Annotated in this window: 51 protein-coding genes, 3 tRNA genes and 1 pseudogene; 34 read left to right on the forward strand and 21 right to left on the reverse strand. The window is 68.7% G+C overall.

All coding sequences use genetic code 11. The features are described from left to right. The coding region (locus tag BLP62_RS07485; RefSeq protein WP_143004347.1) for a transposase at window positions 1-403 on the forward strand (403 nt) is incomplete at its 5' end. 1208 nt (window positions 404-1611) lie between these two features. Here the strand turns inward: BLP62_RS07485 and BLP62_RS07495 are convergent. Beyond that, window positions 1612-3075 (reverse strand): annotated as a pseudogene (locus BLP62_RS07495) (ATP-binding protein). 101 nt (window positions 3076-3176) lie between these two features. Between BLP62_RS07495 and BLP62_RS07500 the strand changes: the two are divergent. Continuing rightward, window positions 3177-3401 carry a ribbon-helix-helix domain-containing protein gene (locus tag BLP62_RS07500; protein ID WP_093007374.1) on the forward strand — a complete coding sequence of 75 codons (225 nt, stop codon included), beginning with the start codon at window positions 3177-3179 and terminating at the stop codon, window positions 3399-3401. Window positions 3402-3432: 31 nt separating this feature from the next. Beyond that, window positions 3433-3807 (forward strand): VapC toxin family PIN domain ribonuclease, encoded by a 375-nt coding sequence (locus tag BLP62_RS14070; RefSeq protein WP_338155560.1) that lies wholly within the window; start codon window positions 3433-3435, stop codon window positions 3805-3807. Window positions 3808-3889: 82 nt separating this feature from the next. Here BLP62_RS14070 and tpiA read toward each other — a convergent pair whose 3' ends face one another. Genes tpiA through gap form a run of 3 tightly spaced genes read right to left on the reverse strand, consistent with a single transcriptional unit; the run spans window position 3890 to window position 6814 of the window. Beyond that, window positions 3890-4642: a triose-phosphate isomerase gene (gene tpiA, locus BLP62_RS07510; RefSeq protein WP_093007376.1), complete on the reverse strand. Its 753-nt coding sequence runs from the start codon at window positions 4640-4642 to the stop codon at window positions 3890-3892. 6 nt (window positions 4643-4648) lie between these two features. Continuing rightward, complete coding sequence (locus BLP62_RS07515) at window positions 4649-5818, reverse strand: phosphoglycerate kinase (protein ID WP_093007378.1); 1170 nt, start codon at window positions 5816-5818, stop codon at window positions 4649-4651. Further along, a complete protein-coding gene (gene gap, locus BLP62_RS07520) occupies window positions 5819-6814 on the reverse strand; it encodes a type I glyceraldehyde-3-phosphate dehydrogenase (protein WP_093007380.1) in 996 nt (331 codons plus the stop codon). 111 nt (window positions 6815-6925) lie between these two features. Here gap and BLP62_RS07525 point away from each other — a divergent pair, with 111 nt between their 5' ends. From BLP62_RS07525 to BLP62_RS07560, 8 genes are all read left to right on the forward strand, one after another. After that, window positions 6926-7531: a biotin transporter BioY gene (locus tag BLP62_RS07525; RefSeq protein WP_176758167.1), complete on the forward strand. Its 606-nt coding sequence runs from the start codon at window positions 6926-6928 to the stop codon at window positions 7529-7531. Continuing rightward, on the forward strand, window positions 7532-8239 hold the full coding sequence (locus BLP62_RS07530; RefSeq protein WP_093007382.1) for a carbon-nitrogen hydrolase family protein: 708 nt from the start codon (window positions 7532-7534) through the stop codon (window positions 8237-8239). A gap of 1 nt (window position 8240) precedes the next feature. Next, the gene (gene smpB / locus BLP62_RS07535; protein ID WP_093007384.1) at window positions 8241-8675 is read left to right on the forward strand and encodes an SsrA-binding protein SmpB; all 435 of its coding nucleotides are present in this window, start codon (window positions 8241-8243) and stop codon (window positions 8673-8675) included. After that, complete coding sequence (locus BLP62_RS07540; RefSeq protein ID WP_093007386.1) at window positions 8672-9820, forward strand: N-acetylmuramoyl-L-alanine amidase family protein; 1149 nt, start codon at window positions 8672-8674, stop codon at window positions 9818-9820. Before smpB ends, BLP62_RS07540 begins: the two co-directional genes overlap by 4 nt. Further along, a complete protein-coding gene (locus BLP62_RS07545; protein WP_093007388.1) occupies window positions 9817-10311 on the forward strand; it encodes a GerMN domain-containing protein in 495 nt (164 codons plus the stop codon). Before BLP62_RS07540 ends, BLP62_RS07545 begins: the two co-directional genes overlap by 4 nt. Beyond that, on the forward strand, window positions 10308-13337 hold the full coding sequence (locus BLP62_RS07550) for an AAA family ATPase (protein WP_093007390.1): 3030 nt from the start codon (window positions 10308-10310) through the stop codon (window positions 13335-13337). Before BLP62_RS07545 ends, BLP62_RS07550 begins: the two co-directional genes overlap by 4 nt. Then, window positions 13327-13653 (forward strand): nucleoside triphosphate pyrophosphohydrolase family protein, encoded by a 327-nt coding sequence (locus tag BLP62_RS07555; RefSeq protein ID WP_093007392.1) that lies wholly within the window; start codon window positions 13327-13329, stop codon window positions 13651-13653. The genes BLP62_RS07550 and BLP62_RS07555 overlap by 11 nt, the downstream gene beginning before the upstream one ends. Window positions 13654-13729: 76 nt before the next feature. Then, a complete protein-coding gene (locus BLP62_RS07560; RefSeq protein WP_093007462.1) occupies window positions 13730-14386 on the forward strand; it encodes a peroxiredoxin in 657 nt (218 codons plus the stop codon). A 52-nt stretch (window positions 14387-14438) separates the two neighbouring features. Here the strand turns inward: BLP62_RS07560 and BLP62_RS07565 are convergent, their stop codons facing one another. After that, window positions 14439-14687 carry a TFIIB-type zinc ribbon-containing protein gene (locus BLP62_RS07565; RefSeq protein ID WP_093007394.1) on the reverse strand — a complete coding sequence of 83 codons (249 nt, stop codon included), beginning with the start codon at window positions 14685-14687 and terminating at the stop codon, window positions 14439-14441. After that, window positions 14688-15374: a zinc metallopeptidase gene (locus BLP62_RS07570; protein WP_093007396.1), complete on the reverse strand. Its 687-nt coding sequence runs from the start codon at window positions 15372-15374 to the stop codon at window positions 14688-14690. Window positions 15375-15623: 249 nt separating this feature from the next. Here BLP62_RS07570 and BLP62_RS07575 point away from each other — a divergent pair, with 249 nt between their 5' ends. Further along, window positions 15624-16481 carry a sulfurtransferase gene (locus BLP62_RS07575; RefSeq protein ID WP_093007398.1) on the forward strand — a complete coding sequence of 286 codons (858 nt, stop codon included), beginning with the start codon at window positions 15624-15626 and terminating at the stop codon, window positions 16479-16481. Window positions 16482-16502: 21 nt separating this feature from the next. On the opposite strand, the gene sdaAA is transcribed toward BLP62_RS07575, so the two are convergent. Continuing rightward, window positions 16503-17357: an L-serine ammonia-lyase, iron-sulfur-dependent, subunit alpha gene (gene sdaAA, locus BLP62_RS07580; RefSeq protein WP_093007400.1), complete on the reverse strand. Its 855-nt coding sequence runs from the start codon at window positions 17355-17357 to the stop codon at window positions 16503-16505. A gap of 35 nt (window positions 17358-17392) precedes the next feature. On the opposite strand from sdaAA, the gene BLP62_RS07585 reads away from it, so the two are divergent. Then, window positions 17393-17974 (forward strand): response regulator, encoded by a 582-nt coding sequence (locus BLP62_RS07585; protein WP_093007402.1) that lies wholly within the window; start codon window positions 17393-17395, stop codon window positions 17972-17974. Between the two features lies 1 nt (window position 17975). Here BLP62_RS07585 and rplS read toward each other — a convergent pair whose 3' ends face one another. Genes rplS through BLP62_RS07605 form a run of 4 tightly spaced genes read right to left on the reverse strand, consistent with a single transcriptional unit; the run spans window position 17976 to window position 19933 of the window. Further along, window positions 17976-18392, reverse strand: coding sequence for a 50S ribosomal protein L19 (gene rplS / locus BLP62_RS07590; RefSeq protein ID WP_093007404.1), 417 nt, complete (start codon window positions 18390-18392; stop codon window positions 17976-17978). A gap of 55 nt (window positions 18393-18447) precedes the next feature. Continuing rightward, window positions 18448-19167 carry a tRNA (guanosine(37)-N1)-methyltransferase TrmD gene (gene trmD / locus BLP62_RS07595; protein WP_093007406.1) on the reverse strand — a complete coding sequence of 240 codons (720 nt, stop codon included), beginning with the start codon at window positions 19165-19167 and terminating at the stop codon, window positions 18448-18450. Further along, window positions 19167-19655: a ribosome maturation factor RimM gene (gene rimM, locus BLP62_RS07600; RefSeq protein ID WP_093007408.1), complete on the reverse strand. Its 489-nt coding sequence runs from the start codon at window positions 19653-19655 to the stop codon at window positions 19167-19169. Before rimM ends, trmD begins: the two co-directional genes overlap by 1 nt. A 59-nt stretch (window positions 19656-19714) precedes the next feature. Then, a complete protein-coding gene (locus BLP62_RS07605) occupies window positions 19715-19933 on the reverse strand; it encodes a KH domain-containing protein (RefSeq protein WP_093007410.1) in 219 nt (72 codons plus the stop codon). A gap of 68 nt (window positions 19934-20001) precedes the next feature. Here BLP62_RS07605 and trpS point away from each other — a divergent pair, with 68 nt between their 5' ends. From trpS to BLP62_RS07625, 4 genes are all read left to right on the forward strand, one after another. After that, window positions 20002-21015: a tryptophan--tRNA ligase gene (gene trpS / locus BLP62_RS07610; protein WP_093007412.1), complete on the forward strand. Its 1014-nt coding sequence runs from the start codon at window positions 20002-20004 to the stop codon at window positions 21013-21015. Then, entirely contained in the window at window positions 21012-21674 is a 663-nt protein-coding gene (locus BLP62_RS07615) for a chromosome segregation protein ScpA (RefSeq protein WP_093007414.1), read from the forward strand. The genes trpS and BLP62_RS07615 overlap by 4 nt, the downstream gene beginning before the upstream one ends. A gap of 16 nt (window positions 21675-21690) precedes the next feature. Beyond that, a tRNA-Leu gene (locus BLP62_RS07620) sits at window positions 21691-21777 on the forward strand. Between the two features lie 74 nt (window positions 21778-21851). Then, the gene (locus BLP62_RS07625; protein WP_093007416.1) at window positions 21852-22160 is read left to right on the forward strand and encodes a DUF503 domain-containing protein; all 309 of its coding nucleotides are present in this window, start codon (window positions 21852-21854) and stop codon (window positions 22158-22160) included. A 54-nt stretch (window positions 22161-22214) separates the two neighbouring features. Here the strand turns inward: BLP62_RS07625 and BLP62_RS07630 are convergent, their stop codons facing one another. Next, window positions 22215-22412: a DUF433 domain-containing protein gene (locus tag BLP62_RS07630; protein WP_093007418.1), complete on the reverse strand. Its 198-nt coding sequence runs from the start codon at window positions 22410-22412 to the stop codon at window positions 22215-22217. A 19-nt stretch (window positions 22413-22431) separates the two neighbouring features. Beyond that, window positions 22432-23622, reverse strand: coding sequence for a thiolase family protein (locus BLP62_RS07635; protein ID WP_093007420.1), 1191 nt, complete (start codon window positions 23620-23622; stop codon window positions 22432-22434). A gap of 69 nt (window positions 23623-23691) precedes the next feature. Between BLP62_RS07635 and BLP62_RS07640 the strand changes: the two genes are divergently transcribed. From BLP62_RS07640 to BLP62_RS07675, 8 genes are all read left to right on the forward strand, one after another. Continuing rightward, complete coding sequence (locus tag BLP62_RS07640; RefSeq protein WP_093007422.1) at window positions 23692-24159, forward strand: GspH/FimT family protein; 468 nt, start codon at window positions 23692-23694, stop codon at window positions 24157-24159. Window positions 24160-24178: 19 nt separating this feature from the next. After that, complete coding sequence (locus tag BLP62_RS07645) at window positions 24179-24517, forward strand: prepilin (protein ID WP_238529967.1); 339 nt, start codon at window positions 24179-24181, stop codon at window positions 24515-24517. Then, window positions 24514-25224: a prepilin-type N-terminal cleavage/methylation domain-containing protein gene (locus BLP62_RS07650; protein ID WP_008631303.1), complete on the forward strand. Its 711-nt coding sequence runs from the start codon at window positions 24514-24516 to the stop codon at window positions 25222-25224. Before BLP62_RS07645 ends, BLP62_RS07650 begins: the two co-directional genes overlap by 4 nt. Window positions 25225-25237: 13 nt before the next feature. Beyond that, the gene (locus tag BLP62_RS07655; protein ID WP_093007424.1) at window positions 25238-26728 is read left to right on the forward strand and encodes a pilus assembly PilX family protein; all 1491 of its coding nucleotides are present in this window, start codon (window positions 25238-25240) and stop codon (window positions 26726-26728) included. Between the two features lie 258 nt (window positions 26729-26986). Beyond that, a complete protein-coding gene (locus BLP62_RS07660) occupies window positions 26987-27346 on the forward strand; it encodes a prepilin-type N-terminal cleavage/methylation domain-containing protein (RefSeq protein WP_093007426.1) in 360 nt (119 codons plus the stop codon). Window positions 27347-27414: 68 nt separating this feature from the next. Beyond that, the gene (locus BLP62_RS07665) at window positions 27415-27777 is read left to right on the forward strand and encodes a prepilin-type N-terminal cleavage/methylation domain-containing protein (RefSeq protein WP_093007427.1); all 363 of its coding nucleotides are present in this window, start codon (window positions 27415-27417) and stop codon (window positions 27775-27777) included. 80 nt (window positions 27778-27857) lie between these two features. Then, window positions 27858-28184 carry a DUF1640 domain-containing protein gene (locus BLP62_RS07670; RefSeq protein ID WP_093007429.1) on the forward strand — a complete coding sequence of 109 codons (327 nt, stop codon included), beginning with the start codon at window positions 27858-27860 and terminating at the stop codon, window positions 28182-28184. A gap of 86 nt (window positions 28185-28270) precedes the next feature. Then, window positions 28271-28570, forward strand: a complete 300-nt coding sequence (locus tag BLP62_RS07675) for a nucleotidyltransferase family protein (RefSeq protein ID WP_093007431.1) — start codon at window positions 28271-28273, stop codon at window positions 28568-28570. A gap of 50 nt (window positions 28571-28620) precedes the next feature. Here the strand turns inward: BLP62_RS07675 and BLP62_RS07680 are convergent, their stop codons facing one another. Continuing rightward, a complete protein-coding gene (locus BLP62_RS07680) occupies window positions 28621-29178 on the reverse strand; it encodes a Uma2 family endonuclease (RefSeq protein ID WP_093007433.1) in 558 nt (185 codons plus the stop codon). Between the two features lie 9 nt (window positions 29179-29187). Next, on the reverse strand, window positions 29188-32745 hold the full coding sequence (gene metH / locus BLP62_RS07685; RefSeq protein WP_093007435.1) for a methionine synthase: 3558 nt from the start codon (window positions 32743-32745) through the stop codon (window positions 29188-29190). A 42-nt stretch (window positions 32746-32787) separates the two neighbouring features. Here metH and BLP62_RS07690 point away from each other — a divergent pair, with 42 nt between their 5' ends. Next, on the forward strand, window positions 32788-34308 hold the full coding sequence (locus tag BLP62_RS07690; protein WP_093007437.1) for a nicotinate phosphoribosyltransferase: 1521 nt from the start codon (window positions 32788-32790) through the stop codon (window positions 34306-34308). A 97-nt stretch (window positions 34309-34405) separates the two neighbouring features. Here the strand turns inward: BLP62_RS07690 and clpX are convergent, their stop codons facing one another. The 6 genes from clpX to BLP62_RS07720 form a co-directional block, all read right to left on the reverse strand. Next, window positions 34406-35605: an ATP-dependent Clp protease ATP-binding subunit ClpX gene (gene clpX, locus BLP62_RS07695; RefSeq protein ID WP_093007439.1), complete on the reverse strand. Its 1200-nt coding sequence runs from the start codon at window positions 35603-35605 to the stop codon at window positions 34406-34408. Then, a complete protein-coding gene (clpP, locus tag BLP62_RS07700; protein WP_093007441.1) occupies window positions 35592-36176 on the reverse strand; it encodes an ATP-dependent Clp endopeptidase proteolytic subunit ClpP in 585 nt (194 codons plus the stop codon). Before clpP ends, clpX begins: the two co-directional genes overlap by 14 nt. A gap of 62 nt (window positions 36177-36238) precedes the next feature. Further along, a complete protein-coding gene (tig, locus tag BLP62_RS07705) occupies window positions 36239-37453 on the reverse strand; it encodes a trigger factor (RefSeq protein ID WP_093007443.1) in 1215 nt (404 codons plus the stop codon). 34 nt (window positions 37454-37487) lie between these two features. Continuing rightward, a tRNA-Leu gene (locus tag BLP62_RS07710) sits at window positions 37488-37572 on the reverse strand. A 53-nt stretch (window positions 37573-37625) separates the two neighbouring features. Further along, window positions 37626-37702 (reverse strand) — tRNA-His (locus BLP62_RS07715). A gap of 28 nt (window positions 37703-37730) precedes the next feature. Then, complete coding sequence (locus BLP62_RS07720) at window positions 37731-38015, reverse strand: rhodanese-like domain-containing protein (protein WP_093007445.1); 285 nt, start codon at window positions 38013-38015, stop codon at window positions 37731-37733. Between the two features lie 135 nt (window positions 38016-38150). On the opposite strand from BLP62_RS07720, the gene carB reads away from it, so the two are divergent. The 8 genes from carB to BLP62_RS07760 all read left to right on the forward strand — a co-directional run. Further along, window positions 38151-41261 (forward strand): carbamoyl-phosphate synthase large subunit, encoded by a 3111-nt coding sequence (gene carB / locus BLP62_RS07725; RefSeq protein WP_093007447.1) that lies wholly within the window; start codon window positions 38151-38153, stop codon window positions 41259-41261. Then, entirely contained in the window at window positions 41258-41587 is a 330-nt protein-coding gene (locus BLP62_RS07730; RefSeq protein ID WP_093007449.1) for a cyclic-di-AMP receptor, read from the forward strand. The genes carB and BLP62_RS07730 overlap by 4 nt, the downstream gene beginning before the upstream one ends. Then, entirely contained in the window at window positions 41584-42441 is an 858-nt protein-coding gene (locus BLP62_RS07735; protein ID WP_093007451.1) for a DsbA family protein, read from the forward strand. The genes BLP62_RS07730 and BLP62_RS07735 overlap by 4 nt, the downstream gene beginning before the upstream one ends. Window positions 42442-42450: 9 nt before the next feature. Then, window positions 42451-43212 carry a tRNA (adenine-N1)-methyltransferase gene (locus tag BLP62_RS07740; protein WP_093007453.1) on the forward strand — a complete coding sequence of 254 codons (762 nt, stop codon included), beginning with the start codon at window positions 42451-42453 and terminating at the stop codon, window positions 43210-43212. Continuing rightward, window positions 43197-44744, forward strand: coding sequence for an Rqc2 family fibronectin-binding protein (locus tag BLP62_RS07745; RefSeq protein ID WP_093007455.1), 1548 nt, complete (start codon window positions 43197-43199; stop codon window positions 44742-44744). Before BLP62_RS07740 ends, BLP62_RS07745 begins: the two co-directional genes overlap by 16 nt. Before the next feature lie 23 nt (window positions 44745-44767). Further along, entirely contained in the window at window positions 44768-45118 is a 351-nt protein-coding gene (gene panD / locus BLP62_RS07750) for an aspartate 1-decarboxylase (protein WP_093007457.1), read from the forward strand. Continuing rightward, the gene (gene mqnP, locus BLP62_RS07755) at window positions 45115-45966 is read left to right on the forward strand and encodes a menaquinone biosynthesis prenyltransferase MqnP (protein WP_093007458.1); all 852 of its coding nucleotides are present in this window, start codon (window positions 45115-45117) and stop codon (window positions 45964-45966) included. Before panD ends, mqnP begins: the two co-directional genes overlap by 4 nt. Before the next feature lie 106 nt (window positions 45967-46072). Continuing rightward, a partial coding sequence (locus BLP62_RS07760; RefSeq protein ID WP_143004346.1) for a DUF4277 domain-containing protein occupies window positions 46073-46355 on the forward strand: 283 nt, incomplete at its 3' end.

Here is a 46355-nt window from a genome sequence, read left to right on the forward strand (position 1 = left end):
GGGGTTGCGCCTTGGGGTCCGGGAGTGGCTGATTGTGGCTACGGACCTGGACCCTCACCGGGTGCTGGAGGTGTACGGGCTCAGGTGGGGGATAGAGCGGCTCTTTGGGGCCCTGAAGGGGCGGGGATTTGACCTGGAGGCCACGCACGTGACGCGGGGGGAGAGGCTTTCGCGGCTTTTGGTCCCCTTGAGCCTGGCCTTCGTGTGGGCGTTTCGGACGGGGCTTGTGCTGCACCGGGTGCGTCCGGTGAGGCCCAAGAAGCACGGGAGGCTGGGACAGAGCCTCTTCCGGGCGGGGCTGGACCTGCTCACCCTTTGGGCGCTTGCCCTCTGGGGTGCAGGGGGAGGAAGGCGCGGAAGTCCCTTGGGGTTATGCCCTATGGAGGTTTTGACGTGTACATAGGTCCACTGGTAATAGTAACCTGCCCAGGCTGAGCTTTCGCACCCCATACTCCCGTAGGCCACGCTCATGCACTGGGAAGTGGGCCAACCCGAGTCGTAGCAAGGTGGGGGCCAGTCGCTCGCCGCCCTGGCGCTAGTTCGGGTTTCCACCTGGCCCCAGATGAGGCTTTCGGTAGAGCAGCTGGCGGTAGCGTAGGCCTTAGCCCCAGGAGAGGCCGTAGTGGGCATGGCCGAGGCCGCCAGGCTACAAGAGGGGAAAAGGGAGTGAGGGCCCAGGTACTGAACCAGGAGGGAAAAGGTGTCCGGGCCCACCACCATTCCCCCGTCGGGGGTCTTGAGCTCCGGGGGCAATCCCTGGAAGCCTCCACCCCCGGGGAGGTTCTCCGGACCATACCGTTTCACCTGCCTCACGATTTCCCTCAGCTTCGCCCTAAGTTCCTGGCGTTGCAGTTCCCCAAGAGGAAGAGGAATCCGGCTCAAGAAGATGTTTTCCAAGACGCTTACCACAAGCTCCTCATCCGACCAAAGGGCGTGCTGCTCCTTTACAAAGCGGAGCTGTTCCTCCCAGAATGCCTTTTCCTCGGGGATGGCTTGGGCCATTTTCCCTTGGGCGTATGCAGCGAACTTCTGCACGCTCTCCTCGGTGAAGAGGGCTGGCGAAAATTCCATATCAACCCTCCCCTCCTCCTCCCGGTACCAGATTCCGGGGGCGAGTTCCGTCCAGGCACCGGATTCTCTCTGGGAAGATGTTGCGGTTGCCGCTCCCCGCCCACAGCCCGCAAAAAGCCCAGAGAGAACGACCAGGAGCGCCAAGGACACCCTTGGAATCCAGGCGAAGGGGCTCCCGTGAACCCGCCGCGTCCGGCCGCCGACCTCGGCTTCCCGCACCCCCTTGCGCACCTTCTTCACCCCCCTTCCAAGTTAACCCCAGGATAGCAGGGGGAAGGTAACGCCCGCGTAACTCAGGAAGCTCTCATAAAGACTCCAGGGCGTTACGCGGAGGTTACGTGGGCCGGGGTAGCGCCTGTAGCTTCTCCTCGCCCTCCTCGGGGGTTCTGGAATGTTTCCCCAGTGCCTCGCCCCCCACTGCCCGCCTCCGGGGCTTGGGCTCTAAGCGCCACTTCGGCTTTGCAACATGGGATGCCCAAGCCGGGGCTGTGGGAATACCTTTTGGGGCCCCCACCGCGGCCAAAGCTGCGGTGGGGTACCTTAGAGGCCCCACTCCCTCCTGAGCCTTTCCACCCGGGCCTGGGCGATGGGAAGGCGGGGGTCTTGGGAGGGTAGCCTCTCCAGGAGGGCCTCCCAGACCCCCAGGTCCTCCCCCAGGCGCTCGGCCAGGAGGAAGAGGCTTTCCACCTCGCCCTGGGCCAAGACCGCCCGCCTCAGGGCCTCTTCCAGCTCCGCCCTCAGGGCCTCCACCCCCGGGGCCTGGCTCTGGGGGAGGAGGGGGCCCCGGTAGCGGGCAAGGGCCCCGCTCAGGTCTCCTTGACGCAGGGCCCCCCATACCTCCAAGAAGTCCGCCTGTAGGGCCTGGGCCAGGCGGTAGGGCCGGCTTTCCACGGCAAGCCCCCGTTGCCTCAGGCGGAGCACCTCCATGCGGAGGGCGGGCCCGTTGGCCTCCCCGTAGAGGGCCAGGGCCAGCTCCTCCCCCCTCCACCCCTCCTTCCGGGCGAGGAGGAGGACGAGGAGCTCCGCCTGGCGCAGGGGGAGGGGCTTGCCCCCAAGCCTTGGCTCTCCCAGGGCCTGGAAGTAGGCCGAGGGGCTTGCGGCCCAGAGGAGCTCCTGCCCCCTCCGGGAGAGCTCTCCCAGGAGGGGATGGGGCCTTCCCAGGAAGAGGAGGCCCCGCATGGCCTCCTCCGCCACCTCCTCCAGGAGGAGGGGCAGGGTCTTGGCCACCCCTTCCTCGTCCTCCCGGTAGAGCCCTTCGGCCAAGGCGAGGAGGGCCTGGGTGAGGGGCTCCTTGGCCCAGGGCCTCGCCGCCAGGAGGAAGGGGAGGACCTCCTTCCCCAGGAGGCGCACCCCGGCGGGGGCGAGGTAGGGAAGGGCGGGAAGAGGGGCCTCGTCCAGGGCCTTCCGCAGGTAGGCCCTCCCCGAGGCCTCCTCCCCCTGGAGGAAGCGCAGGTGGGCCATGAGGAAGCGGGCGTAGAGCCCCGTGCCCCCCTCCAGGGCCAGGAGTTCCACCTGCCGGAGGAGGTCGGGAAGGGGAGGGTCCTCCTCGGCGAGGAGGGCGAGCCAGGCCCACTCCAGGAGGGCGAAGGGGCCAAAGCCCCGGGCAAGGGCAAGAGCGGCGTAGCCCAGGGCCTCCCTGAGGCGGCCAAGCCCCCTTAGGGCGCGGGCCAGGGCGAAGGCGAGGCGGGCCTCGGCCTTGGGGTCTCCCTGGAAGCGGTGGAGGGCCTCTTCCAGGGCCAGGGCCCCCGCCTTTGGAGGGAGGGCCAGGCCCAGGTGGTAGAGGGTGAGGGGGGTCTGGGCCCTTCAGGCGGCCTCCAGGGCCAGGGCGCGGTAGGCCCGAAGGTTCCCCTTACGGGCCTCTACGAAGCCTAGAAGGGCCAGGCGCTCGGCCTCCGGGAGGCCTTCTTGGGAAGTTTGGAGGAGGGCTTCCGCCTCCCGGTCCCGCCCTTCCTCCAGGAGGCGGAGGGCGGGGGCCAGGGGGCTTGCCGGGAAATCCAGGGCCATGGAGCCATTTTAGACGTGTGAGGGCCTGGGCTTCCGCCCCTGCGGCTCTGACCCTCGAGGTCCGCTGACGACACCTACCATATAAGGTGTACAGTGAAGACATGGAGAAGACGACCCTCTACCTCCCCCCTGAGCTTCACCGCGCCCTAAAGGAGGCCGCGCGGCGGGAGGGCAAAAGCCAGGCAGAGCTCATCCGGGAGGCCTTGGCCGCTTACCTTACCCAGCGCCAAAGACCCGCCCTTCGTTCCCTAGGCGTGGGCGAGGACGAGGAGCTCTCCGGGCGCGCCTCCGAGGGGTGGCTGGAAAGGGTCTGGTCCGAGCGATGATCACTCTGGACACCTTCGCCTCTTCGCCCTCCTGAACCGGAAGGACCCGGACCACGGCCGCGTTAAGGCGCTCCTTCTTTCTGATCCGGGTCCCTACCTGGTGCCCATGGGCATCCTCGCCGAGATCGCCTACCTCGCGGAAAGGCGCCTGAGCCTTGGGGCCCTCGAGGCCTTCCTCCAAGACCTCGAGGCCGGGGCTTTCTCCCTGGAATGCGGGGAAGAGGACCTGCCCCGGGTCAGGGCGCTCGTGGCCCGGTACCGGGCCCTGCCCTTGGGCTTTGCCGACGCCGCGGTCGTCGCCGTAAGTACCCCACCGCGGCGAAAGCCGCGGTGGGGGCCCCAAAAGGACCTTCCCAAGCCTTATTTCGGGCGACCCATGTTGCGAAATCAACGTGCAGCCACTTAGCCGAGCGGAACGGGGGCCTGGTCCTAAGCTTGGACCGGCACTTTCACGTGGTGGCGCAGGAGGGGACCATCCGGGTACTCCCCTAACCCGCGATCCGGAGGAGGGCGAGGAAGCTTTCCAGCTCTAGGCTCGCCCCGCCCACGAGCCCCCCGTCCACGTTGGGCATGGAGAGGAGGTCGGCGAAGTTCTTGGGGTTCACACTCCCCCCGTAGAGGACGCGCACCCGGCTCGCGAAGGCCTCCCCGTACCGCTCGGCGAGGGCCTTGCGGATCTCCTGGTGCATGGCCTCGGCGTCCTCGGGGGTGGCGTTCTTCCCGGTGCCGATGGCCCACACGGGCTCGTAGGCGATGACCAGGCGCTCGGGGGCGTTGGGCTCCACCCCCTCGAGGCTCCCTAGGAGTTGCCTCAAGGTGTAGGGCACAGCCTCACCCCTCTCCCGCACCTCCAAGGGTTCCCCCACGCAGAGGATGGGGGTGATCCCCTCCTCCAGAAGCCTCTTGGCCTTCTCCGCCACCAAGGCGTCCGTCTCCCCGTGGTAGCGCCTTCTCTCCGAGTGGCCCACGATGGCGTAGCGGCAGCCGAGGTCGGCAAGCATCCGCGCCGAGACCTCCCCCGTGTAGGCCCCCTCCTTGTGGGCGGAGACGTCCTGGGCTCCGTAGCCCACCTGGGTTTCGGCCAACACCTCCTTGGCCGCGGGGAGGATGGGGAAGGCGGGGAGGACGGCGGCCTCCGACTGCAAGGGGGGAAGGAGCCTCCTGAGCTCGGCGAACCACACCCGGGCCTCGGAGGGGGTCTTGTGCATCTTCCAGTTGCCCGCCACAAGGACGCGCCGCATGGCCAGCTACTTCAAGACCTCAATCCCCGGGAGGGTGCCCTTCTCCAAGAACTCCAGGCTGGCCCCACCCCCGGTGGACACGTGGCTGAAGCGGTCTTTCAGGCCCAGGCGGTTCACCGCCGCCACCGAGTCGCCCCCGCCCACCACGGTGAAGGCCCCCTCGAGGCTCGCGATGGCCCGCCCCACGGCCAGGGTCCCCTCGTCAAAGGGGGGCACCTCAAAGACCCCCATGGGCCCGTTCCAAAAGACCGTCCTCGCCCCCTCCAGGGCCCGGGCGAAGGCCTCCCGGGTCTTGGGGCCGATGTCTAGCCCCATGTAGGGGATGGGAATGGCCTCCGCAGGGAAGAGGCGGGTCTCCACCCCCGCCTCAATGCGCTCCGCCGCCACCACGTCCTCGGGGAGGTAAACCCGAACCCCCAAGCCCTCGGCCCGCCGCAGGAGGTCTTGGGCCAGGTCCAGCCGGTCCTCCTCCACCAGGCTCTTCCCCACCTCCTTCCCCAAGGCCTTGAGGAAGGTGAAGGCCATGGCCCCGCCGATGAGGAGGCGGTCTATGCGGGGAAGGAGGCTCTCAATGACCCCGATCTTGTCCGAGACCTTGGCCCCGCCGAGCACCACAGCATAGGGCCTTTCCGGGTCCTGGAGGAGGCGGGAGAGGGCCTTCACCTCCTTCTCCATGAGGAAGCCGGCGTAGGCGGGGAGAAGCCTCGCCACCCCCACCACGCTGGCGTGGGCCCGGTGGGCGCTCCCGAAGGCGTCCAGGACGAAAGCCTCCCCGAGCCGGGCGTACCGGGCGGCAAGCTCCGGGTCGTTCTTCTCCTCCCCCGGCTCAAAGCGCACGTTCTCCAGGAGGAGGACCTCCCCGGGCCTCAGGGCCTCCGCCTCCCGCCTGGCCTCCTCCGAGCCCGGAAGGAAGGGGGCGAAGCGGGCCTCGGGAATGTGGGCCTTCAGCGCCTCCCCCACGGGGGCCAGGGAGTGCTTGGGGTCAGGCCCCTTGGGGCGGCCCAGGTGGGAGAGGAGGACGAGGGAAGCCCCGCCCTCCAGGAGGTGGCGGAGGGTGGGGAGGCTTTCCAGGATGCGGGTCTCGTCCTGGACCTTCCCCCCTTGGATGGGGACGTTATAGTCCACCCGCACCAGGACCCGCTTGCCCTTGGGGTCCAGGTCCAAAAGGGTGCGCATCTAGACCCCCTTCTTCAGGACGAGCTCCACCAGGTCGGCCACCCGGTTGGCGTACCCCCACTCGTTGTCGTACCAGGCGAAGACCTTCACCAGGTTGCCGATGGCCTTGGTGAGCTTGCCGTCCACGATGGAGGAGTGGGGGTCCATGACGATGTCCTGGAGGACGATCTCGTCCTCGGTGTAGGCGAGGATGCCCTTCAAGGGGCCCTCGGCCGCGGCCTTGAGGGCGGCGTTCACCTCCTCGGCGGTCACCTCCCGCCTGAGGAGGGCGGTGATGTCGGAGATGCTCCCCGTGGCCGTGGGCACCCTTAGGGCCATCCCGTCAAACCGCCCCTTGAGGGAGGGAAGGACCAAGGCGGTGGCCTTGGCCGCCCCCGTGGTGGTGGGGATGATGTTGATGGCGGCGGCCCGGGCCCGGCGCAGGTCCTTGTGGGGCAGGTCCAGGAGGCGCTGGTCGTTGGTGTAGGAGTGGACCGTGGTCATGAGGGCCTTCTCCACGCCGAAGGCCTCCTCCAGGACCTTCATCACGGGGGCCAAGGAGTTCGTGGTGCAGCTGGCGTTGGAGAGGATGTGGTGCCTGGCGGGGTCGTAGGCCTCGTGGTTCACCCCCATGACGACGGTGATGTCCTCCCCCTTGGCCGGGGCGGTGATGATCACCTTCTTGGCCCCGGCCTCGAGGTGGGCCCGGGCCTTCTCCGCGTCGGTGAAGACCCCCGTGGACTCCACCACCACCCCCACCCCCGCCTCCTTCCAGGGGATCTCCCGGGGGTCCTTGATCGCCGTGGCCCGGATGGCCTTCCCGTCCACGTAGAGGTTTTCCTCGTCGTAACCCACCTCCCCGGGGAAGCGGCCGTAGGTGGAGTCGTACTTCAACAGGTGGGCCAGGGTCTTGTTGTCCGTGAGGTCGTTGACCAAGGCCACCTCCACGCCCCTTTCGTGGAGGATCCTGAAAACCTGCCGCCCGATCCTGCCGAATCCGTTGATACCGACCTTCATGCCTACACCTCCTCCAGGCCAGTATACCCCTTAGCCCCCGCCTTGACACGTCAACCGAAAACCCATAGCTTGGTTGACGACCCGCCTAGGGCGGGAAAAGGAGGCGAAAGCGTGAAGACCGAGGTGTTGCCCTACACCCCCCTTATGAAGACCCTCTGGTCCCAAAGGACCCTGGCCCGGGACCTCCTCCTCATCCTTGCGGGAAGCCTCTTCGTGGCCCTCACCGCCCAGATCGCCCTCCCCCTCCCCTTCACCCCGGTGCCCATCACCGGCCAGACCCTGGGGGTGCTCCTGGTGGGGGCGGCTTTGGGAAGCCGCCTGGGCTTCCTCGCCCTCCTCGCCTACCTCCTGGAGGGGGCCATGGGCCTTCCCGTCTTCGCCGGGGGCACGGGCGGGCTCGCCAAAATCCTAGGGCCCACCGGGGGGTTCCTCCTCGCCTTCCCCCTGGCGGCGGGCCTGGTGGGGCTTTTGGTGGAGCGCTTTGGCCTGGACCGAAGCTTCCTCGGCACCCTCCTCGCCATGCTCCTGGGGAACGCCCTCCTCTACCTCGTGGGGCTTCCCTGGCTTGCCGCCTGGCTCATGGGGGCGGGGAAGTTCGGGGGCGTTTCCGCCCTCCTCACCATGGGGCTTTTCCCCTTCATCCCCGGGGACCTGGTGAAGGCGGTGTTGGCCGCCCTCCTCCTCCCCACCGCCTGGCGCTTCCTGGGCCAAAGGTAGATGCGCCTCGCCCTGGCCCACCTGGCCAAGCGGGAAAGCCTAGGGGAGCTCCTCCAAGCCCTCCGCCCCCTGGCCCAGGAGGCCCGGGAGCGGGGGGCAGGGCTTTTGCTCCTTCCCGAGCTCGTTCTGGGCAAACGGGAGGCGCCTGGCCTCCCCCAGGCCCTGGGGGAGCTGGCGGAGGAGGCGGGGCTTCTCCTCCTCGCGGGGCACCTTTTGGAAGGGCAAAACCGCCTGCAGGCCTTCCCCCAAGGCCCCGCCTACGCCAAGCTCCACCTCTACCGGGCGGAAGGGGAAGAGGGGGACGAGGGCCTCCGCCCTGGGGAAAGGCCCGTCTTCCTCCCCTGGGGAGGAAAGGTCTTCGGGCTTGCCCTCTGCTACGACCTGGACTTCCCCGAGCTCTTCCGGGCCTACGCCCTTAGAGGGGCGCAGGGGTTTTTGGTAGGGGCGGCCTGGCCCGGGGCCTACGCCGGGCTTTTGGAGGTCCTCGCCCGGGCCCGGGCGGCGGAGAACCAGGCCTACCTCTTCCTGGCAAGCCGCGCCGACACGGGAAGCCCCTCCCTCTTCGTCGCCCCCGACGGGCGGGTCTTGGGGCGGCAGGAAGAGGAAGGCCTCCTCGTGGCCGAGCCCGACTGGGCCTTTTTGGAGGCCTACCGCAAGGAGTACCCCCTCCTCCAGCACCGCCGGGAAGACCTCTACCGGCTTTGGTAAGATGGCCCCCGTGCTGGAGAACCGCCGCGCGCGGCACGACTACGAGATCCTGGAAACCTACGAGGCGGGCATCGCCCTCAAAGGGACCGAGGTGAAGTCCTTAAGGGCGGGGAAGGTGGACTTCACGGGAAGCTTCGCCAAGTTTGAGGACGGCGAGCTTTACCTGGAAAACCTTTACATCGCCCCCTACGAAAAAGGCTCCTACACCAACGTGGACCCCCGGCGCAAGCGCAAGCTCCTCCTCCACCGCCACGAGCTCAACAAGCTCCGGGGCAAGGTGGAGCAAAGGGGCCTCACCCTCGTCCCCCTGAAGATCTACTTCAACGAGCGGGGCTACGCCAAGGTGCTCCTGGGCCTCGCCCGGGGGAAGAAGGCTTATGAAAAGCGGCGCGAGGACAAGAAGGAGGCGGTGCGCCGCGCCCTGGAGGAGCTATGAGGGCCCTTTTCCTCTTCCTCGCCTCCTTCGCCCTGGCCCAGGCCCCCAAGCCCCTCAAGGTGGGGGCCCTCACGGGGGAGGCCCTCTACCCCGGGGGCCTGGGGGTGGCCTACGGGGAGGCCAGGCTCGTGGCCCAGGGGCTTGGACTTTCCCTCTGGGAAGGGGAAGGCCAGGTGGCCCTGGGCCTCGGAAGCCGCTTCCGGAGCTTTCCCGTCCTCGCCCGGGAAGGGGAGGCCGCCCGCAAAGGGGCCGCCTGGAAGCGCGAGGGTCGGACCTACGTCCCCCTGAAGCCTCTGGCGGAAGCCCTGGGCCTCTCCTACCGTGCCCAGGTGGGCATTGACCTGGGCCTTCCCTGGGCGAGGCTTTTGGGGGTGGAGCGCGCCCAGGGGCGCATCCTCCTCCGCTTCTCCCGGGAGGTGAACGCCATGTGGCGGGAAGGTGGGGTGCTCTTCCTCCTGGCCCAGGGGGCGGAGCCCGGCCTGAGGCAGGAGGCCCTGGGGCTTTTCCTGCCCCTGGAAGCGCCCCCCGACCGCCTCTTCTACCCGGGAGGGGGCCAGGTGGCCCTGGAGTGGGGGCCCCTCCCCAGGCCCACCCCCACGGTCCTCCTGGACCCCGGGCACGGGGGGGCGGACCCCGGGGTGGTGGTGGAGGGGCTTAGGGAGAAGGACCTCGCCCTGGACCTGGCCCGGCGGGTGGCGGCCCGCCTCCCGGGAAGCCGCCTGACCCGGAAGGGGGACGAGACCCTTCCCCTAGAGGCCCGCCTTCTCCAGACCCAGACCGCCTCGGTGGTGGTCTCCTTCCACGTGACCGGGGGGAGCGCCCTCAACCTCTACCTGCCCAAGGCCCGCTCCACCCCCCTGGCCAAGAACGCCGAGGCCCTCTTGAGAACCGCCCCCAAGGAACAGGCCGCCCTCCTCAAGGTCTACGCCGGGGACCCCCGCCTCCTGGCGGAGGCCCTGGCCCGGGCCTTCTCCGCCTTGGGCCTGGTGGTGGCCCAGGCCGAGGGGCCCTACGCCCTCACGGACGTGCCGGGGGCGGCGGTGGTCCTGGAGGTGGGGGTGGAGCGGCTCAAGACCCCGGAGGCCCGGGAGACCCTGGCCCAGGCCGTGGCCCAGGGCGTTCGCCAGTACCTGGAGGGGCCATGAAGCGCTTCCTGACCCTTTGGAACCTCTTGGGCTTGGGGGTCTTCCTCCTGGGGAGCCTCGTCTACTGGGAGGCCGGGAAGGGCCCCGCGGCCCACGCTTTGCCCCTGCCCGCCGAGGAGCAAAAAACCCCCTCCCTCTCCCTGGTCCTCTACCGCCCCAACCCCCCCCAGGGCTTCCTCAAGGAGACCCTGGCCCTGGAGCTTGGCCCCGGGGAGACCCCGGAGGCCAAGGCCCTGACGGCCTGGGCGGAGGCCCTGAAGGCCCCTAAGCCCAAGGCCCTCTTCCAGGCGAAGGGGGCCTGGGTGGTGGACCTGCCCCAGGACTTCGCCCAAGGGTTGGACGCGGCCCTCGAGGTCTACCGCCTCTACAGCCTGGTCTACACCCTCCTCTCCACCTTCCCCGAGGCCAAGGAGGTGCGCTTCCTGGTGGAGGGGAGGCCAAGCCCGGGGCTCGCCCACCTGGACCTGAGCCTGCCCTACACCCTGCCATGAAGGAGACCTGGCGCCTGGACCGCCTTATCCTCCAGGGGTTCAAGTCCTTCGCCGAGCGCACGGTCCTGGACTTCCCTGACCCCATCACCGGCATCCTCGGGCCGAACGGCTCGGGGAAGAGCAACCTGGTGGAGGCCCTGCGCTTCGTCACCGGGGCCCGCGCCCACGAGCTACGGGGCCAGGAGCTCAAGGCCTTCCTCTTCCACGGGGCCGAGGGCAAGCCCCCGGCGGGCTTCGCCGAGGTGCGCCTGGAGCTTTCCCGGGGCGCCGAGCGCCTCACGGTGGAGCGGCGCATTGAGGGGGAGCGGAGCCTCTTCCGGGTGAACGGCCGCCCCTTAAGCGCCAAGGCCCTGGCCCTGCACCTGGCGGGCACGGGCCTGGGCCGGGGGGGGTACGCCATCGTGGGCCAGGGGGAGGTGGGGGCCCTCCTCGAGGCCCCCGAGGAGGTCCTTCTGGGCCACCTGGAGGAGGCCGCGGGGCTTCGCCCCGTGGCCGAGGCCGCCCGCGCCGCCTCGGAACGCCTGGAGGAGGCCACGGCCCTCCTGGAGGCCAAGGAGAAGGCGCTTTCGGAGCTGAAGGCCCGGGCCCAGGCCCTGGAAAGGGAGGCCCGCAAGGCCCAAAGGGCCCGGGAGCTCGCCGGGCTCGCCCTAAGCCTCAAGCGAAGCCTCCTCCTCGCCCGCAAGGAGGAGGCGGAGAAGGAGGTGGCCCTGGCGGAGGCCCGCCTAGAGGCCCTGGCCCAGGAGGAGGGAGACCTCCTGAGGAGGCGGCAGGCCCTCGAGGCCCGGCGGGAGGCCCTGGCCCAGGAGGAGGAGGCCCTGAGGAGGCGGCTTGAGGAGGTCCGCCTGGGCCTCAAGGAACGGGAGGCCCTTCGGGCCGAGGCCCGAGAGCTCCAGCGGGTCCTCCAGGCCCTGGACCGCCCCCCGCCCCAAGACCCTGGCCCCCCGCCTCCCCCGCCCCCCCTGGGCCGGGAGGAGGCGGAAAGGCGGCTTAAGACCCTGAAGGAGGCCGAAGCCCGCCTCCAGGCCAAGAGGCGCCGCCTGGAGGAGGCCTGGCGCCGCTACGAGCTGGAGCTCGCCCGCCACCAGGAGCGCCTCCTCGCCCACGAGCGGGCCCGGGAGGAGCGGGCCCGCCTGGAAAGGGAGCTTAAGGAACGGGAAGAGGCCCTGAAGGCCCTGGAGGAGGCCGCGGAAAGGCGGAGGGCCCTGGAGGCACAGCTTCGGGAGGTCCAGGCCCAGGCCCTGGCCCTGGAAAGGGAGCGCGGCCGGATAGAGGGGCTTCTCGCCTCGGGGGCCGACCTCCAGGAGGGCCCGAGGCGGGCCCGGGGCCTTCCCGGAATCCTGGGGGTGGTGGCGGACCTGGTGCGGCCCGAAGAGGGGCTGGAGCTCGCCCTGGAGGTGGCCCTGGGCCCAAGGCTGCAGTGGGTCCTGGCCGAGGACGAGAAGGCGGCCCAAGGGGCCATCGCCCACCTCAAGGCCCGGGGGGGCCGGGCCACCTTCCTTCCCCTCACCCTCCTGGACCCTCCCCCCCCGCCCAGGCCCCGGGAGGCCGAGGGGCTTCTCGGCCCCGCCTACCGCCTGGCCCGCCTGCGCCTCCCGGGCCTTCCCGAGGAGGCCGTCTTGAGGGTCCTCCTGGGGGACACCCTGGTCTTCCAGGACCTCGAGGCCGCCCTGGCCTACCGCAAGGCGGGGGGGCGGGAGCGGCTCGTGACCCTGGAAGGGGAGGTCCTGGAGCGCACCGGGGCCCTCACCGGGGGAAGGGTGAAAGGAGGGGGGGAGGCCCTCCGCCTGAGAAGCCGCCTGGAGGAGCTTTCCCGGGAGCTCGCCCGCCTCCAGGAGGAGGCCCGGACCCTGGAGGAAGCCCTGAAGCCCCTCCCCAGGCTCCAGGCCCTGGAGGAGGCCCGGGCCCAGGTGAAGGCCCTCTGGGCCCGCCTGCAAACCCCCCTTCCCCCCCCTCCCGAGCCCCCCTCCCCCCCCGAGGCGCCCCGGGAGGAAGAGGCGCTGGAGAGGCTTAAGGAGGAAAGGGACGCCCTGGAAGAGGCCTTAGCCCTGGCCTCGGCCTGGGAGCGCTGGAACCTCCTCCAGGAGGCCCGGCGGGCCTGGGCCGAGGCCCAGGAGGAGGCCAAACGGGTGAGGGCCCGCCTGGCGGAGCTGGAGGGCCGCCTAAGGGCCTTCTCCCCCCTGGAGGAGGAGGCCAGGGCCCTGGAGGCCCGCTGGGAGGCCCTGCGCCGGGAAAGGCGCGAGACGGAGGAGCGCCTGGCCCAGGCCCTCGCCCGGTGGAACGCCCTCCTCGCCGAGCGGGAAAACCTCCGCCTCACCCTGGCCCGCAGGGAAGCCCTCCTGGAGGAGCTTTCCCGGGAGCTCGCCCAGCTTCCCCCCACGGAGCGCCACCCCGGCACCCCCAGGGCCCTGCAGGGGCGGCTCGCCCAGGTGGAGAGGGAGCGGGAAGCCCTGGGCCCGGTGAACGCCCTGGCGGAAGGGGAGCTCGCCTCCTTGAAGCCCCTCCTGGAGGCCAGGGAGAAGGAGGTGCAGGAGGCCACGGAGGCCCTTCTCCGCCTCGAGGCCGAGGTGAAGGCCGTGGAGAAGGCCTACGCCGAGCGCCTAAAGGAAAGCTTCCACCGCTTCCAGGAGGCCTTCCGGGCCCAGGCGGAACTCCTCCTCGGGGCCCGGGCCGAGGCCCGGCGGGAAGGCCGGGGGCTAAGGCTCTTCCTCGTGCCCCGGGGCAAGCGCACCCAGGACCTCCGCCTCCTCTCCCTGGGGGAGAAGACCCTGGGGGCCCTGGCCTTCCTCTTCGCCCTGGGGGAGCTGCAAGGAGGGCTTCCCATCGCCGTCCTGGACGAGGTGGACGCCGCCTTGGACGAGGCCAACCTCCTCCGCTTCGCCCGCTTCCTCCAAGGCGGGCGGCAGTTCCTCCTGGTCACCCACCAGAAGCGCACCATGGAGGCCTGCCACGCCCTCTACGGGGTGACGGCGGAGGGCGGGGTGAGCCGGGTCTACGCCATCCGCAAGGAGGTGGCCCATGACGCTTGAGGAATACCAAAGGGAAGCCCAGAAGACCGCCCTCTACCCCGAGGCCTACCGCCTGGTCTACCCCGCCTTAGGCCTCGCGGGGGAGGCCGGGGAGCTCGCCAACAAGGTGAAGAAGGTCCTCCGCGACCACGGGGGGCGCCTCAGGGAGGAGGACCGGGAGGCCATCCTCGCCGAGCTCGGGGACGTGCTCTGGTACGTGGCCCAGGTGGCCACGGACCTTGGGGAAAGCCTCGAGGCCGTGGCCCGGGCCAACCTGGCCAAGCTCCGCTCCCGCAAGGAGCGGGGCAGGCTGGGAGGGGCGGGGGATAACCGCTAGTGCAAACCACTTGCGTTAAATACCCCCGGAAGGTATGATGTTCCCCGCTGGCCTGGCCAGCGAAAGGAGGTTCTTTATGGAAGAAACCACCGTGCCCACCCTACCCCGCCTGAACGAGCCCGCCCCCGACTTCGTGGCCAAGACCACCCTGGGGGACCTCAGGCTTTCCGACCTCAAGGGAAAGTGGGTGGTCCTCTTCAGCCACCCCGCCGACTTCACCCCGGTGTGCTCCACGGAGTTCTTGGCCTTCGCCGAGAGGCAAAAGGAGTTTGAGGCCCTCGGGGTACAGCTGGTGGGCCTTTCCATTGACTCCATCCACGCCCACCTGGCCTGGGTCAAGGACCTCGAGGAGATGGCGGGCATCCCCATCACCTTCCCGGTCATCGCCGACTTGGACATGAAGGTGTCCAAGCTCTACGGCATGATCCACCCTGCCGCCAGCGAGACCGCCGCGGTGCGGGCGGTCTTCATCATTGACCCGAGCGGCATCCTCCGGGGCATGCTCTACTACCCCCTCACCACGGGCCGCAACATTGACGAGATCCTCCGCTTCATCCAGGCCCTGCAGTTCACCGACCGCACCGGCCTCAACACCCCCGCCAACTGGCGGCCCGGGGAGCCCGGCATCGTCAAGCCCCCCGCCACCTTCCCCGAGCTCAAGGCGGACGAGGCCAAGAAGGGCGAGTACACCGAGTACCGCCGCTGGTACCTCCGGCTCAAGCGGGCGGAGTAAACCCCAAAGCCGCTACCCCCCGGGGCCTCCCGGGGGGTAGCTTTTGAAGCCCTCAGTCAAACAGGTCAAAGAACTCCAGGAAGCCCTTTTTCTTCTTGTAGGGCTTGCCCTCCTTGCGGTAAAAGCCCTCCAGCTCCTCCTCGTAGCGGCGCTCCACCTCCTTGGCCTCGGCCAGGAGCTTCTCCAGCTCCCCCTTGTCCAGCCACACCCCGCCGCACTGGGGGCAGACGTCAATCAGGACGCCGCGCCGCTCCACCTCCCGCATGCCCACCCCGCAGTGGGGGCAAAGGAGGAGGGGCACCTACTCCTCCCTCCGGCCGAAGAGGCCGAGGAGGCTCGCGTAGTAGAGGATCGTGGCCAAGGAGGAGGCCAAAGCCGCCACGTAGGTGAGGGCCGCCCAGGTGAGCACCCGCCGGGCGGGGCCCATCTCCTCGCGCCCCAGGAAGCCCATGCGCCTCAGGAACTCCAGGGCCCTCTTGGAAGCGTCAAACTCCACGGGCAGGGTGATGAGCTGGAAGAGGGCCACGGCCAGGTAGAGGTAAAGGCCGAGCTTGGCGAGGCCCAAGGCCCCGAGAAAGAGGCCCGCGAGGACCAAGATGGGCCCCAGGTTGCTCCCCAGACTCGCCGCAGGCCAGAGGCTCGCCCGCACCCTGAGCCAGGCGTAGCCCTGGGCGTCCTGCACCGCGTGGCCCACCTCGTGGGCGGCCACGGCCAAGGCGGCCAGGCTCGGCGAGGCGTAGTTGGGCTCGGAAAGCCGCACGGCCTTGGCCTGGGGGTCATAGTGGTCCGTGAGGGCCCCGGGCACGGGCTCCACCCGCACGTGGCTGAGCCCGTGGGCGTCCAGGATGGCCCGGGCCACCTGGGCCCCCGTGAGCCCCCGGCTGTTGGCCACCCGGCTGTAGCGGGCGAAGGTGGCCTGTAGACCCCCCTGGATGATCAGGCTGGCCACGAACACCAACCCCATGAGCAAGAAAGCGAGCGTGTCCATGTCTTCCCTCCTTGGGAAGTAGCAAAAGCCTCGAGGCCACCCTTACAGGTGGTCTCGCCATGCGCCCTCAGGCGCCCCAGCCGACCGGGGAAACCTCCCGTACTGACGGCCGGCTGGCCCCTTCCGGGGCGGCTACTCCCCAAGGCCTTTATACCAGAACCCCCGAAGGGGCACAAGGGCCCCCGAATGTGGCCCCCTTCTCCTTACTTTTTCACGCTCAAGGGTATACTGGGGGCCGGAGGTGCGCGCATGAGCTACGCCCATCCCGAGGTACTGGTGAGCACCGAGTGGGTCCAGGCCCACCTGGACGACCCCCAGGTCCGGGTCCTGGAGGTGGACGAGGACATCCTCCTCTACGAGACCGGGCACATCCCCGGCGCCCAGAAGATTGACTGGCAGCGGGACTTCTGGGACCCGGTGGTCCGGGACTTCATCAGCGAGGAGGGCTTCGCCAAGCTCATGGAAAGGCTCGGCATCTCCAACGACACCACCGTGGTCCTCTACGGGGACAAGAACAACTGGTGGGCGGCCTACGCCTTCTGGTTCTTCAAGTACAACGGCCACAAGGACGTGCGGCTCATGAACGGGGGACGGCAGAAGTGGGTGGAGGAGGGCCGCCCCCTCACCACCGAGGTCCCCGCCTATCCCCCCGGCCGCTACGAGGTCCCCTACCGGGACGAGTCCATCCGGGCCTACCGGGACGACGTATTGGAGCACATCCTGAAGGTGAAGGAGGGCAAGGGGGCCCTGGTGGACGTGCGAAGCCCCGAGGAGTACCGGGGGGAACTCACCCACATGCCGAACTACCCCCAGGAGGGGGCCCTCCGGGCGGGCCACATCCCCGGGGCCAAGAACATCCCCTGGGCCAAGGCGGTGAACCCCGACGGCACCTTCAAGAGCGCCGAGGAGCTTCGGGCCCTCTACGAACCCCTCGGGGTCACCAAGGACAAGGACGTGGTGGTCTACTGCCGCATCGCCGAGCGCTCCAGCCACTCCTGGTTCGTCCTCAAGTACCTCCTGGGCTACCCCCGGGTGAGGAACTACGACGGCTCCTGGACGGAATGGGGCAACCTGGTGGGGGTGCCCATCGCCAAGGGCGAGGAGTAAGACCCCCAGGCGCGCAGGCCCTCACGTCTTCTTCAGGGCCTCCTCCGCCAGCCTCCGGCCCGTGGGGGTGTCCGCCAGGCCCCCCAGGCCGGTCTCCTTGAGCTCCAGGGGGAGGAGGCGGCCGATCCCGGCCATGGCCAGGACCACCTCGTCGGGGGGGATGACGCTCCTTATGCCCGAAAGGGCCATGGAGGCGGCGCTCACCGCGTGGACGGCGTAGAAGCCGTTCCGCATCACGCAGGGCACCTCCACGAACCCCCCCACGGGGTCGCAGACCAGGCCCAGGGTGTTCTGCAGGGCCAAGGCGGCGGCGTGGGCCGAGGCCTCCGGGGAGCCGCCCAAAAGCTCGGTGACCGCGGCGGCGGCCATGGCGGCGCTGGAGCCGATCTCCGCCTGGCACCCCCCGCTCGCCCCGGCGATGTGGATCACCCGGCCGATCATCTTGGCCACCCCCGCGGCCAGGACCAGGGGCATGAGGAGGCGCTCATCGGGGATTCCCAGGTGGTCCGCCACGCCCAGAAGGGCCCCGGGAAGCGTCCCGGCGCTTCCCGCCGTGGGCGCGGCCACGATGCGCCCCATGCGGGCGTTTTCCTCGTTCACCGCCATGGCGTAGGCCTGGACCCGCTTGAGGAGGGGGTCCTGCAAGGGGTCGGGAGCCTCCCAAAGGGTCTTGGCGTTCTTCCCCACGAGGCCCGCCACGCTGGGGGCGTCGGAGGCCAGGCCCCGCCGGATGGAATCCCGCATCACCGCAAGCCGCTCGGCCATCTTGGAGAGGATGGCCTCGGGGGGAGTGCCCGTCTCCTCCACCTCCTCCCGGAGGACGTGCTCCGAGGCCAGGCCCGAAAGCTCCGCCAGGGTGTTTAGGGTGAGGGGCATGCCCCGAGTATAGCCCCTGGGGTAGCCTAAAGGGGATGCGGGTCCTCATCGCCGACGACCACCCCCTCTTCCGCCTGGGCCTGCGGGCGGGCCTTCAGGCGGAGGGCCTGGAGGTGGTGGCCGAGGCCGCCACGGGGGAAGAGGCCCTGAACAAGGCCCTGGCCCTGAGGCCGGAGGCCGTCTTGCTGGACCTGCGCATGCCGGGCCTGGACGGGCTCGCCTGCGCCAGGAGGCTCCGGGAGGCGGGGTACGGGGGGGTTATCGCCCTCCTCACCACCTACCAGGAGCCCGCCCTCCTCCTGGAGGCCGCCAGGGCCGGGGCGGACGCCTACTTCTCCAAGGAGCTCTCCGCCCCCGAGCTCAAGCGGCGGCTGATGCGGGTCTTGGCCGGGGAGGAGCGCCTAAAGCCCCCAGAGCTTCCCCGCCTCACCCCCCGGGAGGAGGCGGTGCTAGGGCTCCTCGCCCGGGGGCTTTCCACCAAGGAGATGGCCCGGGCCCTGGCCCTCTCCCCGGACACGGTGAAAGACCACCTGGAAAGCCTCTACGGGAAGCTCCAGGCCCGCAACCGGGTGGAGGCCCTGGAAAGGGCCCGGGCCCTGGGCTTTCTGAACCCCTAGCCTACTCCTGGGGGCTTTCCTGGGCGGCCGCCTTGGCCCTCTCCTGGTCCTGGCCGATGCGCTTGCGGTCGGCGCGAAGCTTGCGGCGGATCTCCCGCTCGGAAAGCTCGCGGATGAAGTAGAGCTTGGCCCGGCGGGCCCGGCCCCGCTGTACGATCTCCACCTTCTCAATGAGGGGGGAGTTCATGGGGAAGATGCGCTCCACCCCCACCCCGTAGCTCACCTTGCGCACGGTGAAGCTGGAGTTGTAGCCGTTCCGCTTGATCTTGATGACGATGCCCTCAAAGTTCTGGATGCGGCTCCGGTTGCCTTCCTTCACCCGGTAGGCCACCCGCACGGTGTCCCCGGGGCGGAACTCCGGCAGGTCGGTGCGGGCGTAGCGGGATTCCACCACCTTAAGCAGCGCTCCTCGGTTCATGCGTGCCTCCTCTCCCAGAGGAACCCTTAAGGGTTCATGGGCAACAGCCTTAAGTTTAGCCTTCCCGGTCCAGTTCCGCAAGCCAAAGGGCCTCGAGGGCCCCGATCCTCGCCTCGGAAAGGAGTTCGGGCCTCAGGGCGAGGGTGCGCTTTAGGGCCTCCCTCCTGCGGAAGCGGAGGACCTCCTGGTGGTTCCCGGAAAGGAGCACCTCGGGCACCCTAAGCCCCCGGAACTCGGGGGGGCGGGTGTAGTGGGGGAAGTCCAGAAGCCCCCGCACGAAGGAGTCCTCCCGGTGGCTCTGTGGGTCGCCGATGACCCCGGGGATGAGGCGGGCGGTGGCCTCGAGGACCGCCAAAGCCGCCACCTCCCCCCCCATGAGCACGTAGTCCCCTATGGAAAGCGTCCGGGTGACGAAGGCCTCCACCCGGGCGTCAAACCCCTCGTAGCGCCCCGCGAGGAGGACCAGGTGCTCCTTCTGGGCCAGCTCCTCGGCCACCTTCTGGGTGAAGGGCTTCCCCGCCGGGGAAAGGAGGATCACCTCCTCCGCCGGGCCCACCGCCTCCAGGGCGGCCACGGCCACGTCGGCCCGGATCACCATCCCCGCCCCGCCGCCGTAGGGGGTGTCGTCCACCGCGCGGTGCCGCCCCAGGCCGAAGGCCCTGAGGTCCACCACCTCCACGGAGATGAGCCCCCGCTCCCGGGCCTTCTTGATGAGGGACTCGGAAAGCCAAGGCGTTATGAGGCCCGGGAAGAGGGTGAGGATGGTGTAGCGCATTAGTCAAAAAGCCCCGGGATGGGCTCCACGTGGATGGCCTCCCCTTCCACCCGCACGTAGGGGGCCTGGAGGGGCACCAGGCGCTCCGTCTGGTCGCGAAGCCTCTCCCCCACCCCGCGGATCACCAGCACGTCCTGGGCCCCGGCGTCCAGGATGTCCACCACCTCCCCCACCTGCTTCCCGCCCACGTAGACGGGAAGGCCTATAAGGGCGAAGTAGTAGTACCGCCCCTCCTCCAAGGGGGGAAGGTCCTCCACGGAGGCGTAGACCCTGAGGCCCACCAAGGCCTCGGCCAGCTCCCGGGAGGAGACCCCCGCCAGGTGGACCACGAGCTCCTCCCCCACCCGGTAGAGGTCCTCCACCGCCCGGAAGCCGTGCCCTTCCACATAGACCCGCTCCAGGTGGAGGAGGACGGGCTCCCCCCGGAACTTAAGCCCGCCCTTCAAGGCGAAGGGCGCCCCGAAGCGGCCGATCTCCACCAGGCGCATGCCTCCATTCTAAGGGCCCGCACCTTGATTTCGCCACACTTTTGGGACCCTCGGGGTACTTAGCGCACCTCCACCCCCACCTTGCGCTTGGCGTAGGCCCGCACCAGGGTGCGGATGGCCTCAATCACCCGCCCCCCCTTGCCGATGAGGCGGCCCTTGTCCTCGGGGGCCACCTCCACCACGTAAAGGGGGCCCTCCCGGCCCCGCCGCTCCTGGACCCGCACCGCCTCGGGCCGGTCCACCACGCTCTTCGCCAGGTACTCCACCAGGTCCTTCATCCCCTCATCCTACCTAAAGCGCCTGGCGGCGTTGACGCCCCGCCCTCCACCCCCTACCCTGGGAGGTAATGAAACGGGTCCTCTCCGGCATCCAGCCCTCGGGGGAGATCCACATCGGCAACTACCTGGGGGCCATCAAGCAGTGGGTGGCCATCGGGGAGAAGCTGGGGCGGGACGCCTTCTTCTGCATCGTGGACTACCACGCCCTCACCAACCCCCTGGCCTACGACCCCTCTACCCTCGCCCGGCGCACCTTTGAGGCCGCCTTGGTGAACATGGCCGCGGGGCTTGACCCCGAGCGGGTCACCCTCTTCGTCCAGTCCCACGTGCCCGAGCACACCGAGCTCGCCTGGGTCTTCACCACCCTCACCCCCTTGGGGGACCTCACCCGCATGACCCAGTTCAAGGACAAGGCCAGCAAGCAGGAGACCGTTTGGTCTGGCCTCCTCATGTACCCGGTGCTCCAGGCGGCGGACATCCTCATCTACAAGGCGGACACCGTCCCCGTGGGGGAGGACCAGGTGCAGCACATTGAGCTCACCCGGGAGATCGCCCGCCGCTTCAACCACCTCTTCGGGGAGACCTTCCCCGAACCCCAGGCCCTCTTAAACCCCGAGGCCCCCCGGGTCCCCGGGATTGACGGCAAGGCCAAGATGAGCAAGTCCTTAGGCAACACTATCGGCCTCCTGGAGCCCGAGGAGAGCATCTGGCAGAAGATCCAGCACCTCCCCGACGACCCCCAGAGGATCCGCCTCTCCGACCCCGGGGACCCCGAGCGCACCATCGTCTTCACCTACCTCGCCTACTTCGCCCCCAAGGAGGTGGTGGAGGCCCTGAAGGAGGAGTACCGGAAGGCGGGGGTGGGGACCTACGTGGTGAAGCGGATCCTCTTTGAGCACCTCATGCGGACCTTGAGGCCCATAAGGGAGCGGGCCGAGGCCCTGAAGAAGGACCCGGACTACGTGATGGACGCCCTCCTGGAAGGCGCCAAGCGGGCGCGGGCCGTGGCCCAGGCCACCATGGAGGAGGTGCGGGAGAAGGTGGGGCTTCTCCTGCCCAAGGGGCACCCGGTCCTCCGGTGATCCACCTCAGCTTTCCCGGCTTCTCCGGCCCCCTCGAGGCCCTGCGGGAGGCCCTCCGGCGGGGGAAGCTTTCCCCAAAGGAGGTGCCCGTCCTCCTGGTGGTGGACCAGGCCCTGGCCCAGGTGCCCGAGGACCTTCGGGAGCGGAGCGAACTCCTTCCCCCCCTCGCCGAGCTTCTGGTGCTCAAGCTCGCCCCGGAAAGGGCCCTCGCCCCCAAAGAGGAAGGGGAGGAGGCCCCCCTGGTCCGGGCCCTTTTGGACCTCTCCGAGACCGTGGCCTTCCTCGAGGCCCGCCTGCAGCGCCGCGCCCGCCTCCTCCCCGTGCCCCCACCCCCCCTGCCCAAGCCCGCCCTCCGCCTCCCCAAAAAGGCCCTCCTCCAGGCGGCGAAGCCCTTCCGCAGGGCCCTTCTCCACCTTCCCCGGGAAGGCTTCGGCCTGAAGGAGGCCTGGGAGCGGCTTAGGCACCTCCTCCGGGGCCGGGTGGCCTTCGGAAGCCTCCCCTTTCGCGCCTGGCCCGAGCGGGCCGTGGCCTTCGCCGCCCTCCTGGAGGCCCACCGCCTGGGGCGGGTGCGGCTTTGGCAGGAGGCCCCCTTCGCCCCCCTCTACGTGGAGCCCCTGGGGGACCTGGAGGCGCTTGACGAAGGCAAGGGGGTGGCCTAGAATGGGCCTTGCGTCTGCCGGGGTGGCGGAATTGGTAGACGCGCATGATTCAGGGTCATGTGCCCGCAAGGGCGTGCGGGTTCAAGTCCCGCCCCCGGCACCAAGGGGCCCCGCGAAAGCGGGGCTTTTCCCCTTGTCCCCTCCCCTTTCGGGGGGCAAACTGGGCGGGGAGGAGGGATGAAGGCCTACCTCGGCCTCTACACCGCCCGCCTGGAGACCCCCGCGAGGAGCCTTAAGGAGAAGCGGGCCCTCATCAAGCCCGCCCTGGAGAGGCTTAAGGCCCGCTTCCCCGTCTCCGCCGCCAGGCTCTACGGCCTGGACGCCTGGGGGTTTGAGGTGGTGGGCTTCAGCGTCTTGGGCAACGACCCCGCCTGGGTGGAGGCGACCCTGCGGGAAGCCGCCCGCTTCCTGGCGCAAAACGGGGGCTTCCGGGTGGCCTTGGAGGAATACCGCCTCGAGGCCTTTGAGCTGGATGGGCTTCTTTAGGGCAGACAGCGGACCCGAAGGCGAAGACACCCACCCCCTCGTCGGTCAAAAGCTTCACGCCCCCAGGGCCTCTGCCGCATAGAGCAAGGCGGCGCGCAGGCCCTCCGGGGTCAGCCGGGGCAGGGCTTCCAGGATGGCCTCCGGGCTTTCTCCCGCGGCGAGGCGGCGGAGGATCTCCTCCACCGTGATCCGTGTCCCCGCCACCACAGGCTTTCCCCCCATCACCTCAGGGCCCACCACGATGAGGTCCACCCCATCCCCCAGGGTACCGCTAAACCCTCTCCACCGCCACGGCCACCGACCCCCCGGTGCCGTGGCAGATGGCGGCGAGGCCCCTTTCCTCCCCCTTGGCCCGGAGGGCGTTCAGGAGGGTGACCAGAATCCGCGCCCCGCTCGCCCCGATGGGGTGGCCCAGGGCCACCGCCCCCCCGAAGACGTTGAGCCTTTCGTAGGGCACCCCCAGGAGGCGGCTGAAGAGGACGTTGTTCAGGGCGAAGGCCTCGTTGTTTTCAAAGAGGCCGAAGTCGGAAACCCGCATCCCCAGGCGGTCCAGGAGCTTTTTGGCGGCGGGGATGGGGGCCTCGGGGAAGCGCCAGGGCTCCCCCGCAGCCCAGGCCCCGCCCAACACCTTGGCGATGGGCCTGAGCCCATGGGCCTTCACCGCCTCCTCCGAGGCGAGGAGAAGGGCCGCCGCCCCGTCGGAGATCTGGCTGGAGTTCCCCGCGGTGAGGACCCCGTCCGGCCTGAAGGCGGGCCTCAGGGCGGCGAGGCCGTCCGGGGTGGTCTCGGGGCGGATCCCCTCGTCCCGGTCCACCACCACCGGGCCCTTCTTGCCGGGAAGCTCCAGGGGGGCGATCTCCCAGGCGAACTGCCCCCCTTCCGTGGCCTCCCAGGCCCGCTTGTGGGAGAGGTAAGCGGCCTCGTCCACCTCCTGCCGCGTCACCCCGTGGTCCCGGGCGAGCCTTTCCGCCTGCTCCCCCATGGCCTCTCCGGTGAAGGGGTCGGAAAGCCCGTCCCGGAGGAGGATGTCCTGGAGGTTTTCCGGAGCCCCCATGAGGAACTTGTACCCCCACCGGGCCCGGTGGCTGAGGTAAAACCCCGCCTGGCTCATGGACTCCATCCCCCCGGCGAGGACCAGGTGGGCCTCCCCGGTGCGCAGGAACTGCGCCGCGTTCAAGACGGCCATCATCCCCGAGGCGCAGACCATGTCCACCTGGTACCCGTCCACCTCCTTGGGGATGCCCGCCCTTAGGGCGGCCTGCCTCGGCAGAAGCTGCCCGTGCCCGGCCCTGAGGACGTTCCCGAAGACGTAGAGGTCAAGGGCCTTCCCCTCCACCCCCGCCCGCTCCAGGGCGGCCCGCATGGCGTGGGCCCCGAGCTCCACGGGGCTTAGGTCCTTCAGGGCCCCCCCGAACCTGCCGATGGGGGTCCTGGCCGCGGCGACGATGTAGACCTCCCGCATGGCCCCATCATACCCCCCCGTTTGGGGGATGCGCACCCGGGGGGCGGACCCCTAAAGTGGTTTAGCGAAATGGCTCCTTGGGCGAGGCAGGGCTTCAGCGTGCTGGAACTTCTCGTGGTCCTGGCCGTCCTGGGCATCCTGGGCGGTCTTGCCTACACCAACTACAGCGCCGCCTACCGCCTCGGGGCGGCGGGGGCCGAGCTCAGGACCTTCCTCCTCGCCGCCCGCACCGAGGCCATCCGCAGGGGGACGGGGGTGGCGGTGGTCCCGGAGGGCCGGGGGCTCCTAAGCTGCGTGGACGAAAACCGAAACCGGGGGTGCGACGCAGGGGAAGCCGTCCTGCGCCGGTTTGACCCAGGAGGGTATGGCGTGGCCCTGGACCTGAGGAGCGGCTTCTCCCCCGGCCTTCGCTTCAACGCCCTGGGGAGGCCCAACACGGGGGCGCGCCTGGCCCTGCGCCTGGGCGGGCGGACCCTCACCCTGTGCGTGGGCATGGGAGGAAGAGCGCGGGAGGTGAGCGGCGATGGGTGCCCGTAAAGGCTTTACCTTGCTGGAGGTGCTCCTGGCTTTGGGGCTCCTCGCCGTGGTGGTGCTGGCCTTCGCCTCTCTGCAGGTGACGAGCCTGCGCGGGGGCCGGCAAGGCCGGGAGCTCCAGGCCGTGGTCCGGGAGATGGAAAACTTCATGGAAAGACTGAGACAGGACCCCCAGGGCGTCCCCACCCTTTGCAACGGCGCCCTAACTCTCGGGGGCAGGCAGGGCACCTGCACCGCCGTCCCCTGTGGCGTGGCCCAGGACGGCGGCCTCACCTGCCCCACCTCGGGGGACGCGCGGGCCTTCCAGGTGGTCCTGGAAGTGGAAGGAAAACGGCTGGAAACGGTGGTGTATCGGCCATGAGAAGGCACGGGTTCTCGCTCCTAGAACTCCTGCTGGCCTCCGCCCTCCTGGGGAGCCTCTTCCTGGTGGTGCTGGCCCTGGAAAACTCCAGCGCCATCCTCAGGGAGCGGGAAAGGGCGAGGGGGCGGCTCGCCGACGAGCTTAGCCTCACCGCCCTTGCCCTGGCCCGGGAGCTTTACACCGTGGGCTACCGCCTCACGGGCCAGGCCCTGGTCCTAAGCCCAAGCCCCGAGGGGGACGGGCTTACGGGCTGGTTCCTCTGCGAGGCGGGGATGGAGGAGGTCTGTGGGGAAAGCCTGGGCCAGGTCAGGGGCACGGGCTACGGGGTGAGCCAGGGGGTCTTCCGCTGGGGCGCCTGCACCGGCGAGGGGTGCACGCCCTCGCCCACCAACCCCGTCTTGGGAGGGGACGAGATCCGGGTAGAGGCCTTCCGGGTGGCCTACCTGGAAGGGGGCACCTGGAGGCGCCAGGCGCAGGCCGTGAACCTGAGGGCCGAGGGCGCAACCCCGAAGGTGAGCGCCCTGGCCCTCTACCTCCTGGCCTCCATCCCCGTGCGGGGAGGCGCCCCCGCCTTCACCCCGGGGAGTACCTTGGACTACCCTCCTGGGCTTTCCCCTGGCCTCCTGGCTCTGCCCCCTGCGGCAGGCGACGGCCGCCTGCGTGCGGAGAAGCTGTGGCTCGTGCAGACGCCGAACCTGGCGCACTGAAAGGAGGTGTGGGATGAACGCAAAAGGCATAGCGCTGGTGGTGGCTCTCGTGGGAATGATGGCGGTCCTCGCCTTCTCCCTGGCCATGGTGCAAAGCGCCCTAGGCAACCTTAAGACCGGGGGTGACCTCCTAAACCGGGCCCAGGCCCGCCAGCGGGCGGAAGCGGGCGTGGACCACGCCCTGGCCTACCTCCACGGCAAAACGGCCTTAAGCGCACCCCAAACCCTCCCCGGCCAAGGCTACCAGGTTTCCCTGACCCCCCAGGGGGCCCAGGGGAACGAGATCCGGGTGGAAAGCCAGGGGCAGATGGGCCTCGCCCGGCACACCGCCGTGGCCGTGGTGCGCCTCCAGAGCGTTCCCACTCAGGCGCAAAACCCCCTGTTTGGCCAGGGATGGATTAGCGGCGGGCGCATCACTATCAACGGGGGGGTGGACCTCTGGGGAAGCCGGCTCCACGCCGACCAAGGCTACGCCAACCTCTCGGGCCAGATCCGGGTGTGCGACGAGGACGGAAGTAACTGCCGCGGGATTAACCAGGTCAACCCGCCGCCCATCACGGGGGGACAAGGGGTAACGGGCACCCAGTGCAATGCGAGCGGGAACAACAGGGTGGTCTGCAACGGCTCCACGCCCAGGTACCAGGTCTGCCCGGTGTACCAGACCCCCTCCGACCCCAACCTTACGTGCCTGGACGCCGTCACGGGCAGAGCCGTGCGCTGGGACCAGGCGACCCGCATCCAAAGACCCGACGTGGACGCGATCAGCCAAGGGAGCCTAGGGGTCCGCGTTACAAGCCCCTTTCAGGACGCCCAAACCAAAGGCTTTTGCCAGTACACCCTCACCTCTTTGGACCCCGGTCAGGCGGGCGAGCTGTTGGCCTTCCTCACCAGCAAGGGGATCACGCCCAACACCAGCAACGTCAACGCCCTTCTGGCCCAAGCCCTTCCCCTCTTCTCCGGAAGCAGGGTCTGCGTCCAGGGGAACGTCACCCTTCCCAACAACACCACGCTCCGCGACGTGACCTTCTACGTGGGGGGCACCTTCCAGGTGAACGGCGCCGCCACCCTGGAAAGGGTCAAGGTGGCGGCCCAGGGTGGGCTGAACCTGGGAAACGTGCAGGCCACGGACAGCAAGTTCTTCGCGAACGGCACCGTCAACCTCAACAACGACGCCACCTTCAAGGGGGACTCCACCCTCGCCTCCCGGCAGTCCCTCAACTTTAACGGCGGGGCCGACCTGCTGAACAACCGCGCCCTCCTAGTGGTGAGCGAGGGGGACATCACCTTCAACGGCCGGGCGGACACCCACGCCTTCATGTGGGCGGGGGGGACCATCACCTTCAACGGTACCGGAGCCTTTATCGGCGGAGCGGTGAGCCTCGGGGGCACCATCCGAAACGGCGGGGGGCAGTTCTACATCCAAAACTCCAACGCCCTCAACAGCGACCTGCCCAACACCCAGACCGACAGCGCCCCCCGGCCCGTGGTCCTGAGCCGGAGGTGATCCCCAGGCCCGCCCTAGGCGGTGGGGTGGGCCTGGCCTTCACACCGCTTTCACACCCTTCCCCCATCCTGAGGATGACCCCCCAAAAGGGGGGGTTGACAAGGGCAAGGGGCGAGCGAGAGAATGGCCCCAGAAGGGAGGTGAGAAAGGGCTAAGAGAGGTTGAAGCAAGGCTGGGTAGGAGGTAGGCAAGTCGGCTTCAGGCACTCATGGCCGCGCGATACATATAGGCGCGGGAAACCTTAGGAGGAAAAGAAGTATGCGGAACGCGAAAGGCTTCACCCTGATTGAGCTTCTGATCGTCATCGTCATCATCGCCATCCTTGCGGCTGTGCTGATCCCCAACCTTCTTAACGCTAGGAAGCGGGCGAACGACACGGCTGCGGTGGCCTACACGCGCAACGTGGCTACTGAAATTGAGGCCACTCGGGACCCCGCTACGGGGCAAGTTACGGCCACAACGTGCCCTACCTCGGTTACCAAGCCTGCCGTAGTGCAAAACTGCACCGTAACGGCTACTGACAACAACAACAATTTCCAAGTCGAAGTCACCTACTCGGGTGGGTCAAAAACTAAGGTGACTTACGACAGCTCCACGGGACAGCTGACCTTCCAGTAGACTGAAAGGGCTAAACAGGTTGGGATCGGATATATCCGATCCCAACCTGTTTAAGGAGAAAATAACTTATGCGCCTAGGCTTCACGTTAGTGGAGCTTCTCATTGTCCTCATCTTTCTGGGCATTTTCATAACTTTCTCCTACTCACCCGTAGCCAGCACTTACAAAAAGGCCCATCTCCTAGCTGGGCAAAGCTACGTCCGGAACGTGGCCCTAGCCCTAGAAGCTCAGCGCGACCCTTCCACGGGAGCCCTCCCCACCCATCTCACCGATTGCCTAAGCGGCTTTGGCCAGCGCCCAAGCACAGTAAAGGAGTGCACTATCACCTACCTTGACTCCCAAGACTACGTCATTGAAGCTTCGCTGGAAGGGGCGGATTTGAAGAAGGTGATCTACAAAAGCTCGGACGGAACGCTCGTAAGCCTTCCCTAGCCACCCAGCAGCGCTAAGCCTGGCCAGGAAAGAGGGGCGCTGTACTCCCCACGCCCCCAACCTGTGCTACCTTGAGGGCAATGACCACGGAGGAACGCCTCTACAAGCTGGAGGGGATCGTGGAGGGGGTCATGGCCACCCTCCCGGGCCAGGTGGCCTCTCTGGAGGGGCGGGTGGACCTCCTCCGCCAGGAGGTCAAGGCGGAGATCGGGGCTCTGCGCCGGGAGGTGGAGGAAAAGCTCAACGGCCTCCGCCAGGAAGTTAAGGCAGAGATCCAAAGCCTGCGGCAGGAGATGGCGGGCCTCCGCCAGGAGGTGAAGGCGGAGATCAACACCGCCTTCAACAAGCTCATGCTCTACTTCACCGCCCTGGCGGCGGCCCTGGCCGTCCTCACCTTCCTCCGCTGAACCCCCGGGCGGCGCAGGGGGTGGCCGTTCTGCCTTGAGGCGAGGCGACCTCTCGGGCCCTCCTTAGTGTTACAGTGAGGTAAGCTATGTCCTCCCGGCTCCCTCTTCTCTCCCCTGACCTGGCGGAGGTCTGCCAGCGGTACGGGGTCCGGCGCCTCCTCCTCTTTGGTTCCTTTGCCCGGGGCGAGGCCGATGAGGAAAGCGACGTGGACCTCCTGGTGGAGTTCTTTCCCGGTCGCACCCCGGGCCTGGGCTTCGCCAGGCTTCAGGAGGAGCTCACCCGCCTTTTCGGGCGCAGGGTGGACCTCCATACCCTGGGGAGCCTGAGCCCTTACCTCCGGGAAGAGGTCCTAAGGGAGGCCCGCCCCATACATGAGGCGGCGTAGCCTTTCCGACCGCGTCCGGCTCCTTCACATGCGGGACGCTTGTAGGCGTCTCAAATCCCCACCCCTTCGTAGATCGCCTCTAGAGGGAACCGGGCTTCCAGGCAAGGCCCCTCCACCTCCCCTTCCCCCTCCCACAAGCGGTAGAGCCAACCCTCCCCCTGGCGGAAGTAGCCCTCCACCCGCCTCTCCCGGGAGTCCACCAGGAGGTAGCCCTGGAGGCTCGGGATCTCCCGGTAGCGCCAGAGCTTCTCCCTTCGGTCTATGGCCTCGGTGGCCTCGGACACCACCTCCACCACCAGGCAGGGGGCCTCCTCGTAGTGGGTGTGGGGCGGAACCCCTTGGCAGACCACCATGAGGTCGGGGTAGTAGAAGGTCCTGGCAGAGACCCGTAGCTTCACCGTCTCGGTGTAGATGCGGCAGCCCTTGGCCAAGGCGCCAGGCCTGAGGAGGGCGTAGAGGTTGCCCACGGTGCGGTTGTGGGCAAGGCTTGCCCCCGCCATGGCGTAGGGCACGCCCTCAAAGAGCTCGTGGCGCACGGGGGACTTTTCCTCCAGGGCCAAGTAGGCCTCGGCGTCCAGAAGCTCCAGCGTCCTTGCCGCCTCGCCCATAGGGCCATTTTAGTCCACGCTGAAGTAGCGGGCCTCGGGGTGGTGGACCACGAGGGCGCTGGTGGCGTGCTCGGGCTCCAGCTGGAAGTTCTCCGTGAGGCGCACCCCCACCCGGTGGAAGCCCATGAGCCGGTCCAGCTTGGCCTGGTCGGCGAGGTCGGGGCAGGCGGGGTAGCCGAAGGAGTAGCGGGCCCCCTGGTAGCCCTGCTGGAAGAGCTTCTGGACCTCGGTGGCGTCCTTGTGGGCGATGCCCCACATCTGCCGCATCCTCTTGTGCCAGTACTCCGCCAAGGCCTCGGTCATCTCCACGCTGAAGCCGTGGACGAAGAGGTAGTCCTGGTAGGCCCCGGACGCGAAGAGGGCCTGGGCCTTTCGGGAAGGGGCCTCCCCCATGGTGACGAGCTGGACCCCGAGGACGTCCCGGGCCCCCGCCCGGAAGGCCTCCTTGGGCATCCAGTCCGCCTCGTCCCCCAAAGGGGCGGCGAAGCGGGGGCGGAAGTAGTCCACGAGGCTCAGGCCCCCGCCCCTTTGCCGAGGGAAGCGGAAGCGTTCCAGCACCTCCCCCGTCTCCGGGGAGAAGACGAGAAGCTCTTCCCCCTCCCGGGCCACGGGGAAGAAGCCGTAGAGGACCTTGGGCTCAAGCCACCCTTCCGCCATCGCTTCATTAAGGAGCCTCCGGAAGACGGGCTCCGCCTCCCGCTCCACCAGGGCCTGCCACGCCTCCCGGTCCATCCCCTTGCGGCTATAGCCCCACTGGCCCCGGTAGAGGGCGAGCTTGTTGACGTAGTGGGCGATGGTGGCGAGGTCCAGCCCCTCCTCCACCCGCACGCCGAAGAAGGGGGGCCGGGGGACGGCGGGGACCTCCCCCACGGGCCGGGGGCGGGGCGCCGCCTTGGGGGCCTCCCTCTTGGGCCTTTGGGGGGGCTTTTGGGTAAGCTCGGGAGGGGCGTGGCCCGTGAGCTCCTCCATGAGCCTCAGGCCCTCAAAGGCGTCCTCGGCGTAGTAGACGTTGGGGTAGATGGCCCTTAGCTCCTCCACGTAGCTTCGGGTGAGGGCGGCCCCGCCCAGGATCACGGGGAGGGTGTAGCCCCTATCCCGCATGTACTCCAGGTTCTCCTTCATCACCAGGGTGCTCTTCACCAGGAGGCCCGACATGCCCACGGCGTGGGGCTTGTGGGCCTCCACGGCCTTCAGGATCTCCTCAATGGGCACCTTGATCCCCAGGTTCACCACCCGGTAGCCGTTGTTGCTGAGGATGATGTCCACCAGGTTCTTGCCGATGTCGTGCACGTCCCCTTTGACGGTGGCGAGGACCAGGGTGCCCTTGCCCTCCCCCTTCTTCTCCATGTGGGGCTCGAGGTAGGCCACCGCCCGCTTCATCACCTCGGCGGCCTGGAGGACGAAGGGAAGCTGCATCTTCCCCGCCCCGAAGAGCTCCCCCACCTCCTTCATCCCCGCGAGGAGGGGGCCGTTGATGAGGTCCAAGGGCTTGTGCCCCGCCTTCAGGGCCTCCTCCAGGTCGGCCTCGAGGCCCCCCTTCCTCCCCTCCACCACCCGGCGCTTGAGCCTCTCCAGAAGGGGCAGGGCCAGGAAGGCGTCCTCCTTCTGGGCGGGGTCTTCCTTGTGGGCCTCAAAGTAGGCCATGAAGGCGAGGAGGGGGTCAAAGCCCTCCTTGCGGCGGTCGTAGATGAGGTCTAAGGCGAGGGCGTAGGCCTCCTCGGGGATCTGGCTTATGGGAAGGATCTTCCCCGCGTCCACGATGGCCGCGGTGAGGCCCCTTTTCCTCGCCTCGTCCAGGAAGACGGAGTTGAGAACGCGCCTGGCCCGGGGCTTGAGCCCGAAGGAGACGTTGGAGACCCCGAGGATGAAGCCCACCCCGGGAAGCCTCTCCCGTAGCTCCTCTAGGGCGAAGAGGGTCTCCTTGGCGAGAGGGCGGCTTTCCTCGTCCCCTTGGGTGATGGGAAAGGTGAGGAGGTCAAAGAGGAGGTCCTCGGGGCGGAAGCCGTGGTGCTCCGTGAGGCGCTCGTACATCCTCAGGGCCACCCGCACCTTCTCCTTGTGGGTCTTGGCCATCCCCCTCTCGTCAATGGCGAGGACCACGAGGGCCGCCCCGTGGGCCTTGGCCAGGGAGGCCACCCGGTCAAAGCGCTCTAGGCCGTCCTCGAGGTTGGCGGAGTTCAGGAGAACCCGGCCCGGGAGGTGCTTGAGGGCGAGCTCCATGGCCTCAGGGGAGGTGGAGTCCACCATGACGGGGACGGTGACGGCGGTGGCGAGGCTAGGAAGGAGCCACCGGAGGTCCTCAAGCTCGTCCCGCCCCGTCCAGGCCACGGAGAGGTCCAGGGCGTGGGCCCCCTCCTCCACCTGCTCCCGGGCGAGGGCGAGGAGGCCCTCGAGGTCGCGGGCGAAGAGCATCTCCCGGAAGCGCTTGCTCCCCGTGGCGTTGAGCCTCTCCCCCACGAGGAAAAGGCTCGCCTCTTGCCTCAGGGGCACCGCCTGGTACAAGGAGGCCACCTGGGGAGGGAAGCTTTCGGGCCTTGGCCTCGGGGTGAGCCCCTTCACCGCCTCGGCCACCTTTCGGATGTGCTCAGGGCCCGTGCCGCAGCACCCCCCCACGGCGTTCACCCCGTAGTCCAGGACGAACTTGGTGTGCCACTTGGCGAGCTCCTCGGGGGTGAGGTCGTAGACCACCCTCCCCCCCTCGTTCCGGGGGAGGCCCGCGTTGGGGAGGCAGGCGACGAAGCGGGTGCTGTGCTCGGCGAAGTAGCGCACCTTGCTGTCCATGAGGTCGGGGCCCGTGGCGCAGTTCATCCCCACCACGTCTATGGGGAGGCTCTCCAGGGCGGCCAGGGCCGCCTGCTCGTCCGTGCCCACGAGCATCGTCCCCGTGGCCTCAAAGGTCACCTGGACCTGGAGGGGCACCTCCCGGCCCACCTCGGCCATGGCCTCCCGCACCGCCAAGACGGCGCAGCGCACCTGGAGGATGTCCTGGGCGGTCTCCAGGAGGATGAGGTCCACCCCGCCCCTAAGGAGCCCCCGGGCCGCCTCCTTGTAGGCCCGGTGGAGCTCGTCCCAGGAGATCTGGCCCAGGGAGACGAGCTTGGTGCCCGGGCCCAAGGCCCCGGCCACGAAGGCCCCGTAGGGGTCGGCGGCCTCCCGGGCGATCTTGGCCCCGAGGAAGGCGAGCTCCTCCGCCTCCTCGCCAAGGCCGTACTCGGCGAGGACGTGGCGCAGGACCCCGAAGGTGTTGGTCTCTATGACCTCGGCCCCGGCCTCGAGGTAGGCGAGGTGGATCTCCCGCACCACCTCGGGCCGGGTGCGGTTCAGGACCTCGGGGCAGCCGAAGTAGGCCTCCCCGCCGTAGTCCTCGGGGGTGAGGTCCCTTTTCTGGAGCTCGGTGCCCATGGCCCCGTCAAAGACCAGGGGCCTCTCCAGGAGGGCCTGGAGGTAGGGAAACTTCTTCGCCCGGGCCTCCTTGTTGTAGCCGAGGCACACCAAGGGGGCGTCCCCCCAGCCCGCCCCCCCCAGGTGGTGGCGGCAGCCGGGGCTACAGGTGTGGACCTCCACCATATCCCGCTAGTGTAGCGAAAAGGAGGGGGCTATGCTAGGCCCATGGACCCCTTCGGCATCCTCTACACCGACCTCTACCAGCTCACCATGGGCCAGGTCTACTTCCGCCTAGGCCTCCACGAGAAGGAGGCCCTCTTTGAGGCCTTCTACCGGAAAAACCCGGACTACGGGGCCCACCAGGCGGGCTACACCGTCTTCGCCGGGCTGGACCCCCTCCTAAGCTGGATGGAGGGGGCCCGCTTCGGTGAGGAGGAGCTTGCCGCCCTCCGCAGCCTAAAGGGCCGCTCGGGGAAGCCCCTCTTCGCCGAGGACTACCTCCGCTACCTCAAGGCGATGGAGGGGTTTTCCGGCCTCACCCTAAGGGCCCTCCCCGAGGGGCGGGTGGCCCACCCCCAGGTGCCCCTGGTGAGCGTGGAAGGCCCCCTCCTCCAGGCCCAGCTCCTGGAGACCGCCCTCTTGAACCGCCTGAACTACGAGACCCTCATCGCCACCAAGGCGAGCCGGGTGCGGGAGGCGGCGGGGGAGGCTGTGGTCTTGGAGTTTGGCCTCCGCCGCGCCCCGGCCAAGGGCGGGGAGAGCGCCACCCGGGCGAGCCTCATCGGGGGGGCGAACCGGAGTAGCGCCGTGAGCCTCTCCCACCTCCTGGGCCTTCCCGCCTCGGGCACCCACGCCCACAGCCTGGTCCAGGCCTTCATGGCCCTGGGCTACGGCGAGGAGGACGCCTTCCGGGCCTTCGCCGAGGTCTTCCCCGACGACACCATCCTCCTTTTGGACACCGTGGACACCCTCCACTCGGGGCTTCCCCACGCCATCCGGGTCTTTGAGGAGCTTAGGCGCAAGGGGCATAGGCCCGTGGGGGTGCGCATAGACTCCGGGGACCTGGCCTACCTCGCCATCCAGGTGGCCAGGGAGCTGGACAAGGCGGGGTTCCCCGAGGTCCTGATCGTCCTCTCCGGGGACCTGGACGAGCTCGTCATCTGGCAGATCAAAAGCCAGGTCCTGGAGGAGGCCCCCCGCTACGGGGTGGACCCCGAAGGCCTCCTCAAGCGCCTGGTCTACGGGGTGGGCACCAAGATGGTGGTCTCCTGGGGCGCCCCGGCCTTGGGCGGGGTCTACAAGCTGGTGGCGGTGCGGGAGGACGGCACCTGGGCCCCGGCCATCAAGATCTCCGACTCTCTGGAAAAAGTCTTAAACCCTGGGCACAAGAAGGTCTTTCGGGTCTACGATGGCCGGGGCCTCGCCACCGCCGACCTCCTCGCCACCCACGAGGAGGAGGTGCGGGAGGACCAGGCGCTTTGCCTCCGCCACCCCACGGACCCCACCAAAAGGCGCACCTTGAGGCCGGGGGAGTTCCGCTTAGAACCCCTCCTGGAGGAGGTCTACCGGGGAAGGAGGCTCTTTCCCCCCCTCCCCCTGGAAGCCCTAAGGAAGCGCCGGGACCGGGACGTGGCCCTCCTGGACCCCGGGGTGCGCCGCCTCGTGAACCCCCACGTCTACCACGTCTCCCTCACGGAGAGGCTTTTCGCCCTGAAGGAGGAGCTGGTGCGGCGGCTTGGGGGCTAAGTACCCCGCTCTGGCTTGCGCCAGAGCGGGGGCCCAAAAGAGCCTTCGCAAAGCCCTACTTCCGGCGTCCCATGTGGCGAAATCAAGGTGCGGCCCCTCAGGAGGCCTGCTTGAGCCGCGCCTCCTCCAGGGCCTTCAGGGGGTGGTCCAGGTGGGGGAGGTCAAAGACGATCTCCTTCACCCCGCTCCCCGGAGCCTCAAACATCAGGTCCACCATGGCCTTCTCCAGGATGGCCCTGAGGCCCCGCGCCCCCGTGCCCCGCTTGAGGGCCCGCCTCGCCACCTCCTTGAGGGCCGCCTGGGTGAAGCGGAGCTCCATCCCCTCCATGCGGAAAAGCTCCTGGTACTGCCTCACCAAAGCGTTCTTGGGCTCGGTGAGGATGCGCACCAGGTCGTCCTCGGTGAGGGGATGGAGCTGGACGATGAGGGGGGCCCGGCCCACGAACTCGGGGATCATGCCGAACTTGATGAGGTCCTCGGGGATGACCTCCAGGGGCTCCTCCCGCTCCTTCCGCCCCCCGGTGAAGCCGATGGCCGTCTGGCCCACCCGGGCCTTGACGATGTTCTCCAGCCCCTCAAAGGCCCCGCCCAGGATGAAGAGGATGTTCTTGGTGTTCACCGGGATGAACTCCTGGTGGGGGTGCTTCCTCCCCCCCTGGGGCGGGACGTTGGCGATGGTCCCCTCAATGATCTTGAGGAGGGCCTGCTGCACCCCTTCCCCGGAGACGTCCCGGGTGAGGGAGGGGTTTTCCGACTTGCGGGCGATCTTGTCAATCTCGTCAATGTAGACGATGCCCATCTCCGCCCGCTCCACGTCAAAGTCGGCGTTCTGGAGGAGGCGGAGGAGGACGTTCTCCACGTCCTCGCCCACGTACCCGGCCTCGGTGAGGGTGGTGGCATCGGCGATGGCGAAGGGCACCTCCAGGAAGCGGGCCAGGGTCTCGGCGAGGAGGGTCTTGCCCGTGCCCGTGGGGCCGATGAGGAGGATGTTGGCCTTGCCGATCTCCGCCTCGGGGTGGAGGAGGCGCTTGTAGTGGTTGTAGACGGCCACGCTTAGGGCGCGCTTGGCCGCCTCCTGCCCCACCACGTACTGGTCCAGGTGGGCCTTGATCTCCTGGGGCCGGGGGAGGCGGCTCGGCCCCTTGGGGGCGCGGCGCCCCTCCTGGGCCAGGAGCTCCTGGGCCCTTTCCACGCAGTCCTCGCAGATGTAGACGTCCTCAATGGGGCTTTCCAGAAGCCGCCCCGTCTCGGGGGGGCGGAGGCCACAGAAGCTGCAGTGGGGCCTAGGCCTCTTCACGGGTCACCACCTGGTCAATGAGGCCGTACTCCAGGGCCTCCTGGGCCGAGAGGTAGTAGTCGCGGTCCGTGTCCTTCTCCACCTTCTCCAGGGGCTGGCCGGTGTGCTTGGCCAGGATCTCGTTGAGGAGCTTCTTGGCCTTCAGGATCTCCTGGGCCTGGATGGCGATGTCGCTCGCCGTGCCCCGGGCCCCGCCCCAGGGCTGGTGGATCATCACCTTGGAGTGGGGCAGGGCGTAGCGGCGGCCCTTCTCCCCCGCCGCCAGGATCACCGCCGCCATGCTGGCCGCCATGCCGATGACGATGGTGGAAACCGGGGCCCGGACGAACTGCATGGTGTCGTAGATGGCGAGGCCCGCGTCCACCTCCCCCCCGGGGGAGTTGATGTAGAGCTTGATCTCCTGGTTGGGGTTTTGCGCGTCCAGGAAGAGGAGCTGGGCCACGATGGTGTTGGCCACCTGGGCGTCTATGGGGGTGCCGAGGAAGATGATGCGGTCTTTGAGGAGGCGGGAGTAGATGTCGTAGACCCGCTCCCCGCGGGCGGTCTGCTCAATGACGTACGGGATCACCATACCGTTCCCCATTGTAGCGGCAAGCCCAGGAGGAAAACCCCCCTGGGCCACCATGGGCGCCTTCAGGCGAGTTCCGCCAGGGCCATGCGCAAGGCCTTGTCCTGGAGGTAGGCGGCCCTAAGCCGCTCCAGGCCTCTTTCCCCGAACTCCCGCCTGAGCTCGGGGAGGGTGAGGCCGTAGGAGCGGGCCACCGCCTGGAGGTAGGCCTGCCACTCCTCCTCGGTGAGCTCGGGGCGAAGCTCCTCGGCGAGCCGCTCCTTGGCCAAGGAGCGGCGCACCCGCTTCAGGGCCTCCTGGCGGAGCTCCTCCTGGAACTTCTCAAACTCGCCCTTCTTCTTGAGGGCCTCGAGGTAGGCCTCGAGGCCGATCCCCTGCCGGTAGAGGTCCTCGGCCAGGTGCTCCAGGAGGTGGCGCTCCTCCGCCTCCACCATGGAAGGGGGGATGTCCGCCTCCAGGCCCTCGGCGAGCTTCTCCAGGAAGGCCCGCTCCCTGGCCTCCTGGTGCTGGGCCTCCGCCTGGCGCTTGAGGCTTTCCCGGACCTTGGCCTTGAGGTCCTCGAGGCTTTCCGCCTCCAGGGTCTTGGCGAACTCCTCGTCCAGCTCGGGAAGCTCCAGGGTCTTGACCTCCAGGACCTCGGTGCGCACCTCCCGTACCTTCTCGCCCTTGTCGTTTAAGACGGGGACCATGACCACGTCCCCCGCCCGCTTGCCCAAAAGGGCCTCCCGCACGTGGGGCAGGGCCTTGGAAAGGTCAATGGGGAACTCCGCCCCCTCCCCCGTGCGCACGAAGACGTGGTCCCCCTCCCGCGCCTCCCGGTCCACGGGGACGAGCTCGGCGTAGCGCTGGCGAAGCTCCTCCAGGGCCCTTTCCACCATCTCCTCGGTGACCTCGGGAGGGGAGACCTCCAGGGCGAAGCCCCGCCAGTCGGGGAGCTTCACCTCGGGGTAGTTCTCCACCTCGGCCACGTAGCGGAAGCCCTCCCCCTCCTTAAGCTCCTCCTCCACCACCCGGGCGGCCACGGGGAGAAGCCCGAGCTCCCGCACCGCCTCGGGGTAGGTCTCCTCCACCAGGCGCTCCTTGAGGTCGGCGAGGAGCTCCTCCCGGCCCAGGCGGGCCTCCACCACCTTCAAGGGCACCTTGCCAGGGCGGAAGCCGGGAATCCGCACCCGCCGGGCCAGGTCCTTCAACATGGCCTGGTAGCTCGCCTCCACCTTCTCCGCCGGGACCTCTACCCGGACCTTCACCCGATAACCGGAACGCTCCAGGATCTCCGCCACGCCTCACCTCGCCAAAGGGGGGGCCCCGCCCGGCTGGTGCGAGGAGCGGGACTTGAACCCGCACGGGTTGCCCCACCGGATCCTAAGTCCGGCGCGTCTACCGGTTCCGCCATCCTCGCAAGGGAGGGCGAGGCCCCCCTTTAAAATACCACCCCGTTCGGGGTGGCGGGATTGGGGTGAGCGATGGGACTTGAACCCACGACCCCCGGATCCACAGTCCGGTGCTCTAACCAGCTGAGCTACGCTCACCACGCTCAGCATCCGCCATTCTAAGGGGCTATTTCCCCTTCGTCAAGGCCTCGAGGCCGCCCTCCAGGCTCATGGCCTCGTAGCCCTCGGCCTCGAGGTAGAGGGCGGCCACCTGGCTCAGGAGGCCCTTTTCGCAGACCAGAAGGAGGGGAACCCTGGGAAGGCCGTGCTCTCCCTTTTGGATCTTCTCCAAGGGAACCCAGAGGGCGGGGAAGGGCAAAGGGGTCTTCCGCTTCTCCTCGGGGCGGACGTCCACCACCTGCACCCCGGAGGCCAGGAGGGCGGGGAGCTCCTCGGGAGGGACCTTGCGCATAGAAAAGAGTATAGCGCGGGGGGTGGGGAGCCTGGCGCAAGATTATGCATGTTCTCCCGGAGCTTCTCGCATAACTTCGCCAAAGCGCCTTGGCGTCCTCCCGGTTTTGTGCTAAGCTCATCCCCCGGGTACGCGATGCCGCCGAGAAAAGACCTGAAAAAAATCCTCATCATCGGTTCCGGGCCCATCACCATCGGCCAGGCGGCCGAGTTTGACTACTCGGGCACCCAGGCGGTGAAGGCCCTGAGGGGGGCGGGGTACGAGGTGGTCCTGGTGAACTCCAACCCCGCCACCATCATGACCGACCCGGAGCTTGCGGAAAGCACCTACATAGAGCCCCTCACCCTGGAGTACCTGGAAGCCGTCCTGGCCAAGGAGGCCCCGGACGCCCTCCTCCCCACCTTAGGGGGGCAGACGGGCCTCAACCTGGCCATGGCCCTCTACGAGGAGGGCATCCTGCAAAAGTATGGCGTGGAGCTCATCGGGGCCAAGGCGGAGGCCATAAGGAAGGGAGAGGACCGGGAAGAGTTCCAGAAGGCCATGCGGAGGATCGGCCTCGAGGTGCCCCGGGGGCAAATGGTGGGGAGCGTGGAGGAGGGCCTCCACTTCGCCCGGGAGGTGGGCTACCCCGTGGTGGTCCGCCCCTCTTTCACCCTGGGGGGCACGGGGGGCGGCGTCGCCAGGAGCGAGGCCGAGCTCAAGGAGGTGCTCGGGCGGGGCCTCACCCTCTCCCCCGTCCACACCGCCCTCGTGGAGGAGTCGGTCCTGGGCTGGAAGGAGTTTGAGCTGGAGGTGATGCGGGACCACGCCGACACCGTGGTGGTCATCACCAGCATTGAGAACCTGGACCCCATGGGGGTCCACACCGGGGACTCCATCACCGTGGCCCCCGCCCAGACCCTCTCCGACGTGGAGTACCAGAGGATGCGGGACGCCGCCAAGGCGGTGATCCGGGAGATCGGGGTGGAGACGGGGGGGTCCAACATCCAGTTCGCCGTGGACCCGAGGACGGGCCGGATGGTGGTCATTGAGATGAACCCCCGGGTCTCCCGCTCAAGCGCCTTAGCCTCCAAGGCCACGGGCTTCCCCATCGCCAAGATCGCCGCCCTCCTCGCGGTGGGCTACCGCCTGGACGAGCTCCCGAACGACATCACCCGCAAGACCCCGGCCTCCTTTGAGCCCACCATTGACTACGTGGTGGTGAAGATCCCCCGCTTCGCCTTTGAGAAGTTCCAGGACCTCCCGAACACCCTGGGAGGGCTAAGGGACGAGCTTTCCACCCAGATGAAAAGCGTGGGGGAGGTGATGGCCATGGGCCGCACCTTCAAGGAGGCGCTCATGAAGGCCCTGAGGGGCCTGGAGCGGGACGTAAAGGCCCTCGCCGGGGTGAGGACGGAGGCGTTGGAGAAGAAGCTTTACCCCAACCCCGACCGCATCTACGCCGTCATGGAGCTCCTTAGGCGGGGGATGCCCGTGGAGGAGCTCTACCAGGCCACCCGGATAGACCCCTGGTTCCTCCACCAGATGAAGGAGATCGCCGAGGCCGAGGCCTGGCTCAAGGGCCACCCCCCCAAGGACCGGGAGGACTTTCGCTTCTACAAGGCCCTGGGCCTTCCCGACCGGAGGATCGGGGAGCTTTTGGGGAAGGGAGAGAAGGAGGTGCGGGCCGAGAGGAAGGCCCTGGGGGTGGCGCCCGTCTACAAGACCGTGGACACCTGCGCCGCCGAGTTTGAGGCCTACACCCCCTACCACTACTCCACCTACGAGGTGGAGGACGAGGTCTGGCCCACCCCAAAGCCCAAGGTGGTGATCCTGGGCTCGGGGCCCATCAGGATCGGCCAGGGGGTGGAGTTTGACTACGCCACGGTCCACGCCGTCTGGGCCCTTAAAGAGGAGGGGTTTGAGACCATCATGGTGAACTCCAACCCCGAGACGGTCTCCACGGACTACGACACCGCCGACCGCCTCTACTTTGAACCCCTGACCCTGGAGGACGTCCTGAACCTGGTGGAGCACGAGAAGCCCCTGGGGGTCATCGCCACCTTGGGGGGCCAGACCCCCCTGAAGCTCGCCCAGGGCCTGGAGGAGGCCGGGGTCAGGCTCCTCGGCACCCCCTTTAGCGCCATCCACCAGGCGGAGGACCGCCACGCCTTCCACGCCCTCTGCCAGAGGCTCGGCATCCCCCAGCCCGAGGGCCGGGTGGCCGAGACCCCGGAGGAGGCCTTGAGGCTCGCCGAGGAGGTGGGCTACCCCCTCCTCGCCCGGCCGAGCTACGTCCTGGGGGGGCGGGCCATGCGGGTCCTTTATGGGGAAGAGGAGCTCAGGCGCTACCTGGAGGAGGTCTACGCCCCCCTGGAGGAGAAGCCCTCCATCCTCCTGGACCGCTTCCTGGAAGGGGCCACGGAGCTGGACGTGGACGCCCTCTCCGACGGGGAGGAGGTGATGATCGCCGGGGTGATGGAGCACGTGGAAAGGGCCGGGGTCCACTCCGGGGACTCGGCCACCCTCCTTCCCCCCGTCCACGTCCCCGAAAGGGCCCTGGAGAAGGTCCGGGACTACACCCGGCGCCTGGCCTTGGCCCTCGGGGTGCGGGGGCTTTTGAACGTGCAGTACGCCGTCTTGGGGGAGGAGGTGTACGTCCTCGAGGCCAACCCCCGCGCCTCCCGCACGGTGCCCTTCGTCTCCAAGGCCATCGGCGTCCCCCTGGCCAAGCTCGCCGCCAAGATCGCCGTGGGGAAGACCCTGAGGGAGCTTGGGGTAAAGGACCTGGAGCCCAGGCCCCCCTACTACGCCGCCAAGGAGGTGGTCATCCCCTGGATCAAGTTCCCCGGGGTCATCCCGGTGCTGGGCCCGGAGATGCGCTCCACCGGGGAGAGCATGGGGATAGACGAGGACCCCTACCTGGCCTACTACAAGGCGGAGCTCGGGGCCGGGCAGCGGCTACCCCTCCAGGGCCGGGTGCGCTTCATCACGGAGGGGCTCCCCCCGAGGGAAGAGGCGCGGGCCGAGGAGCTCAAAGCGGCCTACAGGGAGGCGGGCTTTGACCTGGTGGAAGGGGAGTACGACCTCCTCATCGCCCCCCTTCCCCACCCCGAGCTGAGGCGGGCGGTGGAGCGGGGGCTTCCCTTCATCACCACCCTGGAAGGCGCCTGGTGGAGCCTAAAGGCCATCCTCCGGGCCCGGGAAGAGCCCCAAAGGGCCCTAAGCCTCCAGGAGTGGCATGGGGTGTACAATAGGCTCCAATGAAGCTCATCGTGGCCATCGTGCAGGACACGGACGCCCCCGGGCTCACCAAGGCCCTCCTGGAGCGGGGCCTCCAGTCCACCAAGCTCGCCTCCACCGGGGGGTTTTTGCGGGAGGGGAACACCACCTTGCTCATCGGCCTCGAGGACGAGCGGGTGCCCGAGGTCCTGGACCTCATCCGGGAGAAGTGCCGCACCCGCACCCGCCTGGTCACCCGGGGCCTGCCCCTCTCCGAGGCCCCCGACCCCTTCCTGGCCCAGCCCGTGGAGGTCCAGGTGGGCGGGGCCGTGGTCTTCGTCCTGCCGGTGGAAGGCTTCTTCAAGGTATGAGGGCCCTCTGGCTCCTGCCCCTTTTGGGCCTGGCCTGGGCCCAGATCGCCAGGCCCGTGGAGGCCTTCCGCCAGGCCCTAGGCCCCCTGCCCGAAGGGGCCAAGGTGGTGGAGGAGGTGCGAAACGGCCGCCTCCTGGCCCTCCGCTACCAGGGCCCCGAGAACGCCTCCTTCCTGGCCCGCCTCCTGGAGAAAGGCACGGGGATGGGCTTCTCCGGGCCCTTTTTGGACTGGTACGCCAAGAACCGGGAGGCCCTCAAGGGCCAGCGCCTCACCCTGGGGCTGGGGGAGGCCTTCCTCCTGGAGCTCGCCCTCTCCGGCTCCCTGGAGGCCCGCCTCACCCCCCGGCAGGTCCCCGAGGAGGCCTTTGGGAAGGACCGGCACGTCCTCGGGAAGAAGGGGCCTTTCCTGAGGGTCTTCTCCGACTTCCAGTGCCCCTTCTGCCAGCGCCTGGCCCGGGAGGTCCTCCCCGCCCTTAGGGCCCGGGCGGAGCGGGGGGAGGTTCGGGTGAGCTACCGCCACTTCCCCCTCGTGGAGATCCACCCCGAGGCCCTCCCCGCGGCCATAGCCAGCGAGTGCGCCGCCGAGCAGAAGGCCTTCTTCCCCTACCACGACCGCCTCATGGAGGGGCGCCTCGGGGACTACCTGGGCCTGGCCCGGGCCCTGGGCCTGGAGGAGAAGGCCTTCGCCGCCTGTCTCCAAGACCCCAAGGTCCGGGCGCGGGTGGAGGAGGAGCGGGCCTTGGCCCTGAAGCTTGGCCTCAGGGGCACCCCCACAGCCTTCGCCGGGCCCTACCTGGTGCCGAACCCCTTTGACCTGGGCCGGGTGCTGGACTACCTGGAGCTCGCCCGCTAAAGTGGCCCGATGAGCGAGGTGTTCCTGCTGAAAGACGGCAAGGGCCGGGCCTTCCTGGTCCGCCCGCGGCTCGGGGGGGTCTTCCACCACCACCGGGGGACGGTGCCCCACGAGGCCATCCTCGAGGCCGGCCCCGGGGGCGTGGTGCGCACCCACCTGGGGGAGCCCCTCTCCGTCCACCGCCCCACCCTGGAGGAGTACGTGCTCCACATGCGGCGGAGCGCCACCCCCACCTACCCCAAGGACGCGAGCGCCATGGTGGCCCTCCTGGACCTGGCCCCGGGGATGCGGGTCCTCGAGGCGGGCACGGGCTCAGGAGGGCTCACCCTCTTCCTGGCCCGGGCGGTGGGGCGGGAAGGGCTCGTGGACACCTACGAGAAGCGGCCCCACCACCTCAAGCAGGCGGTGGAGAACGTCCGCGCCTTCTGGCCGGTGGACAACGTCCGCTTCCACGAAGGAGGCCTGGAGGAGGCCGAGCTTCCCCAAGAGGCCTACCACGGGGTGGCCCTGGACCTCATGGAGCCCTGGAAGGTCCTGGAGAAGGCGGCCTCGGCCCTCATGCCGGACCGCTTCCTCGTGGCCTACCTCCCCAACGTCACCCAGGTCCTGGAGACCCTAAGGGCCGCCGAGGGGCTTCCCCTCAGGCTGGAAAGGATGCTGGAGGTGGCCTGGCGGGAGTGGGAGGTCAGGCTTCCCGTGGCCCACCCCCGCTTCCAGCAGGTGGGGCACACCGCCTTCCTCCTCGCCTTCAGGAAATGGAAGGCCTCCTGATCCACGCCGTCTTACGGGAGCTTGAGAAGGAGCTCCCCGCCCAGAACCTGGGCCTGGCCTTCCCCGAGGAGGGGACGGTGGCCGTCCTCCTCAAGGGGCGAAGCGGGCGCCTTTTCAACCTCGTCCTCCACCACCGCCCGCCCACCCCGAGCCTCGCCCTGGAGCCGGGGAGGCTTCAGGGGGAACCCAAGACCCCCTTCCAGCGCCAGCTCCAGGCCCGGGTCAAGGGGCCTTTGGTGGAGGCGAGCCAGCTCAAGCTGGACCGGGTGGCCTTCTTCCGCTTCGCCGGGGAGAAGGGCTTCGTGGACACGCCCCCCTCGGTCCTGGTCTTGGAGGCCACGGGCCGCAACGCCAACCTCCTCCTCCTGGACGAGGAAGGCCGGATCCTGGGGGTGGACCGGCCCATCACCAAGGAGGTGAACCGCTACCGGGAGCTGAGGCCGGGCCTCCCCTACACCCCCCCGCCCCCCTACGCCAAGCTGGACCCGAGGACGCTAAGGGAGGAAGACCTCCGCCCCCTCCTGGGCAGGCCCCTCAAGGAGGTGGTCCGGCACGTGGACGGGGTGGGGCAGGAGCTCATGGGGGAGCTCGCCCGGCGGGCCGGCCTCACCCCCGAGACCCCCCTGGACGAGGCGGGGCTTGGGCGGGTGTACCAGGCCCTAAAGACCCTGGTGGAGGACCCCGCCTTGCGCACCGAGCTTTCCGAGGAGCTTCGGGCCCGCTGGGCCGAGGAGGAGAAGGAGGCCTTGAGGAAACCCCTCCTCGAGGCCCTGGACCGGGAGGTCCGGACGCTTCGGGCGAGGCTTAGGGACTACCAGGAGGCCCTGGAGCGGCTGGAGGAGGCCGAGGCCCTCCGAGGGAAGGCCGACCTCCTCCTCGCCTGGCTCAAGGAGGTGCCCAAGGGGGCGGAAAAGGCGGTCCTCCAGGGCTTTGACGGGAAGCCCGTGGAGATCCCCTTAGACCCCGCCCTCTCCCCCCAGGAGAACGCCCAGAAGCTCTACCAGCGGGCGAGGCGCCTCGAGGCCCTCGCGGAAAGGGCCCTGGACCTCATCCCCCAAACCGAGGCCAAAATCCGCGAGCTGGAAGCGGAAAAGGAAAGGCTCAAGACCCTGGACCTGGAGGGCCTCCTCGCCCTCCGAAGGCCCAAGGGGGAAAAGGGCCTTAGGATCGGGCTCCGCTACACCTCCCCTTCCGGGTTTTTGGTCCTGGTGGGCCGGAACGCCAAGGAGAACGACCTCCTCACCCGCGCCGCCCACTCCGAGGACCTCTGGTTCCACGCCCAGGGGGTGCCGGGAAGCCACGTGGTCCTGAAGGCCGAGGGGAAGAACCCGCCCCTGGAGGACCTCCTCTTCGCCGCGAGGCTCGCCGCCTACCACTCCAAGGCCCGGGGGGAGAGGCAGGTGCCCGTGGACTACACCCGCAAAAAGCACGTGTGGCGGCCCAGGAAGGCCGCCCCGGGCCAGGTGCTCTACACGGGGGCCAAGACCCTCTTCGTGGAGGGCACCCTCCCCGAGGAGGCCCGGGAGGAGTAAACTCGGGCTTCGTGAGGCGCGTGATGTTCCACGCCAAGATCCACCGGGCCACCGTGACGGAGGCCGACCTCCACTACGTGGGCTCGGTGACGGTGGACCAAGAGCTCCTGGATGCGGCGGGCATCCTTCCCTACGAGCAGGTGGACATCTACGACATCACCAACGGGGCCCGGCTCACCACCTACGCCCTTCCCGGGGAAAGGGGTTCCGGGGAGGTGAAGATCAACGGGGCCGCGGCCCACCTGGTGCGGCCAGGGGACCTGGTGATCCTCGTGGCCTACGGGGTTTTTGAAGAGGAGGAGGCGAGAAGCCTCAAGCCCACCGTGGTCCTGGTGGACGAGAAAAACCGCATCCTGGAGGTGCGCAAAGGGTGAGCCGCCTCAAGCTTTACCTGGACCTCGTCCGCTTTGAGCACACCCTCTTCGCCCTCCCCTTCGCCTACGGGGGGATGCTCCTTGCGGCCGGGGGGTGGCCGGGGTGGCGCACCTTCCTCCTCGTCACCCTGGCCATGGTGGGAGCCAGGACCATGGCCATGGCCTTAAACCGCCTCATTGACTGGCGGCTGGACGCCTTAAACCCCAGGACCCAAAACCGCCACCTGCCCAGGGGGCTCGTCAAGCCCTGGGAGACCCTGGCCCTCGCCCTCTTCGGCCTCCTCCTCCTGGTCTACGCCGGGCTCCACCTCAACCCCCTCACCGCCAGGCTCCTCCCCGTGGCCGTCTTCTTCCTCGTCTTCTACAGCTACACCAAGCGCTTCACCTGGCTTTGCCACTACGTGCTGGGCCTCACCATCGGGGCGGCGGCCGCCGGGGGGTGGATCGCCGTCACGGGGAGCTTCGCCCCCACGGCCTACGCCCTTTGGACGGGGGTGGGGCTTTGGATCGCGGGGTTTGACATCCTCTACGCCACCCAGGACTACGCCTTTGACCGGGCCCATGGGGTGAAGAGCATCCCCGCCCGCTTCGGGATCCCTAAGGCCCTCTGGGTGGCCCGGGCAAGCCACCTCCTGGCCTGGCTCGCCTTCCTCTTAGCCGGGGTGGGCTACGGCGCCGGGCCCCTTTACTACCTGGGCCTCCTCCTCGTGGGGGGGCTTCTCCTCCTGGAGCACCGCCTGGTCTCCCCCGAGGACCTCTCCAAGGTGGACGTGGCCTTCTTCCAGGCGAACGTGGGGGTGAGCCTGGGGATGTTCCTCTTCATCGTGCTGGACCTCTTCGTGGCCTAAGTGGCTGCACGTTGATTTCGCAACACGGGTTGCCCCAAATAAGGCTTGGAAAGGTCCTTTTGGCCGACATTCCGCACCCCTCGTTCCTTGGCCTTAGGATTTTGGGATGGAAACCACACCCAACCTACAGGTGTACGACCTGGGCCACCTGGGCCTGGTGGCCAGCATCCTGGATCAGATAGGACTGGTACAGACCGTAGACCGGTTCGTGGGCCCAAGGCCGGGCGAAAAGGTCTCCACTGGCATGGCCCTCAAGGCCGCCATACTGAACGCCCTGGGCTTCGTCACCTCTCCCCTCTACCTCTTCGGCCACTTCTTCCAGGGCAAGCCCACCGAGCTGCTCCTGGGGCCCGGCATCACCCCCGAACTTTTGAACGACGACCGCATGG

It is taken from the genome of Thermus arciformis (assembly GCF_900102145.1).
GTDB classification, from domain to species: Bacteria; Deinococcota; Deinococci; order Deinococcales; family Thermaceae; genus Thermus; species Thermus arciformis.

Coding starts and splice junctions, on each gene's coding strand:
- BLP62_RS07650 (WP_008631303.1), top strand. CDS start 24,514: ATGAGAAGGCACGGGTTCTCGCTCCTAGAACTCCTGCTGGCCTCCGCC.
- BLP62_RS07740 (WP_093007453.1), top strand. CDS start 42,451: ATGAGCGAGGTGTTCCTGCTGAAAGACGGCAAGGGCCGGGCCTTCCTG.
- BLP62_RS07575 (WP_093007398.1), top strand. CDS start 15,624: ATGAGCTACGCCCATCCCGAGGTACTGGTGAGCACCGAGTGGGTCCAG.
- BLP62_RS07560 (WP_093007462.1), top strand. CDS start 13,730: ATGGAAGAAACCACCGTGCCCACCCTACCCCGCCTGAACGAGCCCGCC.
- rimM (WP_093007408.1), bottom strand. CDS start 19,655: ATGCGCCTGGTGGAGATCGGCCGCTTCGGGGCGCCCTTCGCCTTGAAG.
- BLP62_RS07720 (WP_093007445.1), bottom strand. CDS start 38,015: ATGCGCAAGGTCCCTCCCGAGGAGCTCCCCGCCCTCCTGGCCTCCGGG.
- panD (WP_093007457.1), top strand. CDS start 44,768: ATGTTCCACGCCAAGATCCACCGGGCCACCGTGACGGAGGCCGACCTC.
- BLP62_RS07540 (WP_093007386.1), top strand. CDS start 8,672: ATGAGGGCCCTTTTCCTCTTCCTCGCCTCCTTCGCCCTGGCCCAGGCC.
- trmD (WP_093007406.1), bottom strand. CDS start 19,167: ATGCGCTACACCATCCTCACCCTCTTCCCGGGCCTCATAACGCCTTGG.
- BLP62_RS07735 (WP_093007451.1), top strand. CDS start 41,584: ATGAGGGCCCTCTGGCTCCTGCCCCTTTTGGGCCTGGCCTGGGCCCAG.
- BLP62_RS07655 (WP_093007424.1), top strand. CDS start 25,238: ATGAACGCAAAAGGCATAGCGCTGGTGGTGGCTCTCGTGGGAATGATG.
- BLP62_RS07585 (WP_093007402.1), top strand. CDS start 17,393: ATGCGGGTCCTCATCGCCGACGACCACCCCCTCTTCCGCCTGGGCCTG.
- BLP62_RS07545 (WP_093007388.1), top strand. CDS start 9,817: ATGAAGCGCTTCCTGACCCTTTGGAACCTCTTGGGCTTGGGGGTCTTC.
- rplS (WP_093007404.1), bottom strand. CDS start 18,392: ATGAACCGAGGAGCGCTGCTTAAGGTGGTGGAATCCCGCTACGCCCGC.
- BLP62_RS07500 (WP_093007374.1), top strand. CDS start 3,177: ATGGAGAAGACGACCCTCTACCTCCCCCCTGAGCTTCACCGCGCCCTA.
- BLP62_RS07660 (WP_093007426.1), top strand. CDS start 26,987: ATGCGGAACGCGAAAGGCTTCACCCTGATTGAGCTTCTGATCGTCATC.
- BLP62_RS07550 (WP_093007390.1), top strand. CDS start 10,308: ATGAAGGAGACCTGGCGCCTGGACCGCCTTATCCTCCAGGGGTTCAAG.
- clpP (WP_093007441.1), bottom strand. CDS start 36,176: ATGGTGATCCCGTACGTCATTGAGCAGACCGCCCGCGGGGAGCGGGTC.
- trpS (WP_093007412.1), top strand. CDS start 20,002: ATGAAACGGGTCCTCTCCGGCATCCAGCCCTCGGGGGAGATCCACATC.
- BLP62_RS07730 (WP_093007449.1), top strand. CDS start 41,258: ATGAAGCTCATCGTGGCCATCGTGCAGGACACGGACGCCCCCGGGCTC.
- BLP62_RS07690 (WP_093007437.1), top strand. CDS start 32,788: ATGGACCCCTTCGGCATCCTCTACACCGACCTCTACCAGCTCACCATG.
- BLP62_RS07640 (WP_093007422.1), top strand. CDS start 23,692: ATGGCTCCTTGGGCGAGGCAGGGCTTCAGCGTGCTGGAACTTCTCGTG.
- sdaAA (WP_093007400.1), bottom strand. CDS start 17,357: ATGCCCCTCACCCTAAACACCCTGGCGGAGCTTTCGGGCCTGGCCTCG.
- BLP62_RS07605 (WP_093007410.1), bottom strand. CDS start 19,933: ATGAAGGACCTGGTGGAGTACCTGGCGAAGAGCGTGGTGGACCGGCCC.
- carB (WP_093007447.1), top strand. CDS start 38,151: ATGCCGCCGAGAAAAGACCTGAAAAAAATCCTCATCATCGGTTCCGGG.
- BLP62_RS07625 (WP_093007416.1), top strand. CDS start 21,852: ATGAAGGCCTACCTCGGCCTCTACACCGCCCGCCTGGAGACCCCCGCG.
- BLP62_RS07515 (WP_093007378.1), bottom strand. CDS start 5,818: ATGCGCACCCTTTTGGACCTGGACCCCAAGGGCAAGCGGGTCCTGGTG.
- BLP62_RS07665 (WP_093007427.1), top strand. CDS start 27,415: ATGCGCCTAGGCTTCACGTTAGTGGAGCTTCTCATTGTCCTCATCTTT.
- BLP62_RS07675 (WP_093007431.1), top strand. CDS start 28,271: ATGTCCTCCCGGCTCCCTCTTCTCTCCCCTGACCTGGCGGAGGTCTGC.
- BLP62_RS07530 (WP_093007382.1), top strand. CDS start 7,532: ATGCGCCTCGCCCTGGCCCACCTGGCCAAGCGGGAAAGCCTAGGGGAG.
- gap (WP_093007380.1), bottom strand. CDS start 6,814: ATGAAGGTCGGTATCAACGGATTCGGCAGGATCGGGCGGCAGGTTTTC.
- BLP62_RS07635 (WP_093007420.1), bottom strand. CDS start 23,622: ATGCGGGAGGTCTACATCGTCGCCGCGGCCAGGACCCCCATCGGCAGG.
- tpiA (WP_093007376.1), bottom strand. CDS start 4,642: ATGCGGCGCGTCCTTGTGGCGGGCAACTGGAAGATGCACAAGACCCCC.
- BLP62_RS07555 (WP_093007392.1), top strand. CDS start 13,327: ATGACGCTTGAGGAATACCAAAGGGAAGCCCAGAAGACCGCCCTCTAC.
- BLP62_RS07670 (WP_093007429.1), top strand. CDS start 27,858: ATGACCACGGAGGAACGCCTCTACAAGCTGGAGGGGATCGTGGAGGGG.
- BLP62_RS07570 (WP_093007396.1), bottom strand. CDS start 15,374: ATGGACACGCTCGCTTTCTTGCTCATGGGGTTGGTGTTCGTGGCCAGC.
- metH (WP_093007435.1), bottom strand. CDS start 32,745: ATGGTGGAGGTCCACACCTGTAGCCCCGGCTGCCGCCACCACCTGGGG.
- BLP62_RS07745 (WP_093007455.1), top strand. CDS start 43,197: ATGGAAGGCCTCCTGATCCACGCCGTCTTACGGGAGCTTGAGAAGGAG.
- smpB (WP_093007384.1), top strand. CDS start 8,241: ATGGCCCCCGTGCTGGAGAACCGCCGCGCGCGGCACGACTACGAGATC.
- BLP62_RS07680 (WP_093007433.1), bottom strand. CDS start 29,178: ATGGGCGAGGCGGCAAGGACGCTGGAGCTTCTGGACGCCGAGGCCTAC.